Below are 57,671 nucleotides of genomic sequence, written 5' to 3' on the forward strand. Positions count from 1 at the left end.
CGGCGGCTACCGCGGCACCGGCCTGGTCATCCCGCACCGCCGCGACCCCGGGCAGAGCGAACTTCCGGACTGGAAGGAAGAGCACAACCGCTCACACCGCAAGGTCCGCGCCCGCGTCGAGCACGCCTTCGCCCGGATGAAGAACTGGAAGATTCTCCGCGACTGCCGCCTCAAAGGCGACGGCGTCCACCACGCCATGCTCGGCATCGCCCGCCTGCACAACCTCACGCTGGCCGGGTGACGCAGAAACCACCAGGTCACCAGTCGCGTCATAGATCATTTACGGGACAGCCCTTAGGGATCGTGGCAACTTACGGACATGTGCGGTCGTGGCGTGACCAGGGGCCGCGCGGCAGCGTGAACGGGGGCGGGGGCGCTTCGCCGGGCCACGGCCGAGTGCGTGTGACGCTGCCCGCTGCCGGCGACGGCCGGTGATGTCGCGACTCGAGTCGTCCGGCCGAGTGCGGCGCCGTTCGCTTCTGCGTGCCCGCCGACGAAGGTACCGCTGCCGCGGACCGGCTGTGTGGTGCTGCCGACGGCGAGGCCGGGCAGCTCTGCGACGACCGGTGCCGCGGGTTCCCGGCGGTGCCGAGTCCCCGGCCCGGTGCCCAGCGGTAGCGGAACGGAACACCGCGCAACGGACGCGCTGGTCGCGGTCATGGCGGATGCCCGGGCTCTCTCGCTTCGAGCGGAGCTCCGCAGCAGGTCGTGTGTGTGACCCCGTGTCTTCATCGCTGCTTCCGGCCAGAGATCGGGACGGCGATCCTCCCGGTGCAAGTGCTGTGCGGCATACGTGAGTTGGAGCGGGCCGGCATCGCGGATTGAGAGTGAACCATCCGGGGTCCGCGGACCGTACACACCACGTGGGGACGGGCACAACAGCCATCCGCGCCAGTTCGCCCCGATCGACAGGTAGTTGAACTGTGCAGGCTCACCGATCCGTGCCCGAGGACGACCCCCTGCGGTGGGCCGAGGTGCCGGACCCGGGCTGGGTCCGTGTTTCAAGCTGCTGATCGGTGGCGAGGAACACCTGGCCCTTCGTGACGCAGAACGGCAGGCCGCCGCCCCCAGGGACGTCCGGCAGGTCCCGGATATGTTTCCCGAAGACGTGACACCTGCTTACGAGACACCTACTTACATTGGAGCTTGACGATGCATCAGTTGCCTGACTCCGCCGTACGGCGCTGCGCGGACCTCGCCGGCTCCCTCGCTCCCACCACCGAGCAACACCGGTCGCTCCCGGAGGAACTCGTCGCCGCGCTGGTCGACAGTGGGCTGATGCGGGCCGGGGTGCCGGCGTCCCTCGGCGGCCCCGAGTTGCCGCCGGACCAGGTACTCGGCGCCGTGGAGACGATCGCGCGGGCCGACGCCTCGGCGGGGTGGTGCGCCGCCATCTCGGCCACCACCAGCCTGCTCAGCGCCTACCTACCCGCCGCCGGCGCCTCCGAGGTCTTCGGCGATCCACGCTCGGTGGCCGCGGGCGTGTGGGCACCCACCGCGTCGGCACACCTGGTGGACGGCGGTGTGCGGGTCTCCGGTCGCTGGGCCTTTTGCAGCGGAGTGTCCCACGCCGACTGGCTGATGGCCGGCTGTGTCCTCGCCGACCCGGACACACCGGACGGATCGGCCGCCGTCCTGCGCGTGGTGGCCATGCCCACCCAGGAGCTGAAGATCCTGGACACCTGGCGCACCAGCGGCCTGCGCGGCACCGGCAGTCACGACGTCGTGGCTACCGACGTGTTCGTACCCGACCACCGCATGGGCTCGGTGATCGACGGGCCGCCCGCCGACGCCGTCGCGCTCCACCGCTTTCCCCTCTTCGGCTTCTTCGCCTTGTCGGTCGCCGCGGCCGCCCTCGGCAACGCCCGGGGAGCCATCGACGACCTCGTGGCCCTGGCCGCCGTCCGCCGCCCGTCCGGCTCGCGCAAGACGCTCGCCGAACGGGGTTCCGCACAGACCGCGGTGGCCAAGGCCGAGGCCGCGCTGCGGGCCGCCCGCCTGCTGTACTTCCATGCGGTGGCCGAGGCGTGGGAAGCGGCCCAGCGACCCGAGCCGGTCTCCACCGACCTGCGGGTGGCCCTGCGGCTCGCCGCCAGCCACGCGGCCGGCACCGCCGCAGAGGTGACGGCGGCGATGTACGGCCTCGGCGGCGGCACGGCGATCTACGAGGACTCGCCGCTGCAGCGCAGGTTCCGCGACGCCCACACCGTGACCGCCCACATCCAGGTGAACGCCGACACCTTCGAGACCACGGGCCGCCACCTGTTGGGCCTGCCCATCGGCACCGACCGGCTGTGAACACCGGGCCGTACGCGGAGGAGCCCGCCCCGCAGCCGGCCGGGGGAAAGTTCCCGGCCCGACTCGACCGCCGTTGCCTCTACGGTCATGAAGGACGCGACACCTTCGCTGGAAAGCAGAGCTGCCGCGGACCACTCACCCATTCACATCCAGGTGATCTCGCAGGAGGTGACGCACGTACCCGCGGTGCAGGTCTACGAGGCCCTGGCCGATGAGGCCCCGTACGACGTCTACCTCTTCGAGAGTGCGGGCGGGCCACCCACCGACCGGCAGGTGACCATGGTCGGCTGGGGCGTCCGGCGGAACTGCAGGTGTACGCGGACCGCATGGAGCTCTTTCGCTCCCGCGCTGCCGGCGGCCGCGCTTTCCGGCGCCGTCTCGGCCACCGCGGGGCCCGCCACAGAGCGAAGCGACGCCCTGGTGCGGCCGGCGACGGACCCGTGGGAGGTGGTGCGGGCGGTCCAGGGTGCCTTCCGCGTCGAGCACGGCGCCCACCTCGGCATCGACGTGGAAGTCGTCCAACGCGACCCCCGTATCGCAGGCGGTCCAGCGGTGGCGGCCGAGACGGGTCAAGGACCCGGTGCCCTTGCGCGCGATGCGGTGCCTGATGCCGCGGTCACGTAACCATCGCCGCAGGTGGTACTTCGCCGGCGTGAAGCCGATCGAGGCCACGACCGAAAGTCTGCCGAGCCAAATGAGATGGAGTTCTAGCAGGGGGCGGTGACGTTGCCGCAGTAGATCCAGCCGTAGACGGTTTTGGGATAGCGGTTGCCGAAGACGTACCGGACGTAGTACCAGCGATTGCCGGACCCGTTGACGGCGTAGTGGTCCCAGTCCAACGGCTGGCCCGGGTCGGTCTGTTCGACCACATCACAGCCGGCCGTGTAGCACTTCCTGATCGGACCACCGAGCGAGGTGGTCGGATTCCAGGACGCGGCCCCTGCCGGGGCCTCGGACTGAGCCGTGGCCGTGGGTGCCACGGCCACGGTGCCACCGATGAGTGCTACCACCGACGCGCTCAGGGCGACGCGGCTGCGCAATGTCATGATCCCTCTCCTGTCGGCAGAAGTCTGACGCCCGCCGTGAAAGACCGGGAGCGGCGGGACCGTCCGGGCGCACCACACTATGAGCCGACCCGGGGTGGGGGGAGACCGCATATCGCCAATATGTGCATCTGAGCCCGCGGTGTCGTCGTCCAGCGCAGGCGGTCGTTCCGCAGCCCATTGTCTCATCAAGGCCAGTAGGCAGTGGAACCCTTGTGGCCCGCATGCTTGCCCCAGGCCTGGGCTTCAAGGTGCCGGCCACTGCCGCGCCGGTGCTTCACGGCTCGTGTGTTCTGCGACGTGCCGGAGTGCACTGTTTGCCGAACAGACTCCCTAGTCCTGCCACGATCGGTAGTCGATGTCCCACCGGAGTTGGACCTTGATCGCCCCTCCTCGCGCCGGTGATGGACGCCCCATGCAGTAGGGCACTCCGGCCTTCTTGTTGCCGTAGCGCACCTGGACCGGGCGCTTCCGACCTTCGCGGTGGGCCCGGTGTGGCGGCGGCTACTCGTGATGTAGGTGTTGGGACATGGTTGCGGTGGTGATGATCCGTGGGGTGGGGTCTTTGCCATCACATCTGCCGTTCCTGCCAACTGTGGAGTGTCACGATGTGCTGACACACAGCTACCGCAGTGGCCCATCAGGAGATGGGTAGCTGTGCAGGGGACGTCACAAGCAGCTGTGGCGGGGAAGAGTAGGGCGGTAAACCGGTTCGGGTGCGCCCCAGCGCAACCATACGGCGGCCCGGGAGAGCCGGCCCGGGTACCCGCCCGGAGAGGCCAGGGCACCACGACGGCCCGGGTATGAGCGGTGCCGAAGACGAGCAAGGCGAGGGGGCGTGGCGGCGCATGGCCCGCAGGTGCATGCCGATCGCGGCGGCCGCCGTCTCCTGCTGAAGATCGGCGCCTTCGTGGAATCGATCACCGAACGCGGCCGCCGACCGCGCGGCGGGGGCGCCCGCCGTGGGCCGCGAGCCGGTTTTCCAGCCGGTCTTCCACCTCTCCACCGTGCTGCGCCACGCCGACCCCCGTCCCGGCCGGCCTGGACGTCAACCGAGGCACGCCCACATCAGAAGGGCGTCCCCCAGCGCTGGGGCCGCAGAGTGTGGTGTCCGGGGATGGGCTTCGCCCTGCCGGTGAGGCGGGTGATGGTGCCTTCGACGAATGCGGCGTTCAACTCGGCGCTGCCCGCGGCGGACATGCCCGCAGGCGGGCCGAGGTACGGGGGGGGTCCTGGAACCCGGCGGCTGGGACGCGGGCGGGTTGCGCCGATCAGCCGTATGTCGCCGGGCCCAACGGTCCCGCCGGGCTCCAACGGTCCGTTCTTCGACACCAGCCGGCAGGCCGCCCTCTCTTTGCGTGTTTTGAGACCTAACATGAGCTTTGTAGATGTTTTCGATGAGCTCGGCGCCCCTCGCGCTTCGCAGGGGTAGGCGGCGACCGCATAGCCCTTGGAGGCTTGTCTCGGGCCGGAGCGGCGCCGGTTCGAGGGTCTGGAGTTCGCACTCCCCCGTGGAGACCGGGATGAGAGTTGTCGTTGATCTTTCCCGATGCGAAGGGTACGCACAGTGCGTCTTCCTGGCTCCGGAGGCGTTCCGGATGCACGGTGAGGAGGCGCTGATGTACGACCCGAACCCCGACGACGCCCAGCGCGACCTGGTGCTACGCGCCGCGGCGGCCTGTCCGGTCCAAGCGATTGTGGTCGACCGGCTGGAAGGACGGAACGCCCCGGTGGAGGCGTCGGCGCCGTGACCAGTGCCGGCACTCTGCGGAAGTTCAAGCGCGATGGCCGCATCGTGGTCGTCGGGGCGTCACTGGCGGGACTGCGGGCTGCGGAGGCCCTGCGCGCCGAGGGTTTCACAGGGTCGTTGACCATGATCGGTGACGAGCTGGGTGAGCCCTACGACCGGCCTCCCCTGTCCAAGCAGGTACTGACCGGGTGGGTGCCGGCCGGGGGCACCACGTTGCCCCGCCGTCGCGACGTCGATGCGGAGTGGCTGCTGGGCGTGCCCGCCAGCGGGCTGGACCTCGCGACGAACCACGTACGACTCGCCGACGAACGCGACGTTCCCTTCGACCGGGTACTGATCGCTACCGGGGTACGGGCCCGGCCGTGGTTCGTCGAGTCCGAGGCGGCTCTGGACGGGGTGTTCGTGGTGCGTACGCGCGAGCATGCCGAGAGCCTGCATCGAGCCCTCGCCGCCAGGCCTTCCCGCGTTCTGATCATCGGGGCAGGATTCACCGGCTCGGAGATCGCCTCCGTCTGCCGAGAGCGGGAACTGCCGGTGACGGTCGCCGAACACGCAGCGGCGCCGCTGGCCGGGGCGCTGGGTGCCGTGATCGGTGAGGTTGCGGCGGACTTGCAGCGCACTCATGGCGTCGACCTGCGGTGCGGTGTCAAGGTCACCCGGCTCGAGGGCGACGCGCGGGGGCGGTTCCGCCGTGCTCACTTCGACGACGGCAGTACGGTCGACGCCGATGTGGCGGTAGTGGCACTCGGCAGCATCCGCAACACCGAGTGGCTACGAGGGTCGGGACTGGCGGTGGGCGTGTGGGGAGTCGCCTGCGACACGGGCTGCCGCGCCCTCGATGCCAGTGGCCGAGCCACCGACGACGTCTTCGCCGCGGGAGACGTGGCACGTTGCCCGCACCCCCTCTACGAACACCGGCTCATCTCACTGGAGCACTGGGCCAACGCCGTGGAGCAGGCCGAGGTCGCGGCACACAACATGGTCAGCGCCGAGGCGGACCGCCGGCCGTATCTTTCGATCCCGGTGTTCTGGTCGATCCAGTTCGGCGTCAACATCAAGTCCGTCGGCGTGCCGACCTTCGCCGACGAGGTGGTCGTCACCCAGGGATCGGTGGACGACCACCGGTTCGTCGCCGCATACGGCTATCGGGGCCGCGTCACGGCTGCCGTGAGCTTCGACAACGCCAAGTGGCTGCACCACTACCGGCGGTTGATCGAGGCGGCCGCGCCTTTCCCGCCACGCTGTCCGACTCCGGACCAGCCAACGGACGCACGACCAGTACCCGTCGGCCTTCCCGGCCCCAGCCTGCTCGCTCGGGGCGCCACCGCCGTCGTCACCGGCCGGACCCGGGTGAGCACCGCGTAACGGCCGTAGACCAGCATCGGTGAAAGGCAGGGCCGGATGACCACGACCGAGACGCCCGGCATCGTGCGACGGATCTTCGACTACTCCGCCCGGGCCGACCCGTACCCGCTGTATACCGAGTTGCGCGAGACCCCGGTGGCGGTGCAGGAGGACGGCAGCTACGTCATCAGCACCTATCGCGAGATCACCGACCTGCTGCATGACCCGCGCCTGAGCTCCGACGTGCGCAATCTGTCGCGTCCGATGCCCGCACTCGAGGAAGGCGTCACGACGGCGTTCATCAAGAAGGACCCGCCCGAGCACGATCGCCTGCGGCGTATGGCGATGCGCCACTTCGGCCCCCCGCACACACCTGGGCTGGTGGCCGGAATGGAAAGCGACCTGACCGCCACCGTCAACAGCCTGATCGACGATTTCGCGGGCAAGGAGCGGATCGACGTCGTCGACGATTTCGCCTGCCCGTTGCCCGTGACGGTGACCTGCCACCTGCTCGGCGTTCCCCGTGAGGACGAACCTCGGTTCCACCGCTGGGTGAGCGACATCATGAACTCGGTCGACTACGACCCCGAGACCGACCCGAAGGAAAGGCTCGACAAGGGCGTACAGGCGCGCAAGGACCTGCGCCGGCACCTCGGCGGGCTGGTGGAACAGCGGCACGGCCGGCCCGGCGACGGTCTGCTGGCCCGGCTCGCCAACGATGACGGGCCCGACGGCCGGATGACCGACGAAGAAGTCGCCGCCACCGCCAAACTGCTGCTCATCGCCGGCCACGAGACGATCGTCAACCTCATCACCAACGGCATGCTGACGCTGCTGCGCCACCCGCAGGTGCTGCAACGACTGCGCCACCAACCCGACCTCGTCGCACCACTGGTCGAGGAACTACTGCGCTACGAGCCACCCGTGCACATCATTCCCTGGCGGGCGGCCTACAGCGACATCGCCGTAGCCGACACCGTCATCCCCGAAGGCTCGCAGATCATGCTCATGCTGGCCGCTGGCAGCCGCGATCCGAAGCGCTTCCACGAACCCGACCGCTTCGACCCGGATCGGCGTGACAACCAGCACCTTGGATTCGGCAGCGGCATCCACTCCTGTTTCGGCGCCGCGCTGGCCCGGCGGGAAACCCAGATCGCGCTGACCGAGCTGGTACGCCGACTCGACCACCCCAGGCTGGTCGCCGATCCGCCGCCGTACCGGCCCAGCCCCGTTCTCCGGGGGCCGATCCATCTGGACGTCGAGCAAGGTGGTGAGTGACACGGCAGCCGAGGCCGGCGGCAAGGCCGCGCCACGGCCTGCTGCGCTGTCGGCCGAGCGGCGCCGGGCGATGTCTACCTCGCCGGTCCGAAGGACGGCACCATAGCGCGTTGAATGGCACTGGCGCTCAATGAAAATCATCCGGACGTCGGCTTTCCCAAGTTTATTTCGCGCAGCATCTGAGATATTCTTTAGAATTATGGGGAATGTTGGTCCCGGCAGAGTCGTTTTCGTCGACGCCCGCCGTCATCGGACAGCCGCGTCGCCATGATCTGGGAAACAATAGGCCTGGGTTTCTTGCTCAGCCTCGACAATCTCCGAGTATCGATCGCGCTCGGCACGGTCCCGTTCGGTTTGAAACGCGCGGTGCAGGTGGCGCTGACCTTCGGGCTGTGGGACGCGATCATGCCCCTGGTCGGGATATCGATCGGTCACCGGATCGCGGAGTCCGTCGGAAACCTCGCCGGTGTGCTGGGCGCGGCTGCGCTCGGCGGGTACGGTCTCTACCTCGTCGTCTCGTCCCTGCGGAACCCTGAGCCGGACGAGTTGGACCACCCGTGGGCGTTGTTCGGCATCCCGTTGACGCTGAGCCTGGACAACTTGCTCGCCGGGGCGAGCCTGGGGGTGCTCGGGTTCTCACCGTGGTTCTCGGCCGCCGTCTTCGGCGGCATGACGGCGGTGTTGTCACTGATCGGGCTGCAACTCGGGCGGGCCGCGGCGCGTCTCGTCCGGATCCGCTCGGACCTGATGAGCGGGGTCGCCCTGATCATCGCCGCAGCGACGCTGCCGTTGTGGTTCGGCGACTGACCCGCTCCTCGGCTCGCGGGCCGGCCTGCGAGCCGAGGAGCAGCAGAAGGACGTCACCGGGCGACAGGCGGCAGACCCGGTCGGTGCGGGCGGGGGACCAGCGGAAGGTCGTCGTCCCGCGAGTCGGCGTTGGCGGCCTCGACCGCCCGGGCGACCAGGTGGTGGTCGGGCGACAGGTAACAGACCGGGTCAGTGCGGGCGGCGTCGCCGGTGAGCAGGAACGCCTGGCAGCGGCACCCGCCGAAGTCCACCTCCCGCCGGGGGCAGCTCCGGCAGGGTTCCGGCATCCAGTCGGTCCCGCGGAACGCGGTCATCACGGGGGCCTCGGCCCAGATCCGCTCCAGCGGGTCCTCCCGCACACTGGCCCGCGGCAACGGCAGGGACTGGGCGGCCGGGCAGGGCAGGACGTCGCCGTTCGGCGTCACGGTCAGCTGCCGGGAGGCCCAACCGCCCATGCAAGGCTTCGGATAGCGGCTGTAGTAGTCCGGGATGACGTAGATGATGTCCATATGGTCCCGCAACCGCTCGCCGGCGGCCCGTACGACGGCCTCGGCCGCTTCGAGCTGGGCCCGGCTCGGCAGCAGTGCGGCACGGTTCCGCCAGGCCCAGCCGTAGTACTGGGTGTTGGCCAGCTCCACCCGGTCCGCGCCCACCTCCTCGGCCAGAGCGAGCACGTCGGCGACGCGGTCGATGTTGTGCCGGTGCAGCACCACGTTCACCGTGAGCGGCCAGCCCAGCTCCTTGACCACACCCATCGCCTCGATCTTGCGCCGGAAGGACGGGATCCCGGCGATCCGGTCGGACACGGCCGGTTCGTCGGCCTGGATGCTGATCTGTACGTGATCCAGACCGGCGGCCCGCAACTGCTCGGCCCTCGGACGCGAGAGACCGAGCGCGCTGGTGATGAGGTTGGTGTAGAGGCCAAGGGTATGGGCGTGCGTCACGAGCTCCACCAGGTCGCGCCGCAGCAGCGGTTCCCCGCCGGACAGGTGGCACTGCAAGACCCCCAGGTCCTCGGCCTCGGTCAGCACCCGCAGCCACTCGTCGGTGGTCAGCTCGTCCCGGTAGCCGGCCAGGTTCAGCGGGTTGGAGCAGTAGGGGCAGGCCAGCGGGCAGCGGTAGGTCAGCTCGGCGAGCAGCCCGAAGGGGCTATCCATCGGTGAGCTCCAGCCAGCGCCGGGCGACGAGCCGGGCCAGGAACCGCCGGACGTCGTCCTCGGGGACGGTCTGATAGCGCGCGCCCAGTTCGGCCACGATCTCGGCCACGGTGTGCCGCCCGTCGCACAGCTCCAGGATGGCCGCGCCGCTGCCGTTCAGCACCACGACCGTCTCGGGGTGCAGCAGGACCATGCGCTGCCTGGTCCGGCAGAAGGTGAGCCGGACATGGGCGGCCAGCCGGGGCCGGTCCATGCCGGACACCCCGGCGCCGGGCCGGGTCGTGCCGCTGCTGTGGGTCGCTTCGGTACGGGTCGGGTCCATGGTGGTCACTCCGGGTAGGCCTGGTCGATGGCGTCCATGAGGCTCCACAGGACATCGCACTTGAACGACAGCGCGTCGACGGCGCGCGCCTGGGACTCGGCGGAGAGGCAGTGCCCGGTGACCACCTCCAGGGCGTGCTCGCAGTCGCGGGGGGCCTGCTCCAGGCGGGCGCGGAAGTAGGCGAGGCCCTCGGGGGCGATCCACGGATACCACCGCTCGAACGCGGCCAGCCGCGCCGCCATCAGGTCGGGCGCGAACAGCTCGGTGAGCGAGGACGCCACCGCCTCCACCCACGGGCGGGTCCGGGCGAAGTGCACGTAGGCGTCGACGGCGAACCGCACCCCCGGTACCAGGTGCCGGTGGTCCCGGACCTCCTCACGGGTCAGCCCGGCGGCCTCGGCTAGGCGCAGCCACGCCTCGATGCCGCCCTCGCCCGCGGCGGTGCCATCGTGCTCGACGATCCGTCGGATCCAGCGGCGGCGAACCTCCACGTCGGGGCAGTTGGAAAGGATCGCGGCGTCCTTGCGGGGGATGTTCTCCTGGTAGTAGAAGCGGTTGGCCACCCAGCCCCGGATCTGCCGACGGCTCAGCCGGCCGGCGTTCATCCGGACGTGGAACGGGTGCTGGTCGTGGTATCGCCGCGAGTGGGCCCGCAACGTCTCGACGAAACCGTCGGCGCCGGTTGTGAGGGTTGTCGTCATCACGGCTCTTCCTGGACCTCAAGGCCGTCCATTGCCGCTTCGATGCCGCTCCTCCAGAGGACGCCGCTCGGGCGTGTCCTCCGGATCGGGTCGGCGTTGTTCGTGTGCACGAGGATCGTCCGCCCCCCACCCGGCGAAGGGAGCCGCCCAGGCTTCCGTCCGGGCCGTCGACGGGAGGGGCGGCCCGTCTCCTAGCGCCGTCTTGCCGGCCGGACCGGGCCGCACGATTTCATGGTCGTGCCGGCCGTCCGTGGCCTCCCGCGCCGTCGGGCGACGCCGGACCGGGTCCGGTGCCGCCCCACGTCCGCTAGTCCTCCAACCGGGCAAGGTACATGGTCACCTCGGCCGCGACTGCGATCTCGTCGAAATCGGGCGTCTCCCACACAGCGAGCTGAGACTCCATGGATTCACCTCCTCTCCGCCGGAATCACGGCAGGCTCCGGTCACGCGCTACGACGGTTCCGGAAGGGCGAAAACGATCAGGGCGCTTCCGTGCCCCGCGCCGAGCATGCCGGGGAGGAATCCCTCGGCCCAGCCGCCCCAGCCGACGGGCACGGCCACGTACTGCCTGCCGTCGACCATGTAGGTGGTCGGGCTGCTGTGGTGGCCGCTTCCGCACTGGAACTGCCACAGCAGCTCCCCGGTGCGGGCGTCGAGTGCGTTGAACTCCCCGGAGGGCTCACCGGCGAACACCAGGTCGCCGCCGGTGGCCAGCGTCGAAGCGCACATCGGGAGGTCGTTGCGCCAGCGCCACTTCTCCTCGCCGGTGGTGTCGAACGCGCTGATGGACCCCGCCATGTCCGCGATGTCCACCTGAACGCCCGCACCCCAGTACGGAATGCTCTCCTTGAACTCCCGCCGCCGACGGGTGGCCGTGGCCCCGGTGTCCTGGACCGGGACGTAGAAGAGTCCGGTCTTCGGACTGTAGGCCGCGTGGGTCCATTCCTTGGCACCGGCCGGACCGGGGTAGAAGTGGACCGGTTCTCCCTCCTTGTCCGGGTACACCTTGGCCGTCACCTGGCCGTCCCTCGTGATCGCCCCCCATGTGATGCGGTCGACGAAGGGAGTGATCCCGACCCTCGCGCCGTTCGTACGGTCGAGGACGAAGAAGTAGCCGTTCTTGTCGAAGTGCCCGAGCAGTTTGCGTCCGTCCTGCTCGAACAGGATGCACTCGCCGATGCTGTCGTAGTCCCACACGTCGTGCGGGGTGCACTGGTAGTGCCAGCGGATCTGACCGCTGTCGACGTCCACGGCGATGATGCTGTCGGTGAAGAGGTTGTCGCCCTGGCGGACCTCTCCGTCGAAGTCGGGCGCCGGGTTGCCGGTGCCCACGTACAGCAGGTTCGTCTCCGGGTCGAAGGTGCCGGTGATCCAGCAGTTCGCCCCGCCCCGTGCCCAGGCCTCGCCGTCGGCGGGCCAGGTCTCCGAGCCGGGCTCCCCGGGCTTGGGCACTGTGTAGGAGCGCCACTGGTGCTCGCCGGTTTCGAGATCGAACGCGTCGAGGTGGCCGCGTACGCCGAACTCGCCACCGGAACTTCCGACGATGACCATGTTCTTCACGACGAGAGGGGCGAGCGTGGCACTCTCCCCGGCCCGGACGTCCCCGTAGGTCTTGTCCCAGACCCGTTTGCCGGTGGTGGCGTCCAGCGCGAGCACACGAGCGTTCGCCGTGACGAAGAAGACCTTCCCCTGGGCCACGGCGACCCCGCGGTTCACGTTCCCGCAGCACAAGGACACGTCGAAGGGGACCGCGTGCTTGTACCGCCAGATCTCCACGCCCGTCTTGGCGTCGAGGGCCCAGACCCAGCCGTCCCAGCCGGAGAGGAACATGACCCCGTCGACGACGATCGGGGCGGCCTCGAACGAGTAGGTCGACGCGCCCGCGATCAGTCCGGTCGTGCCGGCCTGGAAGACCCAGGCGGGGACCATGCGCTTGACGTTGTCCGTGTTGATCTGGTCCAGCGGGCTGTAGCGTTGCCCGTTGTAGGCGCCGTAGTAGGTGAGCCAGTTCTGGGGTTCCTGGCGGGCGTTGAGTATGCGCTCGTAGTCGACACCGGCCACTACCGGCGGCGCGACGTCTCCGCCCGGGGTCTTGTAATTCAGGGTTCCCTGGTCGACGGCCTCACCCGCGTCGACGTAGTCGGCGTAGTCGACGGTCATTTCCTCCACCTCCTGCTTCTGCCTACGGCCGCGGCTGTTCGGGACGGTCGAGGCGGGCCTCCGGCGGAGCGTCTCCCAGGACCACTATGGACCCGGTCAGCCCCCGGCCCTCGTCATTGCCCGTGGGCGAGCCGAACCAGTAGTAGCCCGGACCGTCGAGGTTGAGGTGCGCATGCCCGTGCGAATGGTTCACCAGCCAGATGAACTTCCTGTCGCCATTGCTCGGCAGAAGTGCGCAGTGCGTGTTCTTGTCGTCGTTGACGAGCTCCAACTCGATATCGCCTCCGTGGGGCATGACCAGAATGGAAGGATCCCAGGTCAGCTCATCCGGGTGGATGCGAATGGTGGCCTTCATGCGGCCGTCCGGTCCCTCGGTTGCCTGCCCGATGCTTCCGGTTCCCAGCACTTGACCCAGCGCTGCTTTGTTCTGTGTGGCCAACCCGAGCTTGTCCAGCAGGTCGGCCCGCTCGTGCGCGGTCGTCGTCATCGGGGTTTCTCTCCCCTCATCCGATTCCCTGTATTTCCTTCTTCGCGTCGCCCGCTGCCCGGCTGTAATCGGTACTCGAGGAGCGCGCCACGCCGAATGAATAACAGCAGAAAGGATGTGAAAACTGGAGTCGGGAAACACGCTACGCCGGACGGATCACACCGACAAGGTACGTCCTGGTTCGGGCCGAATCACGCCGTTCGTCCGCGACCTTCCGCCGTTCGTCACCGATGTGCCACCGTTGAGACCGGCCGAGCCGCACCGCGGCGCGTCGGTCGGACGAGGTCGTACCGATCGAGGTTCATGACCTTGGCCCACGCCGCGACGAAGTCCTGCACGAACTTCTCCCGAGCGTCGTCGCTCGCGTAGACCTCCGCGACGGCCCGCAGCTCGGAGTTCGAGCCGAACACGAGGTCGACGCGGCTACCGGTCCACTTGACCTCGCCGGTGGCGCGGTCGCGCCCCTCGAAGATTTCCGCACGCGCGGAGGTCGGCTGCCATTCCGTGCCCGTGTCGAGCAGATTCACGAAGAAGTCGTTGGTCAGCGACCCGGGCGTCGAGGTGAAGACACCCAGCGGCGACTGCTGGTGGTTGGCGCCCAGCACCCGCAGGCCACCCACGAGGACGGTCATCTCGGGCACGGTCAGGTCCAGCAGGTTCGCACGGTCGACCAGCAGGCGCTCCGACGGCAGCCGGTTGTCCTTGCCACGGTAGTTGCGGAACCCGTCCGCGGTCGGTTCGAGCGCGGCGAAGGAGTCCACATCGGTCCACTCCCGCGTGGCGTCCGTGCGTCCCGCACTGAAGGGGACCCGGACGTCGTGGCCGGCGGTCCTGGCGGCCTGCTCGACGGCGGCGGCTCCGCCGAGCACGATGAGGTCGGCCAGCGAGATCTTCTTGCTCCCCGTCTGGGAACTGTTGAACGACTCCTGGATCTCCTCCAGCGTGCGCAGCACTCGTGCCAGCGTTCCGGGGTCGTTGACCTCCCAGCCCCGCTGCGGATCCAGGCGGATGCGCGCGCCGTTCGCCCCGCCCCGCTTGTCGCTGACGCGGAACGTCGAGGCCGACGCCCACGCGGTCGAGACGAGCTGGGAGACGGACAGCCCGGAGGCGAGGACCTGGCTCTTGAGCGCGGCGACGTCCGCCGCCTCGACGAGCACGTGGTCCACGGCCGGGACCGGGTCCTGCCACAGCAGCGTTTCCCGGGGAACCAGCGGTCCGAGGTAGCGCTGGACCGGGCCCATGTCGAGGTGCGTCAGCTTGAACCAGACCCGGGCGAACGCATCCGCGAGCTGGTCGGGGTTCTCCAGGAACCGTCGCGAGATCGACGCGTAGACGGGGTCCGACCGGAGCGCGAGGTCCGTCGTCAGGATCGTCGGGGCGTGTGTCGTCGACGGATCGTGGGCGTCCGGCACGGTGCCGGCCCCGCCGCCGTCTCTCGGGGTCCACTGCCACAGACCGGCGGGGCTCAGCTCCAGGTCCCACTCGTAGCCGAACAGGGTCTCGAAGAAGCTGTTGTCCCATCTCGTCGGGGTAGGTGTCCACGTGCCCTCAAGCCCGCTGGAGACGGTGTCCTTGCCCTTTCCGGTGCCGTAGCCGCTCTTCCAGCCCAATCCCTGCTCCTCCAGGGGCGCGCCCTCGGGTTCGGGGCCGAGGCAGGCGACCGGGTCGGCCGCGCCGTGGGTCTTGCCGAACGTGTGACCGCCCGCGATCAGCGCGACGGTCTCCTCGTCGTTCATCCCCATGCGCCGGAACGTCTCACGGATGTCCCGGGCCGCGGTGAGCGGGTCCGGGACGGTGTTCGGGCCCTCCGGATTGACGTAGATGAGGCCCATCTGGTCGGCGGCCAGAGGGCTCTCCAGTTCCCGGACGCCGCCGTGACGTTCGTCGCCGAGCCAGGCGTGCTCGGGACCCCAGTAGACGTCCTCGTCGGGCGCCCAGACGTCCGCCCGGCCGCCCGCGAAGCCGAAGGTCGTGAGGCCCATCGTCTCCAGGGCGCGGTTGCCCGCGAAGATCATCAGGTCGGCCCAGGAGATCTTGCGGCCGTACTTCTTCTTCACCGGCCAGAGCAGCCGGCGCGCCTTGTCGAGGTTGCGGTTGTCCGGCCAGCTGTTCAGCGGCGCGAATCGCTGCATGCCGGCGCCGGCGCCGCCACGGCCGTCGTGGACGCGGTACGTACCTGCGCTGTGCCACACCATCCGGATCACGAGCGGCCCGTAGTGGCCGAAGTCGGCCGGCCACCACTCCTGCGACGTCGTGAGCACCTCGTCGACGTCCCGCGCCAGAGCGTCGAGGTCGAGCGTCCGGAACTCCGCGGCATAGTCGAAGTCCTCGCCCATGGGGTCGGCCATTGCGGGACGCTTCCGGAGAATCCCCAGGTTGAGCTGGTCCGGCCACCAGTCGCGGTTGCTCGCGCCCCCCGTCGCGTGGCCGCGGTGCCCGGCAGGGGCGGAGAGGCCGAGGCCGCCCGCGCCCCCAGCGTTCGTCTCGCCCCCAGCGTTCGTCTCGCCGTCAACGACGTCCGGACTGTCAGACACGGGACTCTTCCTTCCGGGAACAGAGGTCGGGCCGGAGCACTCAGATGCCCAGCGCATGACGCACGGCCGGCGCGTGCCGCCGGGAAACCGGCACCATGGCGGCCCTGTCGTCCATGACCAAGGACAGCTCGCCCTTGAGCCCGCGCTCTATCTCCCTGACGCGGCTGAGATTGACCACATACCGGCGGTGGACCCGCAGGAAGCCGGCACCCGCCAGCTCACCTTCGAGTTTGTCCAGACTCAGTGAGGTGGCTCGCAATCGCCCCTGGTCGGTGGAGAGCCAGACGTCGTTCCCGTGCGATTCGGCGAAGGAGACCTCCGGCAGCCGCAGCAGCACCATCCGGTGGTCCCGCGTCGCGACCAGTCGGCGCGGCCGGGCCCGAAGGTGCACGACCCGCTCCGCCTGGGGCAGCTCCGCCCCGTCGGTGGCGCCGAAGGAGACCAGGTTCCCGATCAGACGTCCGGACGAGAAGACGGGCCGGATGCTGATCGATGTCGGTTCGTCGGCAAGGTGGGCGAAGATCTGTGTCGAGCCGACCCAGTCGGGATTGCTGATCGCCTGTCCGGTGGCATATCGAGCGGCAGTGATCAGTTCGGGCAGCCCGGGGTTCCATCGCAGCGTGGGGTCGACCGCCGGGGTGCATGCCGGAACGCCAAGGACCGCGCTTGCCATGTCGTCGGCGATCACCACCTTGCCCGCGGTGTCGACCGCGGCGAGTGCCGCACCGGACTGTGCTCTGGCCCGGGTGTAGGCCGCGACCAACTCGGCACCGCTGTCCCGGGCGCGCCTCTTCAGGGGGCACTGAGTCATGGTGGCCGCGTTCGCCAGCCAGCTTTCCGTGGACGCGGGGAGCCGGCTGCGCCAGCAGCAGACGTTCAGCACCGCGATCGGTTCTCTGGTCACCACGTCGCGCACCGCGATGCCCGCGCCGGCCCAGTCGTGGAGCACCTGGCACCAGTGCTCCGCACCCCTGATCGTCACCGGGCCGTGCGCCTCGAGCGCCGTGCCTATGCCGTTCGTGCCGACCGCGCACTCGGACCAGCAGAACCAGGGCGCCAGATTGGGGTCGCCGGCTCTGGCGAGCGTGGCTTGGTCACCCCACTCGGCCAAGATCCGGCCAGTGGCGTCGGTGACAGTGACGACGCCACCGAGGCTGCCCACTTCACGCGCCAGGGACGCAGCGCGGAATCCCAGCTCGGCGAGTACGACATCGCGCTCCGGCGTATGGTCGAGCTCCGCGACGGCCACCGGAGCCTCTGTGAGGTAAGGATCGACCCGGTATTGCTCTCGGCAGCGATGCCAGGAGATCGCCACCAGGGGCCGGACATCCGGGTCCTGGTCCTCGCCCTGCACGAACCGTTCCCACGCCGCGAGCACGGTGCCGCCGTCCAGGTTCACCGGGCTGCGTTCGAGCTGATGTACATCGCTCATGGTTCAGAACCACCCTCGGTCCATCCCCGACCCTCGACGGCGCGCCTGCCCGCACCGGTCGCCGCCCGTCGCGGCCTGGCCGCGGCGGACCGGGCCCTGCGTCACTCGTTCCAGGCTGGGTCACAGACCTGCGCTCTCCAGCCTAGGTACCGTTGCCGGCCTGCGCACGTCCCTCTCCGGGCCGCGTGCGCGAAATGTCGCCTCCTGGCCGGCCATGGTCAGCACACCCGCGGGCGAGGCGCGCGGCTCGCGGCACTCGGTCCGCCTCTTCAATGCTTCCCCCTCCCCCCGCACCGGTTCCGGCTCACGAGTCACTGATGTCATGGTGAAGCATCGGCGCACCGGCATGGCCGTCCGTCGCACCGGATCGGTGAGCGGCTGGGGCCGGGCGGGTCGCGTCGATGGCTGCGGCGAGCAGGTCGCGCAGGGGTGCTGAGCAGGGGTGGGGGTCGCGGCGCGGTGTGATCGTGTAGATGCCGCGGGTCGGGGGATTCACGAGGGTGACTGTGGTGACATCGGCCCTCAGGGCGCGCGTCAGCACTCGGGGGATGAGCGCGATGGCGTGCCCGGTAGCGACCAGGGCCAGCTTGCCGGGCAGATCGGCCGCGGTGAGGTCGATGCGTGCGCTCACTCCGGCGCGGGCGGCGTGCTGGCGCAGAAGCGTCGCCGAGCCGTCGTTGTCCTCGACCCAGGTCTGGTCGGCCAGTGCCTGGATGTGCACCTTGCCCTGTCCGGCCTGCGGATGGTCGGAGGGCAGTACGACGACCATCTCGTCCAGCCCGAGGAACCTACGGTCCACCGTCGGGCCAACCGTCAGCCCCGGCGGGGCGTCGGTGACAACGGCGATGTCGAGATCGCCGGCGACCACGCGGCTGTGCAGTTGTGCGCTCACAGCGGGGAGCAGGCTCCAGTGGATGGATCCGGCCCGCTCCAGCAGGGCTCGGACGGCCTCAGGGACGATTCCCGCGGCCAGAGACGGCGTCGCTCCGATGGCCAGGGGCCGACCACCCACCCCGTCGCGAATGGCTTGTACCGCGCGGACGGCGCGGTCGGCCTCGTTGAGCGTGGCGAGGGCATGCCGCCGGAACGCCTCGCCGGCCGGCGTCGGGCGCACACCACGTGCATGGCGCTCCACCAAGGACACGCCGAGGCTTCGCTCCAGTCCGGCGATCTGCCGGGAGACGGCCGACTGCGTGTGATTGAGCTCGGCTGCCGCCGCCGACAGCGACCCGGCCCGGCACACGGTCACGAACGCCCGCCACACAGTCAGATCCATGGCCGCAGTATGTCAGTCGGTATGCGCGCTCAGCATGGCAGGCATGCGTAACCTGCGCTTGTCGCATGAACTGGCGTGCATCACTGTGGGGCGCATGACCACACCGCACTTGATCGCCGTCCTCGGCCTGGGGCACATGGGCCGCGCGATAGCGACGCGACTGGCTGCCCGAGACTGGGACGTCGTCGGCTGGACACGCTCAGGCCGCGGCTCGGGCACCGTCAGGACGACCGTGGACCCGAAGGAGGCCGTCGCCCAGGCAGACCTCGTACTCCTGTCACTGTTCGACGGCCCGGCCTGCCAGCGCGTCCTCGACGACGTCGGTGACTCGCTGCGAAGTGACACGATCGTTCTCAACACCGGCACCATCTCCCCCGCCGAAGCATCGCGGCTGGCTCTGCGATGGGGACCGGCTTACGTCCACGCGCCCCTTCTCGGCTCGGTGCCCGCTGCCGTCAGCGGAACCCTGCAGATCCTCGCCGCTGCCGAACAGGACGCATTCGACCGAGTCCGGCCGGTTCTGGAAACGCTGGGCACCGTCCGGCGCGCGGACGACGCCGCCACAGCCGCCGCGCTCAAGCTGATCGCCAACAACAGCCTCGCCGGGACCGTCCTGGCGCTGCGTGACTCACTACGGCAAGCCGACGCTCTCGGCCTTGCCCGTACCGAGGTACTGGACATTTTGGAACTCGGCCAGCTCGGCGCGTTCGTGGCCCGCAAGCGCCGGTACCTACGCGGCGAACCAACCGCTGGGACGGCCGAATTCACGATCGGCGCGCTGGCGAAGGACATGGCTTTGCTGGCCGACGCGTCGGGCATCCCCCTGCGCAGCGCGACGGGCCTGATCGACACCCCCTCGACGCCCGAGGCCGACATCGCCGTCGCTGCCACGGTCCCCGCCGTGGCGGACACCGTGCTCGAACCGCTTCGCGCCTACATGCGCGGACACGCCACCGGCGACCCCGCCCACTTCCGCAACGCGTTCCTTCCAACCGCCCACATCGAAGGCATCCGAGACGGTGCATTCGTCTCCTGGCACCTGGAGGAGTACTGCGCCTTGTTCCATGGCCAGCCGGCCCCGGACGAACCGACCCGCACCCGCCGCATCGAGGCCGTCGATGTCCACGGCACTGTCGCGACGGCCACCATGACGCTCTCACACGGTGCGGCCCCGGCCGCTGGCCGGGGCCTTTGTCGTGGCCGTGTCGGTGCGCCGTGCCGGCCGCCGAACAGCCCACTCCCGGTCTACGGCTGCTCGGGCCAGATGGCCGGCGGCTGGGCGGCCTCTTCGCCTATGAGGGTGAGGTGGGCGCCGGGCACACTCCCCGTACTCGCCGAGCCAGCGACGGAACTTGTCCCGCGCCGCCTCCTCGCAGTGCCACTGGCTGTTGCGGGACAGGACGTTGGTGACGCAGGCCGATGCCTGGGAAGCAGGATGCTTCGACGGGCATCGGTCGGGTAGCGTGCGGGCCATGTCGAGTCCTGAGTCAGACAAGGTGGGGGCTTTCGGTCACGCCGTCAGCCCCATGAACCACTGAGCTCGTAACCCTGTCGTCGCGCCGCTTTCCGCGGCGGGACGAGTGTGCGATCGGGGCTGGCCGCGGTGACGAGATGACCTTCTCGTGCCTCTCCTCACCTCGGAGCCACTCGATGCCTCTCCCGCTGTACCTGCTTGCCATGGCGGTCTTCGCCATGGGCACCTCGGAGTTCATGCTCGCCGGCCTCTTGCCGGACATCGCCTCGGATTTCGACGTCACCGTCGGGACAGCGGGCGTGCTCACCCCGGCCTTCGCGATCGGCATGATCGTCGGCGCCCCCCTGGTGGCCGCGCTTGCCCGCAACTGGCCCAGGCGCCCGGCCCTGCTCTGGTTCGTCCTCGTTTTCGCGGCAGCTCACGCCTTGGGTGCCGTCACCGCGAGCTTCCGCATCATGTTCGCTACCCGGGTCGTCGCCGCAGTCGCGAACGCGGGGTTCCTCGCCGTCGCTCTGACGGCTGCGGCCACGCTGGTCTCACCCGACAGGAAGGGACGCGCGCTGGCCGTCCTGCTGTCGGGCACGACAGTGGCCACGATCGTGGGTGTCCCTGGCGGGTCAGTGCTCGGCACGACTCTCGGCTGGCGGGCCACCTTCTGGGCAGTCGCCGCTCTCTGCCTGCCTGCCGCTCTCGGCATCCTGAAAGGCATCCCCGCAGGACGTGACAAGGACGAGGCAACCGGCAGGCCGGCGTTGCGAGCGGAGCTCGCTCACCTCGCCCGGCCGCGGTTGCTCCTGGTGATGCTGCTCGGCGCGCTGGTGAACGCGGCAACCTTCGGCAGCCTCACCTTCCTTGCCCCCGTGGTGACCGACAGCGCCGGGCTGGGCGAATTGTGGATCTCTGTCGCCCTGGTGCTCTTCGGTGCCGGTTCCTTCGTGGGGGTCACCGTCGCCGGACGGCTGTCCGACCGAAGTCCCGGCCCGGTCATCGCGGTCGCCGGTCCGTTGCTGCTCATCGGCTGGCCGACTCTGGCGGTGCTGACCAGTTGGCCGGCCGCCCTGTTCACCCTCGTGTTCGTGCAGGGTGCGCTGTCGTTCGCGCTGGGCAGCACGCTGATCACACGGGTCCTCTACGAGGCCGCGGGAGCCCCCACGATGGCCGGCTCGTATGCGACGGCGGCGCTGAACGTGGGCGCCGCCGTCGGCCCCGTCGTCGCTGCAGCCACGCTCGGCACCAAAGCCGGGGTCCTCGGACCGCTCTGGACAAGCGGGCTCCTCGTCGCGGTCGCGCTGCTCATCGCATTCCCCCTCCTCACCGTCATCACGGCCGGCCGGAGCACCGGGGCGCTGCTGTGACACATGCGAACGCGCCCTTGGACATCGAGGGACGCCGGCGGCTTGCGGAGCGCTGCCGCACCGTCCGAACGCGCACGTCGCCGCCGAGGCCGGTGTCTCCCGCGCCTGTCTGTCCAAGTGGAAGAACCGGTACGACACGCACGGCGAAGTCGGGCTGCGGGACCGTCCGAGCATCCCGCGGTCTTCACCGACCCGGATCCCGCCCGACGTCGTCGAACGGATCGAGCAACTGCGGCGGGTCGACAAGTGGTCTGCCCGCCGGACAACCCTTGAACTCGCGAGCCAAGGCGTGCGGATCAGCGAGCGCACCGTAGGCCGGTGACCGGCGCGCCTGGGCATCAACCAGCGCCGCTTCCTCGACCCCGATGGCTCGACCAACAGGCGTCCGAAACGGATCGTGGCCCGCTACCCGGGCCACATGCTGCACCTGGACGTCAAGAAGGTCGGGCGTATCCCCCACGGCGGCGGGTGGCGGGCCCACGGACGCGGCTCCGAGCAGGCCAGGGCCGCACAGCGCGCAAAAACCGGTGGGGGCAAGGGCGGGTACGTCTGCCTGGACTCTGCCGTCGACGGAATTCCCCGCCTTGCCTATACCGAGCCGCTTGCCGACGAGAAGACCGCCACCGCTGTGGCGTTCGTCAGCCGGGCCCACGCGTTCTTCGCCGCCCACGGCATCCACCGGGTCGTGCGGGTGGTCACCGACAACGGCGCGAACTACCGCGCCGCGGTGTTCGAGCGCGCCCTCATCCAGTGGGCCTCGCGCCACCACAACTGCCACCGGCCTCACACCGCCGCCGGTAACCGTCCTCCGGTCTCACGCCTCCACGTGAGTGTCATCCACGTCATGGCCGGCGACAACTGGCGGACCCGCAGATGCTGTGGGGCCGGCGGACGGCACGGCCGCAGCGCGGTCAGGTGCGCGAACCGCGCCCCCGGCGCCGCAGTTCCCTCCAGCGCTGTCGCTCCTGCTTGTCCTGGGCCCGGCGGGTGCGCTGGTACGCGCGGATCAGCACGGCGTGGGCCCGTGGCACCACCTCGGGCAGGGCCTGCCGCGCCAGGTTGTACAAGTCGCGGGACACCGGGGCGCTGAGGGCGGGGCGGGACCCAGGCTCCAGCTTGCGCAGACCCTCGGCGATCCAGGGGTCCACCTGCTCGGGACGGGCGAGCATCCTGGCGCCGCGCACGGCGTCGTAGCCGTGTGCCGACGGGTGGCTCGCGACGTACCGTTGCAGGATCTCGCCCGCCGCGGGGAAGTCCTCGCAGGCCCGGCAGAGCACGGCCGCCAAGTGCTCGGACCGGCGTGCGTTCAGTCCCGGCCGTAGCTGGTCGAACAGTTCCGGCTCGGCGTGCAGCCGTGCTGTCAGGAACCAGTGCGTGAAGGTCTCCGGTCCGATCCAGGGTTCCGCCATGCGAGTGGCCGGGTGCGTCCCGCCGTGCAGCGCGAGCGCCCAGGTCACCCAGGCGAACGCCGCGGATCGGACCCGTTCCTCCTCCAGCCCCGCGAACTCGGGGAGCCGTTCGAGGGCGTGTGCGGCGGCGACGTACTCCCGATGACCGATCAACCGCAGGGCCAGCATGACGCGTTCGGGCAGGCCAGGGTGGTCGAGCAGCCGGGGCAGTGCGGGAACGCCCGGTCCGGTGAACGACGCGGCGCTGCGCCGCCAGCGCCGGCGCTCCCGTTCGAAGAGGATGCCGGCGACTTCCTCGAAGCGCCGGGGGACTGCGGGCACCGGCTCACCGGTCAGAGCGGTGACGAGGGCCTGGGCGTGCAGATCGAGGGGGGTCTGGAGGGGAGTCCGCTCGGACCGGACGGGGACGGTGCCCGGGGAGGAACCGGCGTGAGCCGCTTCGGTGTCGTCCGCCCGCTCGGTGCCCGCGGTGTCCGGGAGGGCCGCGGTGAAGGCGGCCAATGCCTCCGCGTGGCGCTCGGCCAGGACGTCCTGGTCGAGCACCGGTGGCGCGAGATTCATGACGGGCGCGTTGGCGAGGAGGCGGAGCACGTCGGGGTCGCCTCGGGAGTAGTCCAGTTCCTCGCCGACCACGGCACGGAAGCGTTCGGCGTGCCGGACGACGAACAGCAGGCGCACCGGCGTCGTCGTGTCGTGCCGACGCGCACCGAACTCCAGCAGCAGCGGGACGACGTCCGCGCGGACCAGCGAGTGCAGATGGCTGTCGACGTCGGAGCGCAGGTCGGCATCGTCCACCACGACCAGCGCGGGCCTGGCCCGGTCACGTAACGCCGTGAACAGTTGCCTGGGGCCGCGCAGCAACCGCCCGGCGGTCCACGAATCGCCGAGCGCCCGCACGAGTTCCAGCGCCAGCCGTGATCTGCCGACACCGTGGTCACCGGCGAGCAGCATGATCGGGTGCGGATCGGTCTCGTCCTCGCACCAGTGCCGCAGCCGGGCCAGCTCGTCGGCCCGGTCGCGGAAGGGTACGGGGCTGTGCAGCGGCGACAGCAGCCGGAAGACACTGGGGTCCGCACCCGTCTCGGCCGGGTGCGGGACTGGGTTCTCCAGCATCTCCCGGTAGGCGTGGAAGCGCTTGACCCGCCGGATGCGCCGTTCGATCGCGTGAGCTCCGGCGGCTGCCGCTCCCCCTGCACCGATCAGGGCGGTGGCCTGCCACCACGGCCCCTCCCACACACGGGGCATGGCCATCCGCACGCAGAGCGCGAGCCACCCGACGACGAAGCAGGCCCCGCCGCCCCAGTGGAGCACGTCCGCCGATCTCCGCAGCCCTTTCCCGGGCTCCCTGTCGTCCCAGCCACCCCGTTCCGCACCCCGGCGACCCTCCGTGCCCAAGCCCACGGCATCCCTCCCCGCCCGTGCCTGCCCGCACCCTCATGATCAGCCGGTACGTTCGGTACGGCAACGTCCCGTCGGCGAGAGAACGTCGCTGTGGGCAATTTCGTCTGAAACCGGCCCGCGCACCTGGTCGATCGAGATCCAGGCTGGGGCTGTCGACGTCGCGCTCCGCACCACCGCCGCCGTCGGCGCGGTCGTCCCCGGCTGCCCCGAGGTGGACGCGAGCGCTGTGCACGATGGGGAGGCCGACGCTCCCCGCTCGCCGCGCCGGTGAAGCAGGCCGCCCTGGCCTGACCCTCACCGCTGTCCGGCGATGCCGCCTCTCGCAGTCCGGGGTGGCGCGGCGGCGGATGAGGGCGCGGCGGGCCGGCCCTGTTCCTGGTCGTCCGGCTCCGGGAGCATGGCCGGCTGGCGGCGGACGGCTTCGGCGGTGGCTTCCCCGTGAGCGACACCGCCGGCGTGGCGGCTGCCGCACACGGAGCGGTCGCCGGTCCTCTTCCGGGCATCCCGCGCTACGGTCTCCGGCCGGCGGTGGTCGGAGAACAGGGGAGAACGTGCAGGCCCGAGCCCCGTGGACCGGGGTGGACCCGCTTCCAAGATGCACGTTCTGTCGGATGCACCGCCAGGGTCTTCCTGCAGCGAGTGAGCGTTCGGCGGACCCGCTCCGCGGTGGAACCGGTGGGCAGGACACGCTGCGGTGATGTGCGCCCGCAGGCGCCGGAAGCGTCAGACTCGCCGGCGCGGCGCCGACCTGACCCACGCGGCACGTGATCGCGCGCGGCTGCCGCCGAGCGGCGCCGGCCGTGTCACCAGCCTCTCCACACAGCGGCCCCAGGCCGTGTCCCGGTACCAGGGGTCTTCGACCACGAGCAGGAAGAGGATCTCTGCGAGGGTTCCGTCTGCCCGGGGACCCGCACCCGGATTGCAGGCGGCCGACAGGGTGCCCAGGCTGGAAGGAGCGCGGCCGGGAAGTGGTCGCCGGCCGGCGATCGGCTGGTCACCGTGCCGGTGCGACGTCCCGGCGTACGGCAGCGACGACACGTCTCGAGGTGGCACATGACATCGGCGACGACGAGCGACGCGGCGGAGGAGTTCCGTCGGCTGAGCGACGAGGATCCGGAACTGCAGGCCCACGGCACGTACTACTCGTGCAGCTTCCTGCTGGACATGGACCCCCACCGGTTCCTCGTGCGGATGCACAAGGGAAAGGTGGACGAACTGATCACCGATCCCGAGCCGTTGGTGGCCTACGACTTCGCGATCCGCGCGGACGCGGAGACATGGCAGGGCTTCTGCCGGGAGACGCCTCCGCCGATGTGCCACGGCATCTGGGCGGCCACGTTCCGGCGGGGCATGCTCCTGGAGGGCGACCTGCTCGTGCTCATGCAGAACCTGCGCTGCGTGACCCGGCAGCTGGAGCTGCTGCGCGTCACGGGCCCTCTCGGGCCGGCAGACGAGGCCGGGTCCGCCCCATCCCCCTCGTAAGACATAGGAGCTCCCCATGGTCAGCGGTAGGATCTCTCCGGTCACCGGCCACTACGTCACCATCGACGTGGAGGACGCGCAGTACAGGGTGTTCTACCTGGAGAACGGGCAGGGCACGCCTTTGGTGTGCCAGCACACAGCGGGCTGCCACAACCACCAGTGGCTGGGCCTCCTCGAGGACGAGGAGATCACCGGCCGCTACCGGGTGATCGCCTACGACCTCGCCCGGCACGGCAAGTCCGACCCGCCGTGGAACCAGGAGTGGTGGAAGGAGGAGTACCGGCTCACCGCGGACCACTTCACGTCCTTCATCGTCGCCTTCTGCGACGCCCTCGAACTGCAGGACCCGATCTTCATGGGGTCGTCGTTCGGGGGGAACGTGGCCCTGCAACTCGCCCTGCGGCACCCGGACCGGTTCAAAGCGGTGATCCCCGTCGAGGGCGCGGACTACTCGCCCGGCTTCTACCTCGACTGGTGGCAGCATCCCCACGCCAACGCCGCCCAGGTGTGCGCCAGCGGCGTGTGGGACCTCATGGCACCACAGTCCCCGGAACAGGACCGCTGGGCAACCTGGTTCTACTACACCCAGGGATCGGAGGCGTTCAAGGGCGACCTGTACTTCTACTCGGTCGACCACGATCTGAGGGACCGGCTGGACGACATCGACGGCGACCGGTGTCCCGTGATCATGCTGACCGGCGAGTACGACTACCTCACCACCCCGGAGGACGGGCGCCGGACCGCAGAGGCCATCCGCGGAGCGGAGTTCATCGAGATGAAGGAGATCGGCCACTTCCCGATGAGCGAGAACTACCCGCGCTTCGCCCAATACCTGGGGCAGGCCCTGGAGCGGATCGAGAAGCGGACCGGCTCGTGAGAGTACGTACTACCGGGGCGGCCCTCATGAGTCGTGAAGGCCTGGTCACAGCCATTCGTTGCGCTGCCCAGCCGTGATCACGAACGACATGGGCTCCTGACCTTGCTCGACGGCCAGGTGCAGCCGCCCGCCAACCGGCTGGCCGGTGGTGGGGGCGGGCGGCCGACGGCACGGCGCCCGGCCAGCGACTTCGGACACCAGGCACCAGGCGCGGCGGCGGGCGGCGATGAGCTGGGGAGCGGGCGGCGACCGACCCGCGGGGCGGTCCGGGATCGAGGCAGGGACGGCCGACCGGGCGGCGGGCCGGGGAACGCGGGGCGTACGGCAACCGGGCGGAGCCGGAACGCGCGGTACGGACGGACGGGCGCCCCCTGGCCCAGGCCGGGCCGGCGCCTCATTCTGCGTCGGGGCCGGCCGGGCCCTGTGGGCAGGGCGCACGGCGCCGGCCTCGTACGCCGCCAGGGCAGCGGCCGGCGAGCAGCCCCTGGCCCCGCCCTCCGGCGCCGGTGTGACCGCCGCACGGCGTTGTTCTGGTGACGGTTCTGCGGTTCGCCTGGGCACCGGACGGAGGCAGCCATCTCAACATCGACCAGCCATCACCCGGGGGGATGCCAGTGCCAACCGATGGACTGCCACGTTATGGGCTCTATCACCCATACTTTCATGTGCGCGACGAGCGGTGGTTGAAAATCGCAGCCCTGTACTGGCCCCGGATAGTACGTATCGTGCCAGAGGGTTACGCAACGCGGGACTCCGAGGCGGTGGAAGAGCTAATCGGCGAACTTGGCTTCATCATTCGGCGACCTCCGGAGCATGGCGTCCTCCAAGCCGCTGGCGCGCGTATGCGTTCTCTGCTCGACGCCCATGGCCAGCACCTGCGTTTCGGTTACAGGGTGCCGACTCATCGGCACGTGGGTGAACACGCACTGGTGGCCCACTTCTCAGAACAGGAGGGCTATTACTGGCATCCCCTGCCTGGGGTGGCGGCAGTACACCGCGACCTCATGCTCCCCGAATTGCACGAGGCGCTCAGCCGGGCAGAACTAGCGTTTTCGGATGTGAGTTATACCACCGTGGTAGCCCTTCAAGGAGCTGCGGCCACAGGTCGACGGATGATGAACCCAACGGGGATCGAACCGCGTGTCTTACCAGATCACAGGCGGGCCTGGATCAGCGACCAGGTCAGTGCCTTCGTGACGGCCACCGGCTGGGGGACGGATAACCTTGCCTCCGAGCTTGGTTACCGCCGGGAAGCGGCCGGGTCCCCGGATTTCAGTGAGGCAATCGGCCTTCTTGCTTTGCAAGATCATCGAGCTTCGTAAGCGCCACGGCGCAGAGTTCTTAGCGTTCGGGCAGCTGGTCGAGCAGGCTGCGCAGGACTTGGCCGGCCTGCCAGAAATTAAGGATATTTCGATACTGGAACAATACCTCAACGATATTGTGGCCAAAAAGTTCGAATACCCACTCGCTGATCTCCGGCGCGCTGTAAAGAGTGCACGCCTCGATATTGCTAGTGCCGCCATCAATGTCAGGACAGAGCTACCTGCCGGGGTCGCACTGGCAGGGGGCGCCTGGTTGGCCGGCCATCCACTGATCGCGGGAGTTGCAGGAGCAGCCGTTGGAGCGATGTCACTGGTCAGGGGAGCACGTCACCAATTCGCTGAACCACATGGTGGAGCCCCGGCCGTCAGCTACCTTCTCCACACCGGCAGAGCCCTCCGCCCTGAATCTCTTCTTCACCGCAGTCTGCACCGAATGCAGGACATCACCATTCACCGACGATGACTGGATGGTCGACAACTCCGCCCGCATCGCGGTGAGTTGGGTATGCCCCGCTCCCGGTTGGCGGCGATGATCGCTCCGTCGGGGCGGTCGGGAGTCGGCTGGGCTGCGATCTGGCTGTGGGTCGCCGCCCAGGTGTCCTGCCGGGCCACGGCCAGCGCGGCCGGAAGGTCGAGGTCGAGCACGGTGATGCCCGGCAGCGCGGCCAGGTGTTCCGCCGTGCCGGGCCGGCCCCGGTCGGCTTCCGCGAGCGCGCACGCCGGGGCGTACAGGTACCAGCCGGTCTCGACGTGGGCGCGGTGGAGGAGACGGGAAGCGAGGACGTTGCCCTCGCCGGCCGCGGCCATCGCAGTGTCGTCCAGGACGATGTGCGTGGAGCTGGGCCCATGCGGTGGTGGAGACCGTGGTGGCTCGGCACCGGTGCGATGGGGGCGTACCGGTGCGTACCGGTGCGGTAAGTCTCCGCCGACTTGAAGCCGCAGGTCAGAGAGCTGGCGTTACGGTCTTTCGGGGAACTCGCGCCGGCCGCCGAACGGATGCGGAACATGCCGTCCGGGGGTCCTCCCCACCCCGCACGGGCCCGCTGGCCGGACCTCGGACAGGCCCGCTGACCGGATGGATCAGTTCCTCTTGATCGCGGAGGCTTGGCACATCACACCTGCTCGTCCGATCGGAGAACCAGTGTTCAGCTTGAAGCCCTCGCGTCGCATGGCGCGCGCCGCCGCGGTGGTCCTCGCGGGAGCGGCGTGCGCCGCCACGCTGACCGGCAGCGCCGAAGCCGTCGTCAACGGGACGGACGCCACGCAGAGTTACCCGTTCATGGTGTCCATCCCGGTGACAGGTGCGGACGACCCTACGTTCAAGGGTGTCTGCGGAGGATCGTTGATCGACTCGCAGTGGGTGCTCACAGCCGCCCACTGCGTGGACCCGACGCTTGTCACCCTGGACGGCACCGTCCGGATCGGCAGTGGGTGGAAGGAGTCCGGAGGCACGGTCCGGTCCGTCGCGAAGACGGTGTCCCACCCGGGCTACAGGAACGGCGACGGCACCGGACCCAACCGCGACGACGTCGCTCTGATCCGCCTGAACCGCCCGGTCGCCGAGGAGCCCATCCGCATCGCCGGCAAGCCGGGGCGGCCCGGCACCCCGACCCGAATCCTGGGCTTCGGCACGATCGACGACGTACCCGACCCCACGCAATGGGTCTTTCCCGACCGGCTCCAGGAACTCGACACACGCAGGGGCGCGGTCTCCGAGTGCGCGCCGGGCTACGCGAACAGCACCCGTCTGTGCACGATCAGCCAGGTGCCCAGGGCCATGGCGTGCAACGGCGACTCCGGCAGCCCCCAGATCCGGCGGGACCGGAAGGGCCGCTGGGAACTCATAGGCGTCACTTCGGGCCCCGGCGCCCCGGGCGTGCGCTGCAGCGAGGGCCCGGGGCTCTACACCAGTGCGCCCGCCTACGCGGGCTGGTTCGACAAGGTCACAGGGCGCGACGGCTGAACCGGGACGCCGGCACGTCACCCCTGTGGCCGCCCCCACCACGGCGGCCCGGTGCCGACGCGGAGCCGTGTCAACCCGCTTGCGGCGGGCTGGGGCCCCACCGACGCTGCCACGCCGTCGAAGAGGCCGCCGTGTGCGGAGAGATCGCCTGGCAGCAAGGGCAGCAAGGGCAGCAAGGGCAGCAAGGGCAGCAAGGGCACGGTGACCTCGTGTTTCGCCGGGCCCAGAAGGGGATGAACTGCCGCGCTCGTGCGCTCAGTCGATACAGAACTCGTTGCCCTCGATGTCCAGCATCGGGATGCACGAGTCATTGCCGTCGTACAGCGTTTGCACGTGTACCGCGCCGAGCGGAATCAGTCGCGCGCATTCGGCCTCAAGTGCGGCGAGGCGTTCCGCACCGACGAGTCCGGTGCCGACCCTCACGTCGAGATGCACCCGGTTCTTGGCGGTCTTCCCTTCGGGGACGCGCTGGAAGTACAGCCGTGGGCCCACACCTGAGGGGTCGACGCAAGCGAACCACGCACCGCGCTGTTCCGGTGGCTGCGCACGCTGGTACTCGTCCCACGTGGCGAACCCCTCGGGTGGCGGCGGTATGACGTACCCCAACACTTCGCACCAGAACCGAGCAAGGCGCTCAGGTTCTGCGCAGTCGAAGGTGACCTGGAACTTCCTGATCGCTGACATCGGGTGCACCGTACCAACAGGACCCGGGGCTCTGCCGGTGATTTCCGCAGCGGAAGCCACCCGCAGCCGCGTCGGGTCCTGGGCCGCCTTGGACGCCGAGTGATCAGGCCGAGCAGATCGCCGACCACGGGCGAGCCTTGCACTGAATCGCCCCCGCGTGGCGGCGTTCAGCTCCTCTTCCTCGCGTTGCAGCAGTACGAGCCGGCCGAGTCGTACAGCGGCGCATCGGGTCGCTGAAGGACACGTCGTACGGCACGCGGCAGTTCCTCGTGCCCGACCCGGGCGGCGACTGCCTACGGATCGGCAGCAGACGAGCCAGGACCAGCGCCGCCGGCCCGCACCGGCGGACCCCATTGCGCGAGCCCTCCATCACACCTCATTGACCGTGCAGAGGCTTCAGCTCCTGCTGCTGCGTGCGGATGTCGCCGGACGCCTCGCGACGAAGACACCGTGAGGTGCGCGCTCACCCGAGCCATCGCCCTCCAGCTCACCGGCCCGGAGCGGGAGCCGGTCCGCGACGACCTCCAGCGCACGCGGATGCCGACCGCCCGACCGGTCAGGCGTGGGCCAGTGCGGAGGCGACCGTGCGGCCGAGGGCGTCGAACGCGCGCCGTGTCGCCGGAGCGAGAGAGGAACTGTCGACGAGACCGAGCCGGTCCACGGCGGCGTCGTAGGGTACGGAGCACTTGCTCCCCACGACACCGCTCAGTGCGCCCGCGCGCGCCGGACCCTCTTGATGCTCGGTGAGGCCCTGCACGTCCGAGACCACCAGTGTCGCCGTCCGTACCAGTTCCTCGTAGCCGTGTTCGGACAGCCAGTCGATCTGCCCCGCGACCGCGTCCAGGTGCTCGTGCCGCGTGGTCGACGTGACGACCAGGTGGTCGACCCACCCGAACAGGGTGCGCAGGCTGTCCTGCGGGGGCAGGAAGGTGCCGCCCGCGTCGACGACCAGAGTGCCGAAGGACTTCAGCCAGTCGACGCCGCGTCGAACGGCCGACGCGTCGAGGCGGACGGGAGTACCGACGGGCACCTGCCCGTACAGGAAGTGCGCCCCACAGGAGTCGGTGCGCGTGCCCCAGCCCCGCGCGTGGGCGGGCAGGCGCCCGTGGTCATCGGGAAGCCTGGTCGCGACGGTGGAGGCGTCCACCGCGGCGAGCAGGCGGTAGCCGAAGACGCCGAGCGTTCGGTCCAGCGGCAGCATCAGGACACGTTCGCGCCCGCCGCGCAACGAGCCCGCCCGTACGGTGAGTGCGGACGCCATCTGCACCGCGACAGTGCTGCGGCCGGAACCGGGCTGGGCGCCGATCACCGCGACGCAGGGGGCGAGCGGGCCGTCCCGGGGCTCCAGGACCGGCACCGGAGAGCGGCGCACCAGGCGCTTGAGCCGGCCTGGGGCCGGGACTGATCCCGGGAGCACGTCCCACTTGGGAGAGGTGGTGCCGACCCGGGGCGGCGTGTTCTGTGCGGTCCGATCAGTTGGTGCGGTCGGCGAAACCCTCGGGCAGGCCCTCCGGACCCACCGCGACGACAGCCTCATCATCCTCGCCGACGTACTCGAAGAGGGTGATGCGGGCGAACTCAGGGACGACGTAGATCGGGTAGGTGGGGCCGGCGTCCCGGTAGGCGCGCATGTCGTCCAGGTGCTCGTTCTGGAAGAGCACCGTCTTGCTGCCGTCCTGTTCGATCCACTGGGGGAAGAAGATGGTGCCGTGCAGGACCCGCCGACGGGGCAGCACATTGACGACGACCGAGGTGCCGGTCGGCTCGTTCCACGACACCTTGTACACGTCGTCGGCGAGCTGCACCAGATCGACCTCCTGGTCCTTCACCCAGCGGCCGCCGACCATGCCCGAGTGGATGCGGTAGTCGATGGTCGTCGCGTTCTTCACGTACATCTCGTACTGCCAGCCGTTGGCGTACGTGTAGATGAACCGGTGCCCGACGATGCCGGACAAGTCCTGCGACGGGACGGGGTTCTCGACGGTGGTCGGAGTGGCGTGGTCGACAGTCATCGGTGGTGCTCCTTGCAGTGCTTCAGGTGGAGGGCGTCCGGCATGCGGTACTGACCGATCCCAGCAACCCTAAAACTATTTTGCTACAAAAATGTATGTGGTGCAAAACTGTACGGTCACAGGTCACAATGACGGCATGCGCGACACAGATGGAGTAGTGGCCGGGAAGCACGGCGCAGGTGCGCCCAGGGTGCCGGGATCAGCCCGGGTGGCTGTCGCACTGGGCGGGCTGCTGGGTCCGCTGCGACGCGCCGTGCTGCGCGCCACCCGGAACGCCGAGGGGCTGCCCGACCTGCCGGAGGCACAGATCGAGCTGCTACGGGCGCTGTCCTCGTCACCCGAAGGCCTCAGCCCCGGCGCGGTGGCAGAACGGTTGCGAGTGGCTCCCTCCACCGTGAGCAACCTCGTCCGAACGATGTCCGGCGCACGGCTGGTGGAACGAGTCCGCCCTGAACACGACCAGCGAACCGTGGTACTCACCGCGTCGCAGGAGGCCCTGAACCTGCTGGAGCGCTACGACCGGGCCAGTACCGCAGCACTCACCCAGGTCGTCGAGGAACTGCCCGACTCCGACCGGGCGGCCCTGGACCAAGCGCTGCCCGCCCTCGGTCGGCTGGTCACCGCGTTGCAAGCCGTTCACGGCACCGGCACCGGCACCGGCAGCGGCAGCGGCATGCCGACATCGTGACCCGAGTCGGCGTACCCGGCGGAGTTGCCGGACCGCGCCGGGCGAAGGACCGAGCGGTGCCTGGCACGAGTGATCGACACCCTCAGGAACGAGAAGGTGACCCGCCGGACCGACCCGGGTCGTCGTCGAAGCCACCAACGGCACCGGCCTCGCGGGAGGATCCCGCCCGCGAGACATCACGGCCGAGCGAGAGGCCGCCCCGCAGTACTGGCTCGCAGAGCGGTCGTGGCGCGGTGTCGGCGGCGACCGCCTCGCGGACCGGCGCGCACCGCAGCGGTGACTGTGGTGCTCTCCACGGGCGGCCCGACTCCGGCCTCGTCGGGCAACGCCCGACCAGCCGACGGCGCCCCTCGGCGGTGAGGGGCGCGTTCCGATGCGTCACGCAGTGGGACCGGGTGCGGAAGGCCGCTTGGTGATGTCCCGCTGGGAGATGGCCTCTGCCACCTCGTCGAGGCAGCGTCCAGGGCCCGGACGTCCCAGGCGAGGGCCTGGGCGGGATCTTCGTAGAGGTCCGCCAGATAGTGGGCGAGTGAGCAACGGTGCAGCGGGTCCCCGGTGACGCCGATCTCCGACCACAGGTCCAGGAGTTTGTGGCGGGCGGACAGGATGTCGCCCGTTCGACCTCCGACGACGGCTTGGCCGATGGCTTCCATGGTCGGATCGGGGCCGGCAGGTGTGGTGGTCATGAGGTTCCTCGTCGTCGTTCTCAGGCTGAGTGGTCGAGCTTGATGGGCATGGCCAGGGTGGTGAGGTCGCCGCGGTCGGCGGAGCGGATCGTGACGGGCTGGTTGTGTCCCCTGAGGTCGAGCATCACGTCGGGGCCGATCGCCGTGCTCACGGCGGGATAGAGCGTGGTCATCTCGAACCGGATCTGGCGGGCCTCGCCCGTCACCGTGGCGGAGAGCGGGATTCCGGGGTGTTCGTCGTCCGGGGACCGGACGTTCACGCTGTGATCGGTGATGTGCAGTACGACGCGTTCGTCGGGGTGCTCTTCCAGAACCCGCAGCAGCAGGTCCTTCGAGATCGTCACGCGGGTGGTGACATCATCCAGGGACTCAAGCATCAGACGGTGGTCGGGGAACTCCTCAGGCAGCGTCCGGCAGTGCCGGTCCTCTCGCTCGGGCATGCGCAGCCAGATCCCGTGCGGCACCGCTTCGATGCGGATCAACGCACTGCGCCGGACGTCGGCTACCGCAGCCCGGACGTCGTCGCCGTCGACCGTGCCGGCCCAGGTCTGCTCCGCCGGCCCGCCGGCACCAGGGTTCGAGTGGAGAGCCGGTACCGGTCGGTCGCCGTCAGGACGATCGCCTCGTCACTCGCCTCGATGTGCAGGCCGGCGAGCACCGCCATCCCCAGCTCGTACGCGGTCGCGGTCAGAACCTGCTCGACCGCATCCGCCAGCACGGGACCCTTCAGCGTGGCAATCAGCAGACCAGGCACGTTGCCGCCGAGCGCGGACTTGATGACCGCCGCCTTCCGCCGCGCCGCCGCCGCATCCCCTTCCATCTTGGCGACATACTCGTCGAGCAGCCGTGCCGCCTCGTCCGCCCCGGCGGCAAGGACCGCCTCGACCGCGGCAAGGGGCATGGCGATCTCGCGGAGCCGGCGCAGTGTGGTCGCCCGCTCCAGCTGGGCGGCGGTGTAGTAGCAGTAGCCCGTGACCGGGTCTACGTCGGCAGGGGGCAGCAGCCCGGAGTCGGCGTAGAACCGCAACGCGCTGGAGGTCAGGCCACTGCGCTGCGCGAAGACCCCGATAGGCATCAGCTCGGAACCTCGGCACCCCGCCATCATTGAGCTTCAACCGACTTGAAGGTCAACATCGACGTGGTGCGTCACCGACGTCATGGCCGACAACAACTAGAGGACCGACTGAAGTCGAACCCCGCCTTCGTGTCGCTGCCGGAGCCGGAGCCCTCCTTGATGGCCAGCCCGTCGGCACTCTCGCCGTTCTTGCGCGGGTCGCGGTTGTCGTAACTGTCCAGATCAAGGACCTGGTGCCGTACGGACCACGGATGGTCTCCAGACCGATCAGCCGCCAGTAGTCGCCCTCGCTACGGACCGCACCGCGTCGGGCCCGGGGAATGGACGGTCCGACCGCTCCTGGTGTGTACGGCAAGGGGCCCAGACTCAGTCGGCCGCCGCGACTGCGTCCCTGATGAGTCGGTGCGCGGCCGCGTCGGTACGGGCGGCGTCATGGGTCACCAAGCGGTCCTGGCACAGACCGCGCAGGCCGGAGACGAGGAGCGTGGCCGCTGTCCGCGCCTGCTGCGGCGAGTGCCCCAGCCGGACATAGGCCGCGGCGATGGGGCCGATCATGACCTCGACGGTCTCGGCCGCGATGTCGCCGTACTGCTCGGGATCGGTGGCGGCCAGGCTGAGCAGCTGCAGCAGCATGCGGACCGGACCGGACTGCTCCCCGACGGTCATCGCTTCCCACAGCGTGTGAGCCGCCTTGCGCAGTCCCGCGCTGTCGCGGACGTCGTCGAACATCGCGTGCGCGTCGGGACGGCTGGTGGCCAGGGCCCGGGCCAGGAGGTTCTCGCGGCTGCCGAAGTAGTACAGAAGCATGCGTTTGGTGGTGCCGATCGACTCGGCGAGCGGACTGAGCGACATCTGCGCGACGCCGTGCTGCTGGAGGTGGTGCACCACCTGCTTCAGCAGTTCGGCGCGCTTCTCGGCGTTGACGGGGCGAGGCACGCTTTGACTGTACCGACCGGTACGCGTAAGGTCCAGGAAGACGTAGATGTGCCGATCGGTACGTTAATCGAGTGGCGCCATGGCGACGGTCAGGCGCGGCACAGCCGAGAGGGGCGCCGTGAAACTGGTTGGACCGCGAGCAGTGAAGGACGACCGGTACCGGAGAGGCGGCCACGGGGTGACCGGGCATCCGGCCGGCCGTGTGCCCCGCGGGCTCTGCGGCACGGCCCGCCGTGGCGGCCGAGGGGTGATCCTGTGAAGCACCGGATCGAGCGTCCCCGGGGCATGTCCGCGGCCAGAGTCCTCGTCGAGACCCTCACGATCCCGGCAGTACTCTTCCTCGGCCTGCTCTTCTGCTTCCCCATGGCCTTTCACCAGCCCCAGCCCCACCATGCCAAGCTCGTGGTCGCCGATCTCGCGGTGGAACGCAAGGTCGACACCGCTCTGCAGGCGCAGCGTCCCGGCGGGTTCGACGTCACCGCCGTGGCAGATGCCCGGGAAGCCCGCCGGGCGGTGCTGGACCGGGACGCCGTGGCCGGCTTCGCCACCGAGGGCAGACACGCCGTGCTGTACGTGGCCGGGGCCGACGGCGCGTCCCTCGAACAGGCGCTCACCACGGGCTTCACCCAGCTCGCGGTGCACAACCACCAGAATCTCACCGTCACGGACGTAGCCCCCACCGTCAGCAAGGACGGGTCCGGCGCGACCCTGGTCTACTTCGGGATCGCCTGGAACGTCCCCGGCTACATACTCGCCACCACCCTGCTGCGGGCGGTGACCTTCAACCGGCGCACGAAGCTGATCACGATTGCGGGCGTCGCCGGTCTCTTCAGCGCCGTGGGCTTCCTCGTCGGCGTGGGACTGGGCTTCTTCCCCAACGACCCCACAGCCCTGGCGATCGCCTTCCTGCTCACCACGGCCGTGGCCACGTTCTCCCTCGGCATGGCGCCCTTCGTCAAGCACTTCTTCCCGCTGGCGGGTCTGGGCCTGTACGTCGTGCTGAGCGTCCCCTCCAGCGGCCTGGTCCCCGTCCAGCTGCTGCCGAGCTTCTTCCAGGACCTGCACGCCGTCATGCCGCTGGGCAACGCGGTCGACGGCCTGCGGGGAGTCCTGTACTTCGACCATGTGGGGGTGCTGAAGCCGGTCCTCGTGCTGTGCGCGTGGATCACCGCGGGACTGGCGCTGCTGGGCCTGGACGCGTGGCGGCACCACCGCATGGCCGCACGACGGGGAGCGGAGGACGAGAAGCAGGACATTCCCGAACCGCCGGTGGAGGACCCCTCCGTGGAGGCGCCCGCACCCACGGCACTACCGGTCCACCCGCACCACTTCGGCGAGCCGTTGCCGATGCTGGAGGGCACCGTCCGCGACGGCGAACAGCAGCCCGTCCGCCATGCCGCGGTGACCGTCATGGACAGTGGCGGCCGGCAGCTGGTGCGGACCACGACGAACGCACGGGGCGAGTACGCCGTGACCGGTCTGCCCGAGGGATACATCAGCGTCGTCGTCTCACACCCAGGCCGAGACCCCCTCGTCCACCGGAAACTGCTGCAGTCCGGTGTGGCCGTCCGGGCCGACTTCACCCTGCACGACCGGCGCGACGGGACGTCCGTCCGCGCGGGCGCTCAACGTCTCGATCTCGGACACGCGAGACACGGCTCTTGAGACCACACGGATGGCGCCGGCCGGGCCGACGTGGTTGATGCGCCCGAATGCCGGGATCGGCAGCGGCCCGGGCTGCAGGGAAACACATGTCTGAGAAGAATCGCGCCACGGTGGCGGTCACCGGGGTGACCGGTGCGCCCGGCAGCCGGATCGCGGGCCCGGCTCGCCGGCCACGGCGTCCCGCAACTCCTCGTCGGACGTAGTCCCGACCGCATGCCCGAACTGCCAGGCGTCCGGCGACGCGGTCCGGCCGCCTACGCCGACGCCGCAGATTTGCGCGGGGCGCTCGAGGGCGCGTCGACCATACGGTGCCTGCCAACGTGTGTCCGCGCCGCATCCAGTGACAGCGGCGAGCGCGTACTTGGTGGCGACGCCGCCATCAGGACCGGTTCACCGCGTGGTCGCGGCATGCAGGAGGGTGGCGGGCTTCAGCTGCCAGCAGGACGACGGATTTCAGCTGGTGTGTGGTCCACGAGGTCGGGCGCGTCGGCCGGGTCACCGCCGGGTCGGCTCGTCGCCGTCGAACTCCCACGCTGCGGGCAAGCGGGCGGCTGCCCAGTCGCAGAACCGTTCGCCCTGGGCTCCCGCACCCGCCGACAGATGCCGCCATGCCCCGGGCGGGGCCTGGGCGAGGACGTGGTCGATGCGCGGGCCGTGCACGGGCTGCGACTTGGACACGGCGAAGAGGGACGGGGGTGCCGGCGTCGATGGCGCACCCCGCCCGCTCACCGCGGCAAGACCAGTCACACGGCGAAACGATCAGGATCCGCGGCCTTCCAGTCCACCGCCCAGGACTCCGGCGGCTCGATCAGCAACTGCCCCGGGTCCAGCCATTCATAGAGCTCCGCGTAGGAGCGGACCGTGACCGGATCCACGCGCCGACGCAGCATGTGCGGGCGCAGCTCGGCCGGTCCGTTCACGCCCAGCGAGGCGATGATCTTCAGGGAGCTGTTCACCGTGGCGGACTGGAAGCGCTGGACCCGGACCGACTTGTCGTCGACGTGCAACGCGCGGGCGCGGCGCGGGTCTTGTGTGGCGACTCCGGCGGGGCAGGTGTTGGTGTGGCAGCTCTGCGCCTGGATGCAGCCGATCGCGAACATCATGGCGCGAGCCGCATTGGTGAAGTCGGCGCCCTGCACCATGCGCTTGACGATGTCGGCTCCGGTGGCCACCTTGCCGCTGGCGCCGATCCTGATCCGGTCTCGCAGGCCGGCGCCGACCAGAGCGTTGTGGACCGTGATGAGGCCCTCGGTGAGGGGGCTGCCCAGATGGTCGGCGAACTCCGGCGGGGCGGCTCCGGTGCCGCCCTCCGCTCCGTCGACGATGATGAAATCGGGCGCGGTGCCCTCCTCGATCATGGCCTTGCACACCGCCAGGAACTCGCGCCGGGAGCCCACACAGAGCTTGAAGCCGACCGGCTTGCCCCCGGACAGCTCGCGCAACTCGGCAACGAACCGGATCAGTTCCCGTGGGGTACTGAAAACCTCGTGGTACGGGGGTGAGATGACGGTCCGGCCTTCGGGGACTTCGCGTACCCGGGCTATCTCGGCGGTGACCTTCTCCCCGGGCAGCACTCCTCCGATGCCGGGCTTGGCTCCCTGGGACAGCTTCAGGGACACGCACTTCACGCTGTCGTGAGCGGCCTTGTCGGCGAACCGCGCCCGGTCGAAACGGCCGTCCGGGGTGCGGCAGCCGAAGTATGCGGTGCCGATCTCCCACACCAGGTCACCGCCGTGACGCAGATGGTACTCCGACAGGCCGCCCTCACCGGTGTCGTGAGCGAATCCCCCGAGGGCGGCGCCCCGGTTCAGGGCGAGGATGGCATTGGCGGACAGCGAGCCGAAACTCATCGCCGAGACATTGAACAACGACATGTCGTAGGGCTTGGTGCAGTCCGGACCGCCGATGCGGACCCTCGGCTGCTCCGACGGCACCGGGCGTGGCCTCATCGACGACTCGAAGTACTCGTAGCCTTCGGCATAGACGTTCCGTTCGGTCCCGAACGGTTGCTCCGCCTCCAGGCCCTTGGCGCGCTGATAGACGAGACTGCGCACATCCCGGTCGTAGGGACGGCCGTCGTAATTGCGCTCGATGAAATACTGCTGCAACTCCGGCCGGATCGACTCCAGCATGAAGCGCACATGTCCCAGCACGGGGTAGTTGCGCAGTACCGAGTGGCGCTTTTGGAGGAGATCATAGGCACCCACACCCGCCAACGCCGTGCACAGCAAGGCGGCCGGCCACCACCAGGGAGACACGGTCGACGCGAAGGCTCCGAAGGTGACTGCCAGGGCTCCGATAAATGCGATCGCTGAAATTCTAATCACCTGGGAAACCTACTCCTGTCCCAGTCGCGTCACAAAGTTTCCATGATGCGATATGCGGCACATTCGCCGGGACGGAAGTCCTGTCAGCTCGGCGTGAGCGAATTTCGTCACGCCGGCCCGGCCTGGACCGAATCGCGGGCATGACGCCCGGTGCTCACGCGGGTGATCGGCGGCACGCACGAGATCGTCCACATCGGAACTGAACGTACTGTCGGTGGACCGGAAAGGAACCGAGAACATCGCACAATCCAGCGATTCCATACATACTGCAGCATGGCTCCAGCTGGGCAGCAGTAAATCACCAGATCATGCGATGCACTACGCACCTTCCTGATCCAAGCTGGCCGCGTTAGCAGTTTCTGCTCTCCGGAAACCAGGGAGTGATTGTCTTGCGCACCGAGAACAAGCTCGTACGGCGCATAGCGACCGCCGCCGCACTGGCATGCGCCGGAGTAACCCGGAATAGCCGGAAACGCGGGAAACCCGCCGGTGTCGGAGGAAGTGCGTGAGGACGGACCGCACGTGACCAGGGAGCACACCGGCCGCCGCGGCCTCACGCCGGACCGCCGCAGGAGGCACACCGCTGAGCTGCTCGCCACGTGCGCCGCCTGTCTCGTACCGTGGACCGTGATGCTGGGTCTGACGCTGCCGCCGTCCCACCACGTGCACGAGTGGCGCCTGACCTGGGTCGGATTCGACGTGCTGCTCATCTCGGTGCTGGCGTCCACGGCGTTCCTGGCCTGGCGCCGCAGCCGTTCGGTCATTCTGTACGCGCACGCCACAGCGGTCCTGCTGATCTGCGACACCTGGTTCGACATCTCGCTCGACCTCGGAACCGAGGACGTCTGGATGGCGGGGGGCCTTGCCCTGGCCACCGAACTGCCGCTCGCCGCCTTCCTCATCCATCGGGCACACTCCCTGATCGCCCTGCTGCCGTGGCCGCCCGCGCACACCGCCATCGGCGACACCGCCGGGAGCCCGACGAAACCGGTCCCGGAGGGGAAGACCCTCCCCCCGGGCCTGCGGACGCGTGGATGACCGGAGGGGTTCCCCGGAGCGCGGATGCCTGGCAGTGGATCAGACGGTCGTGACCACTTGGGCGTAGGTCAGGCGTGGGGAGCGCGGGAACCAGGCATTCTCGCCCGGCCTGCCGATGTTGACGACGGCGAGAACGGAATGCTCGCCATCACTGAAGAACTCCCTGTCGATGCCCTCGGCGTCGAAGCCGGTCATCGGTCCCGCGGCCAGGCCGGCCGCGCGGACGCCGATGATGAAGTAGCCGACCTGGAGGAGCGCATTGAGCCGTGCGGAACGCTCACGCACCGCACGCTCGGCGAAGAGATCCATTGCCTGCGGGAAGTGGGGGAACTGGCTGGGCAGTTCCTCGTGGAACTCGTTGTCTGCGGCGAGGACGGCGACGAGAGGGGCGGTCGCGGTCTTCTTGCGGTTCCCCTCGGACAGGTGTCCGATCAAGCGTCCACGCGCCTCGGCGGAACGAACCAGCAGGATGCGCAGCGGCTGCTGGTTCATGCTGGTGGGGCCGTACTTGATCAGATCGTAGATGGCCTCCGTCTGCTCGTCCGTCACCGGGTCGTCGGTGAAGGTGTTGGCGGTCCGAGCCTCCCGGAACAGCAGGTCCTGGGCTACGGGGTCGAGTGCGAGTGACATGGTGAACCTCTTACGGTTGACGGTTTTGGCGTCTGGGTGATTCGGCGGCGAGCTGCGAAGCAGAGGAACGGGGCACTCGCAGCGAGCAGATGGACAGCCGTCGTGGTCGTCCCGACGAGCCCCACAGGAGGGGACCGGAACAGCACCGGCGGAAAGTCCTGCCACGCCGGTACTCCTTCTCGAGCGCCTGGTACGCGGCCCGGTCGCTCTCCGGGCTTGGCCGTCCGCTTGTGATCGGATCGCTGACGGCGCCGTGCCTGTGACGTCGTCGCGACCAGCATCACCCGTACGTCAGGCGCCGGCATCGCCCATTCACGGGATCCTCGCCGCCGCCCCGCCACCGCAGGCGTCGCTCAGTGCGCCCCGTCGGAGATGCCGCCCCGTTCGATCGCCAGCCGGGTCAGCTCGACGCGTGTGTTGATGCCGAGCTTGGTGAAGATGTGCTTCATATGCGTGTTGACGGTGTGCACGGACACGTAGAGCCGGTCGGCGACGGCCCGGTTGGTCAGGCCCTCCACGACGAGCGGAATGAGCTTCCGCTCGGACTCGGTCAGGCTCTCCCATCCCGGTGCGCCGGTCGTGTGGTGCCGTGGGGCGGCTGTGCGCACGCCGAACTGTCTGAGGCGCCGCATGATCCGTTCGTGATCGCGCAGGGCTCCGGAAGCCGACGCCAGCTCCCCCGCCTCTTCGAAGTACGGGATCGCCGACGTGGTGTCGCCCGACGCGGCCACGAGCTCCCCGAGGTCCTCGCAGACCGCAGCCAGGGCCAGCCGCCTGCCGGTGCTCCGGTAGCCGGTGACGGCGGACGCGAGTGCACCCCGGTCGTTGTGGAGCAGGCCGTCCACATGGGCACGGACGGTCCCGATGATCTGCTGGCTGCCGTCCTGTTCGGCGAGGGTGCGCAAGGCGCCGGACACGGCCTGCGCGAGCGGCACGTCCTTGCCGCGGAGCGCCATGCGCGCGATCCCGGGCCAGTGGGACGGCGGCACCGCAAGCAGCTGTGCCGGCTTGGCGCCCGCGAAGCTGCCGCCCAGCGCCGCTGCCGCTGCGGCGTCCCGGCCCTCCGAGCCGGCCAGGCAGGCGCGCGCGAGCGACACCCACAGGCCGAACCTCTGGGTACTCGTGCCGGAACCGTCTTCGGCGGCACGGAGCTGGTCCCTGGCTTTGGCGAGGTCACCGCGTCTGATCTCCACCAGCGCCAGCACAGAGAGGGCCTGGGGATTCAGCTGGGTGATCTCGAGTTCGTCGGCCACGTTCAGACTGGACTCGGCCTCCACCGCCGCGTCGTCCAGCGCCCCTTGTTCGAACAGCGCGCAGGCACGGCTCGCATGCCAGTGGGGAAGTGACCAGCCCAGGCCCAGCGCCTCCGCTTCGCGCTGCCCCTCCCGCAGCACCCGCTCGGTGTCCGCGAGCCGGTCGGTGGCGGTCAGCACCGTGGCCAGCCACAGCGCGGGAATCCGCGGCGGCCGCAGGTGGAGTACGCCGGACTCCGTGCCGGCGCGTGCCGTGGCCTCCCCGGCGAGCTCGAGGGCGCGGGCGAGACGCCCACGGTAGAAGAACGTCTGCGACTGGAACACCATGGCGCTGACGACGACGGCCGGGTCCTCGCTGCGGTAGGAGGCTTCGACCAGTCCGACGTCGGTCTGCTCGGCAGCGGTGATGTCCCCGAGGTACACGTGGCCCGTCGCCTTGGTCTTGAGCAGCCGGACCCGCAGGTCGGCCGGCAGCCCGGGAAGGGCCAGGGCCTGCTGGAGATGCGTCATCGCGGCGGCGTCGTCCCCCGCGGCCTGGTGGATCTCGGCGGCCACCAGGCGCAGACGCGCCTCCAGGAGCGGCTCCAGCCGGTCCGACAGGGTGGCGTCGACCAGGTTGAGCGCCTGGTGCACCCGGCGGGTCCGGCCGAGGTACTCGGCGGCGTCGGTCAGCAGGGCGATGCGCCGCCGGTCGTGCGTGGGCAGCAGTCCGGCGATCTGCTGGGCCAGGTCCGCGGCCGCGTCAGGGGCCGAGGAGGACAGTTCCCGTACCGCGGTGGTCAATGTGGTCACGGCGTCGTCGTCGACCGGTCCGCCCGACAGGACGACGTGCCAGGCCACCTCGGCCGATCGTGCGCCGATGCCACGCAGAATGTCGGCGGCCTCCCGGTGCAGAGCGGTCCGTACGGCCGGCGCCAGATTCTCGTGGACGGCCTGCCGCATGAGGTCGTGGCGGAACGCCAGTCGCGGCCCGTCGCCGGAGAGCAGACCGGCGTTCAGCGCCGCCTCGACGCCCGACAGCAGGCTGCCGGCCTGCCTGCCGAGCATGCGGGCGGCCGTACCGAGATCGAACTCCCGGCCGAGGACGGACCCGATCTGGAGCAGGCGCACGGCATCCTCCGGGAGCCGGTCCAGACGCGCGGCGACGCTCCGCCGAAAGCCGACGGGAATGCCGTCGTGCAGCAGGCTCGCCACGCCCGCCTCCACCTTGACGGCGTCCGTGTCGGCGAAGGCGCGCACCAGTTCGATCGCCAGGAACGGATTGCCCGCGACGCCCCCCAGAAGCCGGGCCAGCCCGGGTGACGGTTTGGCCCCGAGGACGTCGGCCGCGATGTGCTGCAGCTCCTGCTGCGGCAGGGGGCCGAGCGTCAGCCACCGGGCCCCGAGGCGTTCGAGGTCCTTCCGCACCCTGGCGACGGTCGGCCGCTCGGTCTCCGACCGTACCGCCAGCACCCACAGGATCCGCGAGGCCGCCAGTCTGCGGGGCAGGGTGCGCAGCACCAGGAGCGTGGCCGGATCCGCCCACTGCGCATCGTCCACCAGCACGGCCACCGGGGCACGCTGGGCACGGTCCTCCAGAGCGTCCGTGATGCTGTCCAGCAGCCACAGCCGCTGGTCGTCGGTGGCCGCGGCCGCTCGTTCGGAACCGTCGGAGAGATGCAGGGCGGACTGCAGGGCGGCTCCGGCGGCGTACTGGTCGAGTTCGTCGGCCCGTACGGACACCACGTCGAACCCGGACCGCCGTGCCAGATCGTCCAGCTCCGCGAGCAGCCGGCTCTTGCCGACGCCGGGTGCGCCTTCCACGACGACGCAGGCGCCCCGTCCGCCACGCACCGCGTCCAGGGCCTCACGGACGGCGGCCATCTCGCGGCCCCGTCCCCTGAGGCGCAGCCCGTTCATGGCCTGGTTCCCACGCCCACCGGGCCAGTCGCCCGCGGGGCCTGTGCTGCGCATGGGGCCCAGCATGCCGCACGGCCACATCCGCCTCAAGGCCGGTTCCCGTGTGCCCGGCGCTTTCACCCGGGTGATTGTCGGTTCCGCTCCGTCCGCTCACCCCGTCGCGACGCATGGTTCCGGGCGTCCAGATCTGTTGCCTCCGAGAGGAACATGACGTGCGTACAGGCAAGGAGTACCTGGCGGCGCTGAACGACGGCCGCACGGTGTGGGTGGGTGACGAGCTCGTCGACAACGTGGCCACGCACCCCAGGACGAGGGCGTACGCCCGGAGCATCGCCGACTTCTACGATCTGCACTACCGCCCGGACCTCGAGGACGTCATGACGTTCGTGGACGAGGACGGTGTCCGGCGGTCCATGACATGGTTCCAGCACCGCTCCAAGGAGGATCTGCTGCGCAAGCGGCGCTACATGGAGACGGTCCAGCGGGAACTGGGCGGCGGTGCGATCCCGCGCACACCGGACGTCAACAACTACGTCCTGCTGACCTACGTCGACGACCCCGAGCCCTGGAGCAGCCAGTCCGTCGGGACCGAAGGGCGGGACCTCACCGGGGGGATCGTCGACTTCTGGAACGTGATGCGGGACGGCGACCTCAACGCGACGCCGGCCTTCGTCGACCCGCAGGCGGACCGCTCGCGCGATTCGGCGCAGGCCCAGTCCCCCGCGCTGCGGGTGGTCGCCACCTCGGACGAGGGCATCACCGTGCGGGGTGTGAAGGCGATCAGCACCGGCGCGGCCTTCGGGGACTGGATCCACATCGGCGTCTTCTACCGCCCCGGCATCGTGTCGGAGCAGATCGTCTACGGGGCGGTGAAGCCCAGCACCCCCGGGGTCACCATCATCTGCCGCGAGAGCAACGTCCGCGACGGCGAGGAGGTGGAGCACCCGCTCGCCTCGCAGGGTGACGAGTTGGACAGCATCATCGTGTTCGAGGACGTACTCATTCCCTGGAACCGCGTCTTCCACATCGGCAACCCCGAGCACGCCTCGCTGTACCCGCAGCGCGTCTTCGACTGGCTGCACTACCACTCGCTGGTGCGTGCCATGGTGAAGGCCGAGCTGATGCTCGGTCTGGCCCTGCTGATCACCGAGCACATCGGCACCTACCAACTGCCCCCCGTCCAGGCCCGGATCGCCCGGTTCGCCGGCTTCCTCCAGACGCTCAAGGCGCATGTGATCGCCTCGGAGGACGAAGGGTTCTTCACACCCGGCGGCATCTACAAGCCGAACGTCCTGATGTTCGACTTCGGGCGGGCGTACTACATCGAGCACATCACCGACCTGACCCACGAGCTCATCGACCTGTCCGGCCGTGCCGCGCTCATCTATCCCACCGAGGGGCAGTGGGAGCGGCCCGAGCTGCGGCCGTGGCTGGCGGCGCTGCAGACCGGACCGGTCGGCAGGCCGCACGACCGGCTGAAGATCAGCCGCGTGATCCGCGACATGTTCCTGTCCGACTGGGGCGACCGCATCAGCACCTTCGAGAACTTCAACGGCACACCCCTGCTGGCCATTCGAAGCCTCACGATGAAACGTGCCGAGATGTCCCCCACCGGCAGCATGGCGGACCTCGCGCGCAAGGTCTGCGGCATCGAGAGCGTGAGCAGTGACGGGGAGCAGGAGACCGCGTACCTGGCCCAGGCGGACTACGCCCGACGCCAGGACGCCTCTCGTCAGAACGCCTCGTAGCAGGATGCCGGGGCCCGGGTCAGAGCATGCCCCACTCCCGGGCCCTGGCGACCGCTGCGCTCCGGTCGTGTGCGCCGAGTTTGCGGAAGATCGCCCGTACCTGTGTCTTGACGGTGTTGTGGGACACGTAGAACTCGGCGGCGATCTCACGCAGTGTCAGCGGACCGCACAGGGCGCGGAGCACCCGGCGCTCCCCGAACGACAGCTCTCGGGGGCCGGACACGACCAGCGGCACGACGGTGTCCTCGACGACCTGCCCGAGCAGTTTCGCCAGTGCTCCTGGTGACTCGCACCGGGCCGCTGCCCGCTCGGCCGCCGCACGGGCCTCCCCCGCGGCGGCCGTGTCGTGCTGAGCAGCGGCAAGTCGTGCACGTGTGACGTGGTACCAGGCGTGCATCTGGGGTTCGCTGCCGGTCCCGGACGGGTCCGCCAGCGCCGCTTCCGCGTCGGCCAGGGTCCGTTCGGCCTCGTCGGCCCGTCCCTCGTCGAGGAGCAGGCCGGCCCTGCCGATGTAGGCGGGCGCCGCGACGAAGTGCCGCCGCAGGCCGGCCACGCCGGCCGCGTCCAGGGCTTCGTCGCTCAGCGTGCGCGCCTGCCCATGGCGTCCGGCCAGCAGGGCGCACAGCGCCCGCAGACCCAGCGCGCGGACGAGCGTCAGGCCGTGCCCGGCGGCATGCGCGTCACGGGTCGCCTCGCCGAGCAGCGCCTCGGCCTCCTCGTACCGCGAGGTCCACAGCAGAGCGGTACCGCGGGCCGTACAGGCCAGGGCACGCCAGGAAGTCAGCGGGACGGTGCCGGCGAAGACGGTTTCGGCGAGGCGGTCGCCGGTCAGGATCTCCCCCTGGAGCCAGCAGGCCACGGCCTGGGCGACGGCTGCCGCATCAGACACCGTGCTGCCCTCGCCGACCGTCTCCGCTCCCGGCTCCCTGAGCCGGACCACGTCCAGCCAGCGCCGGGCCGTTTCCGGAGCGCCCCTCGACAGGGCCGCCATCGCCGCCACCACGCACAGTCTCGCGTCGGCGGCGACCGTGCGGGGCGGCAAGAGGTCGAGCCATTGCGCGACGTCCCGGCTGCGGCCTGCCGAGATCGCCTGTTCCCAGTCCTGGAGTACCGCCGCGACGGCGGCGGCCTCGTCACCGCCCCGCACCCAGTGCCGTACGGCCGCGGTCGTCTCGCCATGCCGTGAGTACCACCGAGCCGCCGACCGGTGCAACGGTACGGCGGTCTCCGGCCCTTCGGCTCCGAGGAGGTCGCGGAGCAGCGCGGACAGTGCGCGGTGACGCCGGTATGCCGAGGGCTCCGCGGCGACGGGTACGAGCAGTTGGACGGTCCGTGCGAGCTCACGCAGCAGTACGCCCGCCCGGTCCCCGGCGAGGGCCCGGCACGGCCCGGCGCTCAGCTCGTCGAGCACACTGGTGCGGAGCAGGAACCGGCGCTGTTGGGTGGTGAGCCGGTGGAGCACTTCGGCGGCCAGGTACTCGGTGACCGCTCGCCTGCCACGGGCCAGGCCTGCCTTCGTATCGGCGTCGTCCGGCGAGCGGGCGAGGGTGCGGCCCATGATGCACACTCCCGCCGCCCACCCCTCGGTGGCCTCGTACAGCGCGCTCGCGGTGTCCGGGGCCGGAGCGGACCCGAGCAGATCGGTGAGCACGGCGTGCGCCTCCTCGGGGGTGAAGGCCAGGTCATGCTGGTCGAGTTCCGCGACCGCGCCCCGAACGCGCAGGGCCGGTACGGGTCCACCCGGTACGTGACGGGTCGACAGAACGACGCGAAGGCCCCGCGGAAGCCTTGTCAGGAAGTCCGAAAGGCCGCGGACCGCGTCGACGTCCGTGATCGATTCCACTCCGTCGAGGATCAGCGCGAGCGGTTCCTGTCCGTCCAGTCCGGTCACGAGACTCGGCAGGATCTCCTGGAGCCACGCGTCGAGTGTCCACTCGCCGCTTCGGGGGTGGTCGGGCAGTTCCGGTCGTACGTGCTGCAACGCCCGCAGGATGCCGGCCCAGAGCCGGCCCGGGGCGTTGTCGTACGCGTCCAGGCTGAGCCAAGCGCACGCGCCACGAGGTGCGAGACGTCGCGCCCACTCGGTCAGGAGCACCGTCTTTCCGGCACCGGCGGGCGCGGAGACCACCACCACGGGCTCGGCCGACGCGTCCAGCCGGCGCAGCAGCCGGGGGCGGGTCAGCAGGTGGGGGGGCTGGTCCGCGGGACGCAGCTTGAAGGTCGGCACGGAGCTGGTCATGGCACCTTCGGTGGAGTCGTCGGGACGAGCTGAGCCCCCGGCGTCCGTGGCTCGCCTGCAGGAGCCGGACGTCGGGGGCCGTAGTGGTCCGGGTCAGGGGTACGGCAGCCTTCGTCGGGCCGCTCTCACCAGTGCTAGCAGGGCGGCATGAGCGTGCCGAAGTCTCCGCCGAAGTGGAGCAGCGGCCGGCCTTCCACCCGGTGTTCGAAGTGACGGACGTCGCCCACGAAGATGGTGTGATCGCCGCCGGGCAGTGCCGCGGCGACGTCGCACACGACAGCCGCGATGGCGTCCTTCAGCACCGGCACGCCGTGGTCGTCGATGATCTCCACACCCGCGAACTTGTCCGGCTTGGAAACGGCGAAGTTCCGCGCGAGGTGCTCGCTGTCCTCGCCGAGGACGTTGACGGCGAAGCGACCGTGCTCCGCGATCGCGGTCCGCGTGTACAGCTGGTTGCCGATACACACGATCAGCTGGAGCGGGTCGAGGGACAGCGCGGAGACGGCGCTCGCCGTCATGCCGATGGCCGTGCTGCCCGAGCGTGTGGTGATCACGCTGACGCCTGTGGCGAGTCGGCTCATCGTGGCGCGGAAGCCGAAGACCTTGTCGAGGGTTTCACTCATCTGAGGACCTCCGTGAATGCGGGGCCGGACCCCGCGGTGTGATGGAGTGTTCGGCGTCGGCCGTCCTGGTGGATGACCGGCTCTCGTCGTGGTGGCGCCGTGGGAATCAGTCCGTGACGAGGGGTTCGAGGACGAAGGTGTGGCGCAGCAGGGTGTACGGGACCTCGGTCGTCCCCCGGTAGGGCCCGGCGTCGGCCGCGTACGTGTCGTAGCGCTCGATCAGCGACTGCCTGACGCCGAACACCGGATCGGTGTCCAGGTACGGGTCGTCCGAGGGGAAGAGCATGGTGGTCACGCGCTGGAATCCCGGAGCCTCGATCAGGAGGTGCACATGGGCGGGACGCATGAGCGACCTGCTGGTCGCGCTCATGAGTTCGCCGACCGGGCCGTCACCGGGGATCGGGTAGCTGGACGGGCGAATGGAACGGAAACCGAAGTGCCCTGTCCCGTCGGTACGGAACAGCGCGCGCATGGCCGGCTCGTCCAGGCCGGGTACCTCCATGTCGTAGTGGCCGTCCGAGTCGCTGTGCCAGACGTCCACCGCCGCATCCGCGACCGGCGCTCCCTCGTGGTCCACGACCCGTCCCTCGAAGAACAGCGGGGTACCGGGCAGACCTCCGGAGATGTCGGCGGCGTCGGCCTGCTGCGGCCGGTCCTCCCTGAAGTACGGGCCCAGCACGCTGTTCTGCGTGGCCCGGCTGGGGCGTCGGTTGGTCAGGGCGTCGACCAGCATGGTGCCGCCGAGCACGTCGGACAGCAGGATGAACTCCTGACGCGTCGGGGTGCACGTCTGCCCGGTGCGCGTCAGGAAGTCGACTCCCCGGGCCCATTCGTCCTGCGTCAGTCCGACGTCGCGGACGAAGGCGTGCAGGTGCCGCACCAGTGATTCCAGGATCTCGGCGACGCGGGAGTCCTTGGTGTTCCGCATGGTCGAGATCACGGCCTCGGTGATGGTGTCGCTGGTCAGATCACGCATGACGCGCTCCCGTGGTGGTTGGGTGGTGGGTCGCGGACGTGGTCCGGGGATGTCCGTCGCCGGCTGATGTGCACGGCCGCTGCCCTGCCCAGGCGCGGGCCAGGAGGGCGCGTACCGCCGTCCGTTCGACCGGTCGCGGGTTCCAGTAGCCGTCCCGCACGATGAGTTCGGCCGCCTGCTCGATGCCCGGTTCCGGCATGCCGAGGTCCCGCAGTGCCCGGGGGACGCCGAGCCTTCCCGCGAAGTCGAAGAGACCGCCGGCGGCATCAACCGCCGACAGCGCCTTCGCGATGCGTGCCATGGCCTCGGGCGCCGCCGGTGCGTTGTAGGCGACCACGTGCGGCAGGACGACAGCATGGGTTTCGGCGTGCGGAAGCCCGAGCGTGCCGCCCAGCACATGGCACACCTTGTGATGCAGGGCCATGCCCACCGTGCCCAGGCACGTGCCGGCCAGCCACGCCCCGTGCAGGGCGTCGGCCCGCGCCTCGCGGTCGTCCGGACGTCGTGCGACGACCGGGAGGGAGCGGATGAGGGATTCGAGCGCTTCACCGGCCATCAGGAAGGCGAGCGGGTCCCGGTCCTGTGCGTAGAGGGCCTCCACGGCGTGCGCCATCGCGTTGATGCCGCTGACGACCGATGCCGCCGCGGGAAACGTGAACGTCAGGTCGACGTCGTACACCACGGTCTTCGGCAGCACTTCCGGCAGCCGGCGGGTCGTCTTCCGGCGCCCTTCGGTCTCTCCGAGGATCGGCGTCATCTCCGAGCCGGCGTACGTGGTGGGCAGCGCCAGCTGTGGCAGCCCGGTCCGCAGGGCGATCGCCTTGCCGAGGCCGATCGTCGAGCCACCGCCGATGGCGAGGACCGAGTCCGCTCCCACGGTCCTGGCGTATGCGACCGCCTTCCGCGTGACCTCGACGGGGGTGTGCGGAGCAGCTTCCGTGAAGGTCCCCACCGCCACCGTACCCAGTAGGTCGTGTACCTCCGCTGCCTGGCCCGCTTGACCGGGTGAGCACAGGATGAGCACCCGACGGCATCCGAGGGCATCAGCCTCTTCGGGGATACGGCTGCGCGTACCGCTGCCGAACACCACCTTGGTGATCTGTCCCCGGTGCACGAATGTCTTCATGAGTATTTCCCCAGTCCCCCCGTCTGCTTGGAAGCAAGACTCTCGATGCTTGAATGACGGGGGTCAACGGAATCCGCGAGGGATAACGAGCGCCGGCGATGAAATACCTTGTTCGTGGGACAGGCGCCGCGCGCGGTCCTCCGGCTCTCGACGGATATCACCCATCTGCGGTATGCCGGGGGCGCCGAGGAACTGGGATGGTGGATGCGGAAGTCTGCCAGGCAGCATATGCCTGTCGAAATCACCGAAACGACGTCCGACGGGACCGCAGTGACGGGCGGCGAGGGTTCACGCAAGGGAGCGTGCAAACCCAGGAATCCGGGCGAGATCGCCGACATCGCGCAGACAGCCGTCGGCACAGTACTGCGCGAGTCCTCACCACGCATTGCGCTCCCCTGGACAGCCCTCCGACCCGGCGTCCGGGACAGCCCCGGAGCGGAGGGCGCGGAGATCTTCTCGCAGGGCCTTGAACGACACGGAGCGATCGATCAACGCGCTCGCCGACAGGAGACAACGATGCTGACCGTGCTGTCGCCGATCCTCGCTCTCCTCGCAGCTGCAACCAACGCTCTGGGAACGGTGATGCAGCGCCGGGCCGCCACCCTCGTCCCGCAGTCCGACGCTCTGCGCATCGGCCTCATGTGGGACCTGCTGCGCACCCCGGTCTGGCTGCTCGGCATAGGCGGGGTCGTCCTCTCGGCGATCTTCCAGGGCGCCGCGCTGGCCACCGGTGCGCTGGCGATCGTGCAGCCGCTCTTCATGCTGGAGTTGCCGTTCGTGCTGCTGCTCGCGAGCGTCGTCTTCGGGCGCCCGTTGCCCAGGGCCGGCTGGCTGCCCGTAGGCGGTATCGCCGTCGGCCTCGGCCTGGCGCTGTTCGCGGCAGCGCCGACCGGTGGCACTCTCCGGGTTCCCGCGGCCCGGTGGACGGCGGTGGGAACCTGCTGCCTGCTCGCCGTGGCAGTGCTGTGCAGCGTCGCGGTCAAGCTGCCCAACGGCCCTGGCCGCGCCGCATGCCTGGGGTCGGCCGCTGCCGTCTCCTACTCCCTCACTGCCGCGCTCATGAAGTCCTCGACCGTCGTCCTCGGCCGCCAGGGTATGAGTGCCTTCTTCGCCGCATGGCAGACCTATGCGTTCGCCGCTCTCGGCGTGTGCGCCCTGTTCCTGCTGGAGAACGCCATGCAGTCCGGACCGCTGGTCGCCTCCCAGCCGGCCCTGACCCTCGGCGACACACTGGTGAGCCTGACGCTCGGTGTCACGCTCTACGGGGAAAGGCTCCGTGGTGGCTGGTGGCTGGCCCTCCAGGTATTCGGGCTCGCGCTGGTGGCGTATGGGGTGACTCGCCTGTCACGTCACCATCTCATTCCCGCAAGGACGTGAAATACCGGTTCGGTGCGACAAAGGCCGGCAGCACAATTCTGGGATCGCAGCCGATATCACCGATCTGCGGGATGGCCATGTGTATGGATGAACTGCCGGCCGACGAGGAGGGCGTGAGGGCCATCGGCCGCGAGCCGCCGGCCCACGTCTGTGCGACCGGAGTGTCCCCGATCGACCCCGACTACTTCGGCCTCGCCCCCGTCGAAGCCGTCAACCGGGCCCTGGCCGAAGCCGGCCGGGCCTTCGCCGCCCTCGACGTACTGGAGCTGAACGACGCCTTCGCCGCCCAGGTCCTCGGCTGCCTCGCCGAGTGCCCCGAGTTCGACACGGCGATCCTCAACCCGCAGGGCGGCGCGATCGCGCTCGGCCACCCCCTCGGCGCCTCCGGCGCTCACCAGCTCGCCCGCCGCGGCACCGGCACCGGCGTGGCCACCCTCTGCATCGGCGCGGGCCAGGGACTCGCCCTCGTCCTCGAACGCCGAGACGCACGGGACGAGCAGACCGTCGTGGGGAACAGCGTCCGTGACCGGGATCGGCAGCGGCTTCCGCGCGGGGTCGATCGGCAGCGGCTTCCGCGCGGGGTCGGCAGGTGCGGACGTACGGTACTGGTATGTGCGCCATGCGGGAAGGCGGCACGGCGCAGCCCGACGGGCCCCGCCCCCCTTCGCCCGCCGCCGGGTCGCCGCGCCGTGCCGAGCTGGACCGGCTGCTGGAGCTCACCGTGCGCGACACGGGCGTACACGCGGGAGCGGTCTTCCTGCTGGCGTCCGACGGGCAGACCCTGCGGCTGGAGGTGACCGCGGGGATGCCGGCGGAGTATCTCGCGCCCTGGTTCGGGGTCCCGCTGTCGAGCCGCTTTCCCGTGACCGACGCGGTGCGCGAGCGGCGGCTCGTCTGGCTCGCCGACCCGGAGGAGCTCGCCCGTCGCTACCCGCGCACGGCGATCGCCCTGCCCTACCACCATGCGGTGGCCGCGGCACCGGTCCTCACCGGCACCACGGTCTGGGGCGCCCTGCTGCTGTTCTGGCCCGGCACCGGCTCCCCCTGTGCCGACGGCCCGAGCCCTGAACGGGTCCGTGCCGCCGGCCGGCGTCTGGGACGGTTCCTGCGCGACGCCGCCGGCACCGGCCATGCCGTCGGTCCGGGACCCGCACCCCGCACCCTGGTGCAGCCGCCCGCCCGCAAGCGGGGGCCGGCCGAGGCGCGTGCCGCGGCCGACCTCGTCGAGCGGCTGCCCTGGGGCAGTTGCTCCCTCGACCTCGAGGGCAGGTTCACCTACGTCAGCGCCACCGCCGCCGCCCTGCTGGGCGCGAGCAGCCCAGACGATCTGATCGGCACGCGTCCCTGGCAGTCCTTGCCCTGGTGCACCGACCCGGCCTTCGAGGACCGCTTCCGCGCCACCGTGGTCAGCCGGAAGCCCGGCCATTACACCGCCGTGCGCCCACCGGACCAGTGGCTCGCGTTCGAGCTCTACCCCGACGACTCGGGGGTTAGCGTCCGCATAGCGCCGACCGGTCCGGGCGGAGATTCGCAGCCGGCGCCCACCAGGACGGAGACGTTCCGGGGCGAGCCGATCCGCTTGGGCGAGGTCTACCGGGTACTGCACCTGGCCGCCGCCCTCTCCGAAACCGTGGGCGTCTCGGACGTGGTCGATCTGGTCACCGAGGAGATGCTGCCGGCGTTCGGAGCCCGGACCGTCGCCCTGCTCGCAGCCGAGGACGGCAGAATGCGGGTCATCGGCCGCAGCGGCTACAACCCCTCGCTGCTCGAACACTTCGACGGCATGCCGCTCACCCACCCGGCACCCGTGGTCCGGGTCCTCGCCACCGGCGTGCCCAGCTTCTTCGCCTCCTTCGACGAGCTGTCCCGGGCCTACCCGCCCGCCCCGCACCAGAAGGGTCTGCATGCCTGGGCGTTCCTGCCGCTGATCGCCTCCGGGCGTCCGGTGGGCTCGTGCGTGTTCGCCTTCGACCGGCCCCACCCCTTTCCCGACCAGCAGCGGGTCGTCTTCATCGCGCTCGCGGGACTGATCGCGCAGGCGCTGGAACGGGCCCGCCTGTACGACACCAGCAACGAACTCGCCCAGACCCTGCAGGCGGCCCTGCTCCCCGACTCGCTGCCCAGCCTTCCCGGACTGGATGTGGCGGCCCGCTATCTGCCCAGCGTCCGCGGCATGGACATCGGCGGCGACTTCTACGACCTGGTCCGGGTCGACGACAGCACCGCCGCCGCGGTCATCGGAGACGTCCAGGGCCACAACGTCAACGCCGCCGCGCTCATGGGCCGGGTGCGCCCCGCCATCCGCTCGCACGCCGCCTCGGGGGCCACGCCGTCCCAGGCCCTCGCCCAGGCCAACCGCCAGCTGGTCGCCATGGACGCGGGCCGCTTCGTCAGTTGCCTCTACGCCCATCTCGACCTTGCACACCGCCGAGCCGTCCTCGCCACCGCCGGCCATCCCCCGCCCGTTCTGCGCCGCCCGGACGGCCACGCCGAGGTCCTTGCGCTCCGGCCCGGCGTGCTGCTCGGCATCGACCCCTTCGCGGACTATCCCGCCACCGAGATCCCGCTGAGCCCCGGCACCGTCCTCGCCCTGTACACCGACGGCCTCGTCGAGACTCCCGGGGTCGACATGGACGTCGCCATGTCAGGGCTCGCCACCCAGCTCGCCCGGGCCTCGGTCCAGCCCATGGACCGGCTCGCCACGACCCTGATCGACCATGCACGGCGGACCGCGCCCCGGACGGACGACATCGCCCTGCTGCTCATCGGGCTCGCCACCACCGGATAGCGCGCCCCGGCTGGGCTTGCACGGCAGGCACTGCGGCCGCGCGGCACGCCTTGACAGCGCAGAGACCGAGGGCAACGATGGGAACCATGGAAACTAATCAAGTTTCTTCAGTTTCCCCCAGTGACGAGCGGCGTGCGGACGTGATCGTGGAGGCGGCCGGCCGGCTGTTCTTCGGGTCGGGTTTCGCGCGGGTGAGCATGGACGATCTCGCTCGTGAGCTCGGGATGAGCAAGAAGACGATCTACCGTCATTTCCCCGACAAGCGCAGCCTGCTGGCCGCGGTGCTGGACCGCCAGTTCGCCGCGGTGGAGCGCACGTTGGAGGCGGCGACCGAGGAGGCGGAAGGGCGGCCGTTCGCTGTGCGCGTGCAGCGGTTCCTAATCGCGGCGGGCGGTGAGCTCGGGCGGATCGGCGCGCCTCAGCTCGCGACCGGGCGGGGCGACGCGATGCTGCGCCAGTACGTGGAGCAGCGTGTGGACGCGGTGGTCTACCGGCGGCTCGACGAGTTGTTCCGGGAGGGACACCGGCAGGGCTTGCTGCCGGCGCCGCCGGAGCTGCTGAGTGAGATCACCCGCGGCGCGTTGGAGCGGCTGCTCATGTCGGATCTGCCGCGCGATCTGGACTGGACCGCGGCCGATCTGCTGCGGGCGACCGTCGACACCGTGCTGTACGGGGCGATCCGCCCGACAGGCCAGGGCATCGACGACGAACGACCCCGGGCGGTTATCCCGACGGCCCGCGATGACGAGCAGGAGGTGGGCCCATGACCGGGACGACCGGCAGGGTGGCGTTGGTGACGGGGGCCGGCAGCGGAATCGGCGCGGCCACGGCGCGGCTTCTGGCCGCGCGAGGAATGCGCGTGGTGGTCAACTACCTCAGCAACACCAAGGCGGCCGAGGAGGTCGTGGCCGACATCGAGGCCGCGGGCGGCCAGGCCATGGCCGTGCAGGCCGACGTGCGCGAGGAGACGGCCGTCGAGAGTATGGTCGGGCGGGTCCAGGCGGCGTGGGGCGGCGTCGACGTGCTCGTGCACAACGCGCTCATCCCCTATGCGGTCAAGCCGTTCCAGGACATGACGTGGGAAGAACTGGGCGGCAAGATCGACGCCGAGATGCACGCGGCGTTCGCGGTCACCAAAGCCGTACTGCCCGACATGACCGAACGAGGGTGGGGACGCCTCGTCTACATCGGCACCGGACTCAGCCGCGTGCCTCGGGCGGGCATGATCGCGCTGGGCGTCTCCAAGGCCGCACTCGAGCAGTTCGCCCGGTATCTCGCCCAGGAACTCGGCCCGCAGGGCATCACGGTCAACGTCGTCTCTCCCGGCCCGGTGGAGTCCCGCACCGCCGATGCCGTGCTCGACGACGCGACGAGGCAGCGGCAGGTGGCCGCCACCCCCCTGGGCCGCCTGGCCGACCCGGCCGACGTCGCCCAAGCGGTCGCCTTCTACGCCTCCGAGGACAACTCCTTCATGACCGGCACCACGGCCGCGGTCAACGGCGGCATGGCCATGTACTGACACCCGCCGACCTCCGCACACTCGGCCGCCCTCAAACGATCAAGGAACGACGTTCATGCACACGATCGACCTGGCCTACGTCGGACGGGGCCTGCACGAAGAACTCGCCGCCTACATCGCCGACCAGCAGGACTACTACGCCGAGGAGGGTGTCCACGTCGCGCTGCGCGACGGCTGCACCTGGGACGTGGAACGGCTGCGCCGCTGCGCCACCATCGGGCTCGGCCGGGCACTGCTGTCACGACTGACCGACGGCACCCCGTGGGTCGCACTCAGTGTCAACACCCAACGCCCGCTGTTCTGGTTCCTGGCCCGCCCCGGCCTGACCTCCCTGTCCGACCTCGCCGGGCGACGGCTGGCGGTCCACGCCCCGCACACCCCGCCCGGCGCATTCGCCCGGATCGTGCTGCGAAAGGCCGGCCTGGACCCGGACCGCGACGTGAAGACCATCGTCCGCTCGCCCGGCGACTACGGCATGGACCTGCGCCGGCTCAACGACGGCAGCATCGA

45 protein-coding genes and 8 pseudogenes (1 of these 53 running past the window's edge) are annotated in these 57,671 nt (G+C 70.0%); 25 read left to right on the top strand and 28 right to left on the bottom strand.

What is annotated here, in order from left to right; all coding sequences use genetic code 11:
* On the top strand, window positions 1–241 hold a 241-nt coding region (locus AB0947_RS37505), incomplete at its 5' end, for a transposase (protein WP_366754865.1).
* A gap of 911 nt (window positions 242–1,152) precedes the next feature.
* On the top strand, window positions 1,153–2,298 hold the full coding sequence (locus AB0947_RS37510; RefSeq protein ID WP_366754866.1) for an acyl-CoA dehydrogenase family protein: 1,146 nt from the start codon (window positions 1,153–1,155) through the stop codon (window positions 2,296–2,298).
* A gap of 546 nt (window positions 2,299–2,844) precedes the next feature.
* Here AB0947_RS37510 and AB0947_RS37515 read toward each other — a convergent pair.
* Both AB0947_RS37515 and AB0947_RS37520 read right to left on the bottom strand, forming a co-directional pair.
* A pseudogene (locus AB0947_RS37515) lies at window positions 2,845–2,937 on the bottom strand (IS5/IS1182 family transposase); the annotation flags it as partial.
* Window positions 2,938–3,005: 68 nt separating this feature from the next.
* Window positions 3,006–3,344, bottom strand: coding sequence for a hypothetical protein (locus AB0947_RS37520; protein WP_366754867.1), 339 nt, complete (start codon window positions 3,342–3,344; stop codon window positions 3,006–3,008).
* Window positions 3,345–4,864: 1,520 nt separating this feature from the next.
* Between AB0947_RS37520 and AB0947_RS37525 the strand changes: the two genes are divergently transcribed.
* From AB0947_RS37525 to AB0947_RS37540, 4 genes are all read left to right on the top strand, one after another.
* Complete coding sequence (locus tag AB0947_RS37525) at window positions 4,865–5,092, top strand: ferredoxin (RefSeq protein WP_366754917.1); 228 nt, start codon at window positions 4,865–4,867, stop codon at window positions 5,090–5,092.
* Window positions 5,089–6,456 carry an FAD/NAD(P)-binding oxidoreductase gene (locus AB0947_RS37530; protein WP_366754868.1) on the top strand — a complete coding sequence of 456 codons (1,368 nt, stop codon included), beginning with the start codon at window positions 5,089–5,091 and terminating at the stop codon, window positions 6,454–6,456. The genes AB0947_RS37525 and AB0947_RS37530 overlap by 4 nt, the downstream gene beginning before the upstream one ends.
* Before the next feature lie 36 nt (window positions 6,457–6,492).
* The gene (locus tag AB0947_RS37535) at window positions 6,493–7,713 is read left to right on the top strand and encodes a cytochrome P450 (RefSeq protein ID WP_366754869.1); all 1,221 of its coding nucleotides are present in this window, start codon (window positions 6,493–6,495) and stop codon (window positions 7,711–7,713) included.
* 297 nt (window positions 7,714–8,010) lie between these two features.
* On the top strand, window positions 8,011–8,520 hold the full coding sequence (locus AB0947_RS37540; protein ID WP_366754870.1) for a manganese efflux pump: 510 nt from the start codon (window positions 8,011–8,013) through the stop codon (window positions 8,518–8,520).
* 53 nt (window positions 8,521–8,573) lie between these two features.
* Here the strand turns inward: AB0947_RS37540 and pqqE are convergent, their stop codons facing one another.
* The 9 genes from pqqE to AB0947_RS37585 all read right to left on the bottom strand — a co-directional run bounded on the left by pqqE (window position 8,574) and on the right by AB0947_RS37585 (window position 18,589).
* Complete coding sequence (pqqE, locus tag AB0947_RS37545; RefSeq protein ID WP_366754871.1) at window positions 8,574–9,677, bottom strand: pyrroloquinoline quinone biosynthesis protein PqqE; 1,104 nt, start codon at window positions 9,675–9,677, stop codon at window positions 8,574–8,576.
* Window positions 9,670–9,999, bottom strand: coding sequence for a pyrroloquinoline quinone biosynthesis peptide chaperone PqqD (pqqD, locus tag AB0947_RS37550; RefSeq protein ID WP_366754872.1), 330 nt, complete (start codon window positions 9,997–9,999; stop codon window positions 9,670–9,672). Before pqqD ends, pqqE begins: the two co-directional genes overlap by 8 nt.
* Window positions 10,000–10,004: 5 nt before the next feature.
* The gene (gene pqqC / locus AB0947_RS37555) at window positions 10,005–10,703 is read right to left on the bottom strand and encodes a pyrroloquinoline-quinone synthase PqqC (RefSeq protein WP_366754873.1); all 699 of its coding nucleotides are present in this window, start codon (window positions 10,701–10,703) and stop codon (window positions 10,005–10,007) included.
* 304 nt (window positions 10,704–11,007) lie between these two features.
* Window positions 11,008–11,103, bottom strand: a complete 96-nt coding sequence (gene pqqA / locus AB0947_RS37560; protein ID WP_366754874.1) for a pyrroloquinoline quinone precursor peptide PqqA — start codon at window positions 11,101–11,103, stop codon at window positions 11,008–11,010.
* Window positions 11,104–11,150: 47 nt separating this feature from the next.
* Window positions 11,151–12,860, bottom strand: a complete 1,710-nt coding sequence (locus tag AB0947_RS37565) for a PQQ-dependent dehydrogenase, methanol/ethanol family (RefSeq protein WP_366754875.1) — start codon at window positions 12,858–12,860, stop codon at window positions 11,151–11,153.
* 22 nt (window positions 12,861–12,882) lie between these two features.
* Entirely contained in the window at window positions 12,883–13,347 is a 465-nt protein-coding gene (locus AB0947_RS37570; protein ID WP_366754876.1) for an MSMEG_3727 family PQQ-associated protein, read from the bottom strand.
* 224 nt (window positions 13,348–13,571) lie between these two features.
* Window positions 13,572–15,881, bottom strand: a complete 2,310-nt coding sequence (katG, locus tag AB0947_RS37575) for a catalase/peroxidase HPI (protein WP_366754877.1) — start codon at window positions 15,879–15,881, stop codon at window positions 13,572–13,574.
* Between the two features lie 40 nt (window positions 15,882–15,921).
* A complete protein-coding gene (locus tag AB0947_RS37580) occupies window positions 15,922–17,313 on the bottom strand; it encodes a LytTR family transcriptional regulator DNA-binding domain-containing protein (RefSeq protein WP_366754878.1) in 1,392 nt (463 codons plus the stop codon).
* 304 nt (window positions 17,314–17,617) lie between these two features.
* Window positions 17,618–18,589 carry a LysR family transcriptional regulator gene (locus tag AB0947_RS37585; protein ID WP_366754879.1) on the bottom strand — a complete coding sequence of 324 codons (972 nt, stop codon included), beginning with the start codon at window positions 18,587–18,589 and terminating at the stop codon, window positions 17,618–17,620.
* Window positions 18,590–18,683: 94 nt separating this feature from the next.
* On the opposite strand from AB0947_RS37585, the pseudogene AB0947_RS37590 reads away from it, so the two are divergent.
* The 3 genes and pseudogenes from AB0947_RS37590 to AB0947_RS37600 form a co-directional block, all read left to right on the top strand.
* Window positions 18,684–19,754, top strand: a pseudogene (locus tag AB0947_RS37590) (nuclear transport factor 2 family protein); the annotation flags it as partial.
* A gap of 485 nt (window positions 19,755–20,239) precedes the next feature.
* Window positions 20,240–21,418: a Cmx/CmrA family chloramphenicol efflux MFS transporter gene (locus AB0947_RS37595; protein WP_366754880.1), complete on the top strand. Its 1,179-nt coding sequence runs from the start codon at window positions 20,240–20,242 to the stop codon at window positions 21,416–21,418.
* Window positions 21,415–22,265: pseudogene (locus AB0947_RS37600) on the top strand (helix-turn-helix domain-containing protein); the annotation flags it as partial. The gene AB0947_RS37595 and the pseudogene AB0947_RS37600, both read left to right, overlap by 4 nt.
* A gap of 64 nt (window positions 22,266–22,329) precedes the next feature.
* Here the strand turns inward: AB0947_RS37600 and AB0947_RS37605 are convergent.
* Window positions 22,330–24,138 carry a hypothetical protein gene (locus tag AB0947_RS37605; protein WP_366754881.1) on the bottom strand — a complete coding sequence of 603 codons (1,809 nt, stop codon included), beginning with the start codon at window positions 24,136–24,138 and terminating at the stop codon, window positions 22,330–22,332.
* A gap of 622 nt (window positions 24,139–24,760) precedes the next feature.
* Here AB0947_RS37605 and AB0947_RS37610 point away from each other — a divergent pair.
* From AB0947_RS37610 to AB0947_RS37630, 5 genes and pseudogenes are all read left to right on the top strand, one after another.
* Window positions 24,761–24,860: pseudogene (locus tag AB0947_RS37610) on the top strand (IS5/IS1182 family transposase); the annotation flags it as partial.
* Between the two features lie 421 nt (window positions 24,861–25,281).
* Window positions 25,282–25,710, top strand: a complete 429-nt coding sequence (locus AB0947_RS37615) for a hypothetical protein (protein ID WP_366754882.1) — start codon at window positions 25,282–25,284, stop codon at window positions 25,708–25,710.
* A 16-nt stretch (window positions 25,711–25,726) separates the two neighbouring features.
* Complete coding sequence (locus AB0947_RS37620; protein ID WP_366754883.1) at window positions 25,727–26,587, top strand: alpha/beta hydrolase; 861 nt, start codon at window positions 25,727–25,729, stop codon at window positions 26,585–26,587.
* A 725-nt stretch (window positions 26,588–27,312) separates the two neighbouring features.
* Window positions 27,313–27,909, top strand: coding sequence for a hypothetical protein (locus AB0947_RS37625; RefSeq protein ID WP_366754884.1), 597 nt, complete (start codon window positions 27,313–27,315; stop codon window positions 27,907–27,909).
* Window positions 27,881–28,372, top strand: coding sequence for a DUF6236 family protein (locus AB0947_RS37630; protein WP_366754885.1), 492 nt, complete (start codon window positions 27,881–27,883; stop codon window positions 28,370–28,372). The genes AB0947_RS37625 and AB0947_RS37630 overlap by 29 nt, the downstream gene beginning before the upstream one ends.
* On the opposite strand, the gene AB0947_RS37635 is transcribed toward AB0947_RS37630, so the two are convergent.
* The gene (locus AB0947_RS37635; RefSeq protein ID WP_366754886.1) at window positions 28,360–28,716 is read right to left on the bottom strand and encodes a hypothetical protein; all 357 of its coding nucleotides are present in this window, start codon (window positions 28,714–28,716) and stop codon (window positions 28,360–28,362) included. The two genes, AB0947_RS37630 and AB0947_RS37635, sit on opposite strands and share 13 nt — an antisense overlap.
* A gap of 334 nt (window positions 28,717–29,050) precedes the next feature.
* Here AB0947_RS37635 and AB0947_RS37640 point away from each other — a divergent pair, with 334 nt between their 5' ends.
* Window positions 29,051–29,872 carry a serine protease gene (locus tag AB0947_RS37640; RefSeq protein WP_366754887.1) on the top strand — a complete coding sequence of 274 codons (822 nt, stop codon included), beginning with the start codon at window positions 29,051–29,053 and terminating at the stop codon, window positions 29,870–29,872.
* Between the two features lie 255 nt (window positions 29,873–30,127).
* Here AB0947_RS37640 and AB0947_RS37645 read toward each other — a convergent pair whose 3' ends face one another.
* The 3 genes from AB0947_RS37645 to AB0947_RS37655 all read right to left on the bottom strand — a co-directional run bounded on the left by AB0947_RS37645 (window position 30,128) and on the right by AB0947_RS37655 (window position 32,568).
* A complete protein-coding gene (locus AB0947_RS37645; RefSeq protein ID WP_366754888.1) occupies window positions 30,128–30,556 on the bottom strand; it encodes a VOC family protein in 429 nt (142 codons plus the stop codon).
* Between the two features lie 556 nt (window positions 30,557–31,112).
* Window positions 31,113–31,928, bottom strand: coding sequence for a hypothetical protein (locus AB0947_RS37650; protein ID WP_366754889.1), 816 nt, complete (start codon window positions 31,926–31,928; stop codon window positions 31,113–31,115).
* A gap of 100 nt (window positions 31,929–32,028) precedes the next feature.
* Window positions 32,029–32,568: a phenolic acid decarboxylase gene (locus tag AB0947_RS37655; protein WP_366754890.1), complete on the bottom strand. Its 540-nt coding sequence runs from the start codon at window positions 32,566–32,568 to the stop codon at window positions 32,029–32,031.
* A 208-nt stretch (window positions 32,569–32,776) separates the two neighbouring features.
* On the opposite strand from AB0947_RS37655, the gene AB0947_RS37660 reads away from it, so the two are divergent.
* Window positions 32,777–33,256 (top strand): MarR family transcriptional regulator, encoded by a 480-nt coding sequence (locus tag AB0947_RS37660; protein WP_366754891.1) that lies wholly within the window; start codon window positions 32,777–32,779, stop codon window positions 33,254–33,256.
* A 452-nt stretch (window positions 33,257–33,708) separates the two neighbouring features.
* On the opposite strand, the pseudogene AB0947_RS37665 reads toward AB0947_RS37660, so the two are convergent.
* The 4 genes and pseudogenes from AB0947_RS37665 to AB0947_RS37680 all read right to left on the bottom strand — a co-directional run.
* Window positions 33,709–33,942, bottom strand: a pseudogene (locus AB0947_RS37665) (hypothetical protein); the annotation flags it as partial.
* Window positions 33,943–33,962: 20 nt separating this feature from the next.
* A pseudogene (locus tag AB0947_RS37670) lies at window positions 33,963–35,017 on the bottom strand (MerR family transcriptional regulator).
* Window positions 35,018–35,151: 134 nt separating this feature from the next.
* Window positions 35,152–35,372, bottom strand: a pseudogene (locus AB0947_RS37675) (pectate lyase); the annotation flags it as partial.
* An 11-nt stretch (window positions 35,373–35,383) separates the two neighbouring features.
* Complete coding sequence (locus AB0947_RS37680; RefSeq protein ID WP_366754892.1) at window positions 35,384–35,953, bottom strand: TetR family transcriptional regulator; 570 nt, start codon at window positions 35,951–35,953, stop codon at window positions 35,384–35,386.
* A 285-nt stretch (window positions 35,954–36,238) separates the two neighbouring features.
* Here AB0947_RS37680 and AB0947_RS37685 point away from each other — a divergent pair, with 285 nt between their 5' ends.
* Window positions 36,239–37,618 (top strand): carboxypeptidase regulatory-like domain-containing protein, encoded by a 1,380-nt coding sequence (locus tag AB0947_RS37685; RefSeq protein WP_366754893.1) that lies wholly within the window; start codon window positions 36,239–36,241, stop codon window positions 37,616–37,618.
* A gap of 495 nt (window positions 37,619–38,113) precedes the next feature.
* On the opposite strand, the gene AB0947_RS37690 is transcribed toward AB0947_RS37685, so the two are convergent.
* Together AB0947_RS37690 and AB0947_RS37695 are read right to left on the bottom strand one after the other, a co-directional pair.
* Entirely contained in the window at window positions 38,114–38,296 is a 183-nt protein-coding gene (locus AB0947_RS37690) for a hypothetical protein (protein ID WP_366754894.1), read from the bottom strand.
* A gap of 65 nt (window positions 38,297–38,361) precedes the next feature.
* Window positions 38,362–39,876: an FMN-binding glutamate synthase family protein gene (locus AB0947_RS37695; protein WP_366754918.1), complete on the bottom strand. Its 1,515-nt coding sequence runs from the start codon at window positions 39,874–39,876 to the stop codon at window positions 38,362–38,364.
* Between the two features lie 591 nt (window positions 39,877–40,467).
* Between AB0947_RS37695 and AB0947_RS37700 the strand changes: the two genes are divergently transcribed.
* Entirely contained in the window at window positions 40,468–40,983 is a 516-nt protein-coding gene (locus AB0947_RS37700) for a hypothetical protein (RefSeq protein ID WP_366754895.1), read from the top strand.
* A gap of 39 nt (window positions 40,984–41,022) precedes the next feature.
* On the opposite strand, the gene AB0947_RS37705 is transcribed toward AB0947_RS37700, so the two are convergent.
* A complete protein-coding gene (locus AB0947_RS37705) occupies window positions 41,023–41,613 on the bottom strand; it encodes a malonic semialdehyde reductase (protein ID WP_366754896.1) in 591 nt (196 codons plus the stop codon).
* Window positions 41,614–41,966: 353 nt separating this feature from the next.
* Complete coding sequence (locus AB0947_RS37710) at window positions 41,967–44,819, bottom strand: AAA family ATPase (protein ID WP_366754897.1); 2,853 nt, start codon at window positions 44,817–44,819, stop codon at window positions 41,967–41,969.
* A gap of 158 nt (window positions 44,820–44,977) precedes the next feature.
* On the opposite strand from AB0947_RS37710, the gene AB0947_RS37715 reads away from it, so the two are divergent.
* A complete protein-coding gene (locus tag AB0947_RS37715) occupies window positions 44,978–46,513 on the top strand; it encodes a 4-hydroxyphenylacetate 3-hydroxylase N-terminal domain-containing protein (protein ID WP_366754898.1) in 1,536 nt (511 codons plus the stop codon).
* Window positions 46,514–46,532: 19 nt separating this feature from the next.
* Here the strand turns inward: AB0947_RS37715 and AB0947_RS37720 are convergent, their stop codons facing one another.
* From AB0947_RS37720 to AB0947_RS37735, 4 genes are all read right to left on the bottom strand, one after another.
* A complete protein-coding gene (locus AB0947_RS37720) occupies window positions 46,533–48,752 on the bottom strand; it encodes a LuxR C-terminal-related transcriptional regulator (RefSeq protein WP_366754899.1) in 2,220 nt (739 codons plus the stop codon).
* Window positions 48,753–48,886: 134 nt separating this feature from the next.
* Entirely contained in the window at window positions 48,887–49,375 is a 489-nt protein-coding gene (locus AB0947_RS37725) for a flavin reductase family protein (protein ID WP_366754900.1), read from the bottom strand.
* Between the two features lie 106 nt (window positions 49,376–49,481).
* Window positions 49,482–50,351 carry a dioxygenase gene (locus AB0947_RS37730; RefSeq protein ID WP_366754901.1) on the bottom strand — a complete coding sequence of 290 codons (870 nt, stop codon included), beginning with the start codon at window positions 50,349–50,351 and terminating at the stop codon, window positions 49,482–49,484.
* Window positions 50,344–51,477: a maleylacetate reductase gene (locus tag AB0947_RS37735; protein ID WP_366754902.1), complete on the bottom strand. Its 1,134-nt coding sequence runs from the start codon at window positions 51,475–51,477 to the stop codon at window positions 50,344–50,346. The genes AB0947_RS37730 and AB0947_RS37735 overlap by 8 nt, the downstream gene beginning before the upstream one ends.
* 114 nt (window positions 51,478–51,591) lie before the next feature.
* Between AB0947_RS37735 and AB0947_RS37740 the strand changes: the two genes are divergently transcribed.
* From AB0947_RS37740 to AB0947_RS37765, 6 genes and pseudogenes are all read left to right on the top strand, one after another.
* Window positions 51,592–52,854, top strand: coding sequence for a DMT family transporter (locus AB0947_RS37740; RefSeq protein WP_366754903.1), 1,263 nt, complete (start codon window positions 51,592–51,594; stop codon window positions 52,852–52,854).
* A gap of 101 nt (window positions 52,855–52,955) precedes the next feature.
* A pseudogene (locus AB0947_RS37745) lies at window positions 52,956–53,333 on the top strand (3-oxoadipyl-CoA thiolase); the annotation flags it as partial.
* Window positions 53,334–53,575: 242 nt separating this feature from the next.
* Window positions 53,576–55,642 carry a SpoIIE family protein phosphatase gene (locus AB0947_RS37750; RefSeq protein ID WP_366754904.1) on the top strand — a complete coding sequence of 689 codons (2,067 nt, stop codon included), beginning with the start codon at window positions 53,576–53,578 and terminating at the stop codon, window positions 55,640–55,642.
* 86 nt (window positions 55,643–55,728) lie between these two features.
* Complete coding sequence (locus AB0947_RS37755; RefSeq protein WP_366754905.1) at window positions 55,729–56,409, top strand: TetR/AcrR family transcriptional regulator; 681 nt, start codon at window positions 55,729–55,731, stop codon at window positions 56,407–56,409.
* Window positions 56,406–57,161: an SDR family oxidoreductase gene (locus AB0947_RS37760; protein WP_366754906.1), complete on the top strand. Its 756-nt coding sequence runs from the start codon at window positions 56,406–56,408 to the stop codon at window positions 57,159–57,161. The genes AB0947_RS37755 and AB0947_RS37760 overlap by 4 nt, the downstream gene beginning before the upstream one ends.
* 55 nt (window positions 57,162–57,216) lie before the next feature.
* Window positions 57,217–57,671: the 5' portion of an ABC transporter substrate-binding protein gene (locus AB0947_RS37765; protein WP_366754907.1), read on the top strand. 424 nt of this gene lie beyond the right edge of the window; the window shows 455 of its 879 coding nt (coding positions 1–455); its start codon is at window positions 57,217–57,219; its stop codon lies beyond the right edge, outside the window.

This window comes from Streptomyces sp. NPDC047841 (genome assembly GCF_040704085.1).
In the GTDB taxonomy this organism is placed as follows: domain Bacteria; phylum Actinomycetota; class Actinomycetes; order Streptomycetales; family Streptomycetaceae; genus Streptomyces; species Streptomyces argyrophylli.

Excerpts from the sequence above, each read along its gene's own strand:
- pqqE (WP_366754871.1), bottom strand. The coding sequence starts at position 9,677 with ATGGATAGCCCCTTCGGGCTGCTCGCCGAGCTGACCTACCGCTGCCCG.
- AB0947_RS37595 (WP_366754880.1), top strand. The coding sequence starts at position 20,240 with ATGCCTCTCCCGCTGTACCTGCTTGCCATGGCGGTCTTCGCCATGGGC.
- AB0947_RS37510 (WP_366754866.1), top strand. The coding sequence starts at position 1,153 with ATGCATCAGTTGCCTGACTCCGCCGTACGGCGCTGCGCGGACCTCGCC.
- AB0947_RS37755 (WP_366754905.1), top strand. The coding sequence starts at position 55,729 with ATGGAAACTAATCAAGTTTCTTCAGTTTCCCCCAGTGACGAGCGGCGT.
- AB0947_RS37635 (WP_366754886.1), bottom strand. The coding sequence starts at position 28,716 with ATGGCCGCGGCCGGCGAGGGCAACGTCCTCGCTTCCCGTCTCCTCCAC.
- AB0947_RS37645 (WP_366754888.1), bottom strand. The coding sequence starts at position 30,556 with ATGTCAGCGATCAGGAAGTTCCAGGTCACCTTCGACTGCGCAGAACCT.
- AB0947_RS37615 (WP_366754882.1), top strand. The coding sequence starts at position 25,282 with ATGACATCGGCGACGACGAGCGACGCGGCGGAGGAGTTCCGTCGGCTG.
- AB0947_RS37725 (WP_366754900.1), bottom strand. The coding sequence starts at position 49,375 with ATGAGTGAAACCCTCGACAAGGTCTTCGGCTTCCGCGCCACGATGAGC.
- AB0947_RS37760 (WP_366754906.1), top strand. The coding sequence starts at position 56,406 with ATGACCGGGACGACCGGCAGGGTGGCGTTGGTGACGGGGGCCGGCAGC.
- AB0947_RS37685 (WP_366754893.1), top strand. The coding sequence starts at position 36,239 with ATGTCCGCGGCCAGAGTCCTCGTCGAGACCCTCACGATCCCGGCAGTA.
- AB0947_RS37535 (WP_366754869.1), top strand. The coding sequence starts at position 6,493 with ATGACCACGACCGAGACGCCCGGCATCGTGCGACGGATCTTCGACTAC.
- AB0947_RS37520 (WP_366754867.1), bottom strand. The coding sequence starts at position 3,344 with ATGACATTGCGCAGCCGCGTCGCCCTGAGCGCGTCGGTGGTAGCACTC.
- AB0947_RS37705 (WP_366754896.1), bottom strand. The coding sequence starts at position 41,613 with ATGTCACTCGCACTCGACCCCGTAGCCCAGGACCTGCTGTTCCGGGAG.
- AB0947_RS37585 (WP_366754879.1), bottom strand. The coding sequence starts at position 18,589 with ATGGATCTGACTGTGTGGCGGGCGTTCGTGACCGTGTGCCGGGCCGGG.
- AB0947_RS37720 (WP_366754899.1), bottom strand. The coding sequence starts at position 48,752 with ATGACCAGCTCCGTGCCGACCTTCAAGCTGCGTCCCGCGGACCAGCCC.
- AB0947_RS37570 (WP_366754876.1), bottom strand. The coding sequence starts at position 13,347 with ATGACGACGACCGCGCACGAGCGGGCCGACCTGCTGGACAAGCTCGGG.
- AB0947_RS37565 (WP_366754875.1), bottom strand. The coding sequence starts at position 12,860 with ATGACCGTCGACTACGCCGACTACGTCGACGCGGGTGAGGCCGTCGAC.
- AB0947_RS37620 (WP_366754883.1), top strand. The coding sequence starts at position 25,727 with ATGGTCAGCGGTAGGATCTCTCCGGTCACCGGCCACTACGTCACCATC.
- AB0947_RS37735 (WP_366754902.1), bottom strand. The coding sequence starts at position 51,477 with ATGAAGACATTCGTGCACCGGGGACAGATCACCAAGGTGGTGTTCGGC.
- pqqD (WP_366754872.1), bottom strand. The coding sequence starts at position 9,999 with ATGGACCCGACCCGTACCGAAGCGACCCACAGCAGCGGCACGACCCGG.
- AB0947_RS37710 (WP_366754897.1), bottom strand. The coding sequence starts at position 44,819 with ATGCGCAGCACAGGCCCCGCGGGCGACTGGCCCGGTGGGCGTGGGAAC.
- pqqA (WP_366754874.1), bottom strand. The coding sequence starts at position 11,103 with ATGGAGTCTCAGCTCGCTGTGTGGGAGACGCCCGATTTCGACGAGATC.
- AB0947_RS37655 (WP_366754890.1), bottom strand. The coding sequence starts at position 32,568 with ATGACTGTCGACCACGCCACTCCGACCACCGTCGAGAACCCCGTCCCG.
- AB0947_RS37730 (WP_366754901.1), bottom strand. The coding sequence starts at position 50,351 with ATGCGTGATCTGACCAGCGACACCATCACCGAGGCCGTGATCTCGACC.
- AB0947_RS37580 (WP_366754878.1), bottom strand. The coding sequence starts at position 17,313 with ATGAGCGATGTACATCAGCTCGAACGCAGCCCGGTGAACCTGGACGGC.
- AB0947_RS37525 (WP_366754917.1), top strand. The coding sequence starts at position 4,865 with ATGAGAGTTGTCGTTGATCTTTCCCGATGCGAAGGGTACGCACAGTGC.